Origin of the sequence: Thalassolituus maritimus (genome assembly GCF_900156675.1) — a bacterium.
Taxonomy (GTDB): domain Bacteria; phylum Pseudomonadota; class Gammaproteobacteria; order Pseudomonadales; family Oceanobacteraceae; genus Thalassolituus; species Thalassolituus maritimus.
On sequence record NZ_FTOH01000009.1, the window covers coordinates 56,065 to 113,735 of the forward strand.

General features: G+C 50.0%; 42 protein-coding genes (2 of these 42 only partly in view). 30 read left to right on the top strand and 12 right to left on the bottom strand.

What is annotated here, in order from left to right; genetic code table 11:
• From fnr to ccoN, 10 genes are all read right to left on the bottom strand, one after another.
• A protein-coding gene (gene fnr, locus BW941_RS13955; RefSeq protein WP_068437023.1) for a fumarate/nitrate reduction transcriptional regulator Fnr crosses the window boundary here: on the bottom strand, positions 1–461 show its 5' portion. 304 nt of this gene lie to the left of the window's left edge; only the first 461 of its 765 coding nucleotides appear in the window; the start codon lies at positions 459–461; the stop codon falls past the left edge of the window.
• A 28-nt stretch (positions 462–489) separates the two neighbouring features.
• Positions 490–1,167, bottom strand: a complete 678-nt coding sequence (locus tag BW941_RS13960) for a sulfite exporter TauE/SafE family protein (protein WP_076517078.1) — start codon at positions 1,165–1,167, stop codon at positions 490–492.
• Positions 1,160–1,393, bottom strand: coding sequence for a cbb3-type cytochrome oxidase assembly protein CcoS (gene ccoS, locus BW941_RS13965; RefSeq protein ID WP_076517080.1), 234 nt, complete (start codon positions 1,391–1,393; stop codon positions 1,160–1,162). The genes BW941_RS13960 and ccoS overlap by 8 nt, the downstream gene beginning before the upstream one ends.
• A 2-nt stretch (positions 1,394–1,395) precedes the next feature.
• Positions 1,396–3,837 (bottom strand): heavy metal translocating P-type ATPase, encoded by a 2,442-nt coding sequence (locus BW941_RS13970; RefSeq protein WP_076517082.1) that lies wholly within the window; start codon positions 3,835–3,837, stop codon positions 1,396–1,398.
• Complete coding sequence (locus BW941_RS13975; RefSeq protein ID WP_076517085.1) at positions 3,834–4,328, bottom strand: FixH family protein; 495 nt, start codon at positions 4,326–4,328, stop codon at positions 3,834–3,836. The genes BW941_RS13970 and BW941_RS13975 overlap by 4 nt, the downstream gene beginning before the upstream one ends.
• 94 nt (positions 4,329–4,422) lie before the next feature.
• Positions 4,423–5,862 carry a cytochrome c oxidase accessory protein CcoG gene (gene ccoG, locus BW941_RS13980; protein ID WP_076517088.1) on the bottom strand — a complete coding sequence of 480 codons (1,440 nt, stop codon included), beginning with the start codon at positions 5,860–5,862 and terminating at the stop codon, positions 4,423–4,425.
• A 189-nt stretch (positions 5,863–6,051) separates the two neighbouring features.
• Positions 6,052–6,966, bottom strand: coding sequence for a cytochrome-c oxidase, cbb3-type subunit III (ccoP, locus tag BW941_RS13985; RefSeq protein WP_217693607.1), 915 nt, complete (start codon positions 6,964–6,966; stop codon positions 6,052–6,054).
• 2 nt (positions 6,967–6,968) lie between these two features.
• Positions 6,969–7,145, bottom strand: a complete 177-nt coding sequence (locus BW941_RS13990) for a CcoQ/FixQ family Cbb3-type cytochrome c oxidase assembly chaperone (RefSeq protein ID WP_068435313.1) — start codon at positions 7,143–7,145, stop codon at positions 6,969–6,971.
• Between the two features lie 4 nt (positions 7,146–7,149).
• Positions 7,150–7,755, bottom strand: a complete 606-nt coding sequence (ccoO, locus tag BW941_RS13995) for a cytochrome-c oxidase, cbb3-type subunit II (protein WP_076517091.1) — start codon at positions 7,753–7,755, stop codon at positions 7,150–7,152.
• A gap of 12 nt (positions 7,756–7,767) precedes the next feature.
• Positions 7,768–9,195 (bottom strand): cytochrome-c oxidase, cbb3-type subunit I, encoded by a 1,428-nt coding sequence (gene ccoN, locus BW941_RS14000; RefSeq protein WP_076517093.1) that lies wholly within the window; start codon positions 9,193–9,195, stop codon positions 7,768–7,770.
• A gap of 422 nt (positions 9,196–9,617) precedes the next feature.
• Between ccoN and BW941_RS14005 the strand changes: the two genes are divergently transcribed.
• Complete coding sequence (locus tag BW941_RS14005; RefSeq protein ID WP_076517095.1) at positions 9,618–10,271, top strand: alpha/beta fold hydrolase; 654 nt, start codon at positions 9,618–9,620, stop codon at positions 10,269–10,271.
• A gap of 271 nt (positions 10,272–10,542) precedes the next feature.
• Here BW941_RS14005 and BW941_RS14010 read toward each other — a convergent pair whose 3' ends face one another.
• Entirely contained in the window at positions 10,543–10,824 is a 282-nt protein-coding gene (locus BW941_RS14010) for an antibiotic biosynthesis monooxygenase family protein (RefSeq protein ID WP_068435830.1), read from the bottom strand.
• A gap of 101 nt (positions 10,825–10,925) precedes the next feature.
• Between BW941_RS14010 and BW941_RS14015 the strand changes: the two genes are divergently transcribed.
• From BW941_RS14015 to BW941_RS14155, 29 genes are all read left to right on the top strand, one after another.
• Positions 10,926–11,888 carry a helix-turn-helix transcriptional regulator gene (locus BW941_RS14015; protein WP_175607915.1) on the top strand — a complete coding sequence of 321 codons (963 nt, stop codon included), beginning with the start codon at positions 10,926–10,928 and terminating at the stop codon, positions 11,886–11,888.
• A gap of 477 nt (positions 11,889–12,365) precedes the next feature.
• The gene (locus BW941_RS14020) at positions 12,366–13,226 is read left to right on the top strand and encodes a helix-turn-helix transcriptional regulator (protein ID WP_084188994.1); all 861 of its coding nucleotides are present in this window, start codon (positions 12,366–12,368) and stop codon (positions 13,224–13,226) included.
• A 251-nt stretch (positions 13,227–13,477) separates the two neighbouring features.
• The gene (locus tag BW941_RS14025) at positions 13,478–14,617 is read left to right on the top strand and encodes a DUF4268 domain-containing protein (protein ID WP_076517100.1); all 1,140 of its coding nucleotides are present in this window, start codon (positions 13,478–13,480) and stop codon (positions 14,615–14,617) included.
• Between the two features lie 18 nt (positions 14,618–14,635).
• Positions 14,636–15,226 carry a hypothetical protein gene (locus BW941_RS14030; RefSeq protein ID WP_076517103.1) on the top strand — a complete coding sequence of 197 codons (591 nt, stop codon included), beginning with the start codon at positions 14,636–14,638 and terminating at the stop codon, positions 15,224–15,226.
• A gap of 172 nt (positions 15,227–15,398) precedes the next feature.
• Positions 15,399–16,910 (top strand): sigma-54 interaction domain-containing protein, encoded by a 1,512-nt coding sequence (locus BW941_RS14035; protein WP_076517105.1) that lies wholly within the window; start codon positions 15,399–15,401, stop codon positions 16,908–16,910.
• 54 nt (positions 16,911–16,964) lie between these two features.
• Complete coding sequence (locus BW941_RS14040) at positions 16,965–20,360, top strand: type I restriction endonuclease subunit R (RefSeq protein WP_076517108.1); 3,396 nt, start codon at positions 16,965–16,967, stop codon at positions 20,358–20,360.
• Positions 20,361–20,375: 15 nt separating this feature from the next.
• Positions 20,376–21,989, top strand: a complete 1,614-nt coding sequence (locus BW941_RS14045) for a type I restriction-modification system subunit M (protein ID WP_076517109.1) — start codon at positions 20,376–20,378, stop codon at positions 21,987–21,989.
• Positions 21,986–23,149 (top strand): restriction endonuclease subunit S, encoded by a 1,164-nt coding sequence (locus tag BW941_RS14050; RefSeq protein WP_217693608.1) that lies wholly within the window; start codon positions 21,986–21,988, stop codon positions 23,147–23,149. Before BW941_RS14045 ends, BW941_RS14050 begins: the two co-directional genes overlap by 4 nt.
• 43 nt (positions 23,150–23,192) lie before the next feature.
• Positions 23,193–24,071 carry a hypothetical protein gene (locus BW941_RS14055; RefSeq protein WP_076517112.1) on the top strand — a complete coding sequence of 293 codons (879 nt, stop codon included), beginning with the start codon at positions 23,193–23,195 and terminating at the stop codon, positions 24,069–24,071.
• A 140-nt stretch (positions 24,072–24,211) separates the two neighbouring features.
• Entirely contained in the window at positions 24,212–24,514 is a 303-nt protein-coding gene (locus BW941_RS14060) for a hypothetical protein (RefSeq protein WP_139325858.1), read from the top strand.
• A 60-nt stretch (positions 24,515–24,574) separates the two neighbouring features.
• Positions 24,575–30,418, top strand: a complete 5,844-nt coding sequence (proA, locus tag BW941_RS14065) for an anti-phage protein ProA (RefSeq protein ID WP_076517117.1) — start codon at positions 24,575–24,577, stop codon at positions 30,416–30,418.
• 259 nt (positions 30,419–30,677) lie between these two features.
• Positions 30,678–32,384 (top strand): UvrD-helicase domain-containing protein, encoded by a 1,707-nt coding sequence (locus BW941_RS14070; RefSeq protein WP_076517119.1) that lies wholly within the window; start codon positions 30,678–30,680, stop codon positions 32,382–32,384.
• Between the two features lie 841 nt (positions 32,385–33,225).
• Positions 33,226–34,326, top strand: a complete 1,101-nt coding sequence (locus BW941_RS14075; protein WP_076517121.1) for a ComEC/Rec2 family competence protein — start codon at positions 33,226–33,228, stop codon at positions 34,324–34,326.
• A 3-nt stretch (positions 34,327–34,329) separates the two neighbouring features.
• Positions 34,330–34,968, top strand: a complete 639-nt coding sequence (locus BW941_RS14080; protein WP_076517123.1) for a hypothetical protein — start codon at positions 34,330–34,332, stop codon at positions 34,966–34,968.
• Between the two features lie 387 nt (positions 34,969–35,355).
• Positions 35,356–36,033, top strand: a complete 678-nt coding sequence (locus BW941_RS14085) for a vWA domain-containing protein (RefSeq protein ID WP_076517125.1) — start codon at positions 35,356–35,358, stop codon at positions 36,031–36,033.
• A gap of 5 nt (positions 36,034–36,038) precedes the next feature.
• Complete coding sequence (locus BW941_RS14090) at positions 36,039–36,725, top strand: PP2C family serine/threonine-protein phosphatase (RefSeq protein WP_175607916.1); 687 nt, start codon at positions 36,039–36,041, stop codon at positions 36,723–36,725.
• A gap of 76 nt (positions 36,726–36,801) precedes the next feature.
• Positions 36,802–38,256 carry a protein kinase domain-containing protein gene (locus BW941_RS14095; protein WP_076517129.1) on the top strand — a complete coding sequence of 485 codons (1,455 nt, stop codon included), beginning with the start codon at positions 36,802–36,804 and terminating at the stop codon, positions 38,254–38,256.
• Positions 38,257–38,265: 9 nt separating this feature from the next.
• Positions 38,266–41,568 carry a DEAD/DEAH box helicase gene (locus BW941_RS14100; protein WP_076517131.1) on the top strand — a complete coding sequence of 1,101 codons (3,303 nt, stop codon included), beginning with the start codon at positions 38,266–38,268 and terminating at the stop codon, positions 41,566–41,568.
• Positions 41,552–43,063, top strand: a complete 1,512-nt coding sequence (locus tag BW941_RS14105) for a hypothetical protein (protein ID WP_076517133.1) — start codon at positions 41,552–41,554, stop codon at positions 43,061–43,063. The genes BW941_RS14100 and BW941_RS14105 overlap by 17 nt, the downstream gene beginning before the upstream one ends.
• Positions 43,056–45,383: an AAA family ATPase gene (locus BW941_RS14110; RefSeq protein WP_076517135.1), complete on the top strand. Its 2,328-nt coding sequence runs from the start codon at positions 43,056–43,058 to the stop codon at positions 45,381–45,383. Before BW941_RS14105 ends, BW941_RS14110 begins: the two co-directional genes overlap by 8 nt.
• The gene (locus BW941_RS14115; RefSeq protein WP_076517137.1) at positions 45,383–47,227 is read left to right on the top strand and encodes a hypothetical protein; all 1,845 of its coding nucleotides are present in this window, start codon (positions 45,383–45,385) and stop codon (positions 47,225–47,227) included. The genes BW941_RS14110 and BW941_RS14115 overlap by 1 nt, the downstream gene beginning before the upstream one ends.
• A 252-nt stretch (positions 47,228–47,479) precedes the next feature.
• A complete protein-coding gene (locus BW941_RS14120) occupies positions 47,480–49,231 on the top strand; it encodes a dynamin family protein (RefSeq protein WP_217693609.1) in 1,752 nt (583 codons plus the stop codon).
• Positions 49,221–51,440: a dynamin family protein gene (locus BW941_RS14125; RefSeq protein WP_076517140.1), complete on the top strand. Its 2,220-nt coding sequence runs from the start codon at positions 49,221–49,223 to the stop codon at positions 51,438–51,440. The genes BW941_RS14120 and BW941_RS14125 overlap by 11 nt, the downstream gene beginning before the upstream one ends.
• Entirely contained in the window at positions 51,437–53,227 is a 1,791-nt protein-coding gene (locus tag BW941_RS14130) for a dynamin family protein (RefSeq protein ID WP_084189000.1), read from the top strand. The genes BW941_RS14125 and BW941_RS14130 overlap by 4 nt, the downstream gene beginning before the upstream one ends.
• Positions 53,228–53,358: 131 nt before the next feature.
• Positions 53,359–53,907 carry an outer membrane beta-barrel protein gene (locus tag BW941_RS14135; RefSeq protein ID WP_076517142.1) on the top strand — a complete coding sequence of 183 codons (549 nt, stop codon included), beginning with the start codon at positions 53,359–53,361 and terminating at the stop codon, positions 53,905–53,907.
• Positions 53,908–53,946: 39 nt separating this feature from the next.
• Positions 53,947–54,324, top strand: a complete 378-nt coding sequence (locus BW941_RS14140) for a DUF3127 domain-containing protein (protein ID WP_076517144.1) — start codon at positions 53,947–53,949, stop codon at positions 54,322–54,324.
• Between the two features lie 260 nt (positions 54,325–54,584).
• A complete protein-coding gene (locus BW941_RS14145; RefSeq protein ID WP_076517146.1) occupies positions 54,585–55,280 on the top strand; it encodes an SDR family NAD(P)-dependent oxidoreductase in 696 nt (231 codons plus the stop codon).
• A gap of 26 nt (positions 55,281–55,306) precedes the next feature.
• Positions 55,307–56,089 carry a hypothetical protein gene (locus BW941_RS14150; RefSeq protein ID WP_139325860.1) on the top strand — a complete coding sequence of 261 codons (783 nt, stop codon included), beginning with the start codon at positions 55,307–55,309 and terminating at the stop codon, positions 56,087–56,089.
• Complete coding sequence (locus tag BW941_RS14155; RefSeq protein ID WP_076517150.1) at positions 56,086–57,207, top strand: hypothetical protein; 1,122 nt, start codon at positions 56,086–56,088, stop codon at positions 57,205–57,207. Before BW941_RS14150 ends, BW941_RS14155 begins: the two co-directional genes overlap by 4 nt.
• 31 nt (positions 57,208–57,238) lie before the next feature.
• Here BW941_RS14155 and BW941_RS14160 read toward each other — a convergent pair whose 3' ends face one another.
• Positions 57,239–57,671 carry the final stretch of a beta-ketoacyl synthase gene (locus BW941_RS14160; protein WP_175607917.1) on the bottom strand. The gene runs 1,364 nt beyond the window's last position, so the window shows 433 of its 1,797 coding nt (coding positions 1,365–1,797); the start codon falls outside the window, past its right edge; its stop codon occupies positions 57,239–57,241.

Sequence of the window (57,671 nt, forward strand, 5' to 3'; positions counted from 1 at the left end):
ATCATGTTCTGGTCGTGACGGATTTCAGTGCCCATGGTGGTCATCAGCTGACGACGCAAATCAGGTAGCTCATCCGCCAGTTGTTCAAGCTGCTGCAACGGAATTTCACATACTGTTGTGGTTTCGAGGGCTTTTGCTGTCAGCGGGTAGGTCCCGGCGTTGTAGCCAGATAGACCAATTAACTCGCTGGCGAGGTGGAAACCTGTGATCTGTTCTTCGCCGTTACTTGCCAGGGTGTATGTTTTCAGTGCGCCGGTACGAACCGCAAATACAGACTGAAATTCCGTGCCTTGCTGAAACAGCAGTTGGCCTTTCTGGATCGGGCGGCCGCGGCGAATGATGTCGTCGAGGCGCTCCATATCACTTTCGGTCAGAGAGAGTGGCAGACACAGAGCATTCAGTGAGCAGGTCTGACAATGAGGCTGTGCTCCACGCAGAGGAGCATTAACTGACGTTTTCATAGGCAAGAACGATCTCTAAAACTTTAGATCAAGCGGCTGCGAACATGGCTGGATGCCACACGGAGGCCAAAGTCCAGCAACCATAACCGATCAATAATAGGCCCGCAATATTTCGCGCCCACTGGTGACGAATAATGTTCATCACGGATGCAGACGCCAGCCCAGCAGACAAAATAGCGGGAAAGGTCCCCAGACCAAAAACAAACATAGTCAGAGCCCCCATGGCGGGCTGCCCATTGGCTGCTACCCAGCTCAGAGTGCTGTATATGAGCCCACACGGCAACCACCCCCATAACATACCGAGAAGCCACTGGCTGGCGGGGTCTGAACGGCCCAGGCGTTTCTGGGCGTGGGGTTGAATTCTGCGCCAGAACAGTTGGCCAATTTGCTCAATGCGGGTGAGCCACAGTGCCCAGCGCGCGACGTATAGCCCCATCAATATCAGCATGACGCCTGCAATTGAACGTAGTGTGATCATCAGAGCTTCGTGCAGACTGGACAGCCACAGCCCGAGACTACCGACGATCAGGCCTGCGAGGGTATAACTGGTGATGCGGCCCAAATTGAACAGTAACGAAGCCCGGACTCTGTGCTGGGTGTCGAGTTGCCCAGCTGCCGCGGCAACTCCGCCACACATGACCAGGCAATGGCTGGCGCCAAATAAGCCTAGAAGGAGCGCGGTAAGAAGGGATAAGGGTTCAGTCATTCTTGGATTTTTCGGGCTCGCCGTCTGACTCTGAATCCGCGTCTGAATCGGTCTCAACGCTATCTTCGCGGCGCTCGTTCAGGTACTCATCGTCGTCGAAGAGTATTTTATGCGCGGGCGAATCGAGGTCATCAAACTGGCCGCCTTTCACAGCCCAGAAGAAGATGGCAACTGCAATGGCGAGCAGAGCAATCGACAGGGGAACCAGTACGTAAATAATATCCATGATCAGCTCTCAGCAGTAAGTGCAGGTGGGCGACGGGTCAGTCGCAGAGCATTCAGAACGACAAGTAGGGAGCTGAATGACATGCCAATGGCCGCGGCCCAGGGCGGAACCAGACCGGCCGCCGCAAGTGGTAACGCTATCAGGTTGTATAGTAACGCCCAACCGATGTTCTGACGAATGACATTGCGGGTTTTGTGGGAGACTGATAACGCATCAGCAATGACTTCAAGGCGACCATTCGTCAGCAGGGTATCTGCATTGGTTTTCGCCAGATCTGTGGCTTCATTCACAGCAAGAGAAACATCTGCGCCCGCAAGCACTGGAACGTCATTTATACCATCTCCTACCATAAGAACGGTATCGCCCTGTTTTTGCCACTCGCGCACAATCGCCAGCTTATCCTCAGGGCTGAGGCCATTGCGCACGTCTGGAATACTGAGTTCGTCAGCGACGAGTGTCGCAGACCTTGAAGGATCGCCGGTCAGCAGTGCGACTTCAATACCACGGGTTTTCAATGTTTCAATTAATGGGCCTGCGCTGCGGCGCACGGTATCGTTCAGAAGAAACCAGGCCAGGGGCTGCTTATCATCGGCAAGCAGTAACCACTGCCCCGATGCGCTATCTGGCGGCAGAATTCCCTCCGGCCAGACGAAATCCGGGCGACCAAAACGGAATCTGTAGCCATCAACCTGACCACTGACGCCCTGACTCGGGTGGTGCTGAATATCTTCGGTAGGTAGGACCGGGTAGTGACGGAAGGCTTTCGCAATCGGGTGGCTGGCATGTTGTTCAAGAGATGCGACTACCGAGGCCAGAGTATCCTGATCCAGCTCGAGGTTATCTTCTGTACCGCCCGCAACAGGGCGGACTTCCGTCAGTGTCAGGTGCCCCAGAGTCAGGGTGCCTGTTTTATCGAACACTACGCGGTTCACTGACTGCAGGGTTTCCAGAACATGGCCTTTACTGATTAATAGTCCGCGCTCGCGCAGCGCCGTTGTTGCCGCTGTCAGGGTGGTTGGCGTAGCAAGTGACAGGGCACATGGGCAGGTAACGACGAGAACAGAGAGTGCGATAAAGAAGGCATGGGCGTTGCCCTGAAACATCCAGTAGCTGAACACCGACGCAGAGATAATCAGAACCGCGGCAACGAAACGGCTGGCGATGCTATCGGCTATAAGAGCAACTTTTGGCTTCTCCTGCTGCGCACGATCCATCAGTCGAACGATGGTTGATAGCTGCGCATCGGCGCCGGTGGCCGTGACTTCCATGACGAGTGGGCTTTCGACGTTAATAGTACCGCCGATCAGTGTGTCACCGGCTTGCTTGTTCAGTGGCATATACTCGCCCGTCAGTGCTGATTCGTCGACGGTGCTTTGTCCTTCAATCACCACGCCATCCGCGGGGACTGGATACCCTGGCTTCAGGAGCAGGCGGTCGCCGGTTGAAATGTCGCCAGCGGCAATGATTTCTTCACCATCCTGCGTTTGTTTCATCGCCACATTCGGCAGAAGTGTCATCAGGTTGTTGCCTGCTTTACCCATTCGATGACGGGCGCGCATCTCCAGAAAACGTCCGAGCAGCAGCAGGAATGTGAACATACAGACAGAGTCGAAATAAACTTCAATGCCCTGGTTGAACGTGCTCCAGATACTGGCGCAGAAAGCGAGAATAATCGCCAGCGACACAGGCACATCCATGGTCAGGTGGCGTGTCTTTAAATCGCGTATCGCCGCATCAAAGAACGGTCGGGCGCTGTATAGCACGACCGGCAAGGTCAGAATCATTGACGCGAAGCGCATAAATACTTCGTACTGCTCTGCCATGCCTGCATACAGGGGCACCGCAAGCATCATCACCTGCATCATGCCTATACCGGCGACGGCGAGCCGCCGGATCGCTTTCTTGCCCTCACGCTCGCGCTGCGCGTCGTCTTCCGTTGATGAAAACGGTGCGGCTTTGTAGCCGAGGCGATAGATGGCTTCGAATATCTGGGAGAGCGCGATGTCGGTGCTATTCCAGGCAACGACAAGACGATGGTTCGAGAGGTTCAGTGTCGCCCGTTCGACACCTTTGAGTTGATTAATTCTGTGCTCAATCAACCAGGCACAGGCGGCACAACTGATTCCGTCGATAATCAGTGTCGCTTCTTTCTGCTCTCCCTGCGTTGCAACAAACTGCTTCTGCAAGGCTTCGCTGTCATACAGGCTGAGAGACTCGCGAGCGGTCAGGACTTCATCGTCTTCGTTCGCAGGCGATATCTGTGGGAGTTCTGTGCGGTGGCGATAGTAATCTTTAAGACCAGAAGCAACGATGGTTTCGGCCACGGCTTTACAGCCTGGGCAGCACATGGGTTCTTCTTTACCATCGATGATGGCTGTCCACTGCTGACCTGCTTTCAGCGGTTCACCGCAGTGAAAGCAGGGCGTGCGAAGGCTTTGCGTCATTGAGTGACTGTCTGAATCTTCTTACCGTTTTCGATGACTGTACGCGCAGTAACGCGCCATTCCTGATCCGGGCTGGTCAGCCAGATAACCCGCTTCTGTGGCAGCTCCAACTCATTGGCGGCAACGTACTGACCACCCGGAGTGCGCTGCAGAAACAGAGTAAGGTCACGATCTTCTAGTGTCGGGTGAATCAACTGAAGCTGCAGAGAGCCAGGATCTTCATCGGCAATGGATGTCGCGTTTACGATAATTTCGTCTTCGGTGAAGGTCAGGTCTGCCTGAACATTGAGGCGGCGGGCGCCCTCATGAAATCGCAGATCCTGCGTATAGCTCATGCCGTCCTTGTAGTAACTATTACTCACGAGCGAGTCTTTGGTGTCGAGTGCGAGTGACAACATGATGAAGCCCCATACTACAGCGGCGAGCGGTACGCCGATGACAAGCAGCATCATGGGTTCTTTGTACCAAGGGGTCGTCTTTTCGCTAGTCATGCAAGGTATCCAGGGGAAAAATGAAAAATCGCCCAAGTGTAACTACTTGGGCGATGGGGCTCCAGTGCTTCTGTGTCAGGAAGTTATATGACGTTCAGATCGCTCTTGGTGCGATAAAACGGCTTTCTTCCCGGGTCACTTCCTCACCGGTCTCTTTGTTGACGATGACGAATTCAATGTCCGTTTTACTGGCCGAGGTTTTCACTTCGTCCGGGTCGATCTCAAGGTTGATGGTGGTCTCTTTCAGTTCGTTAACGCTGAGTTCGTACTCAGTGTCGCCAAGCAGTTTAATTCCATCAAGACCGTCGACGCTCAGGACATAAGTGTGTGACTCCTGAGACATATTCATCATCTTCAGTGTGTAGGCATTCTGAATCGTATCGTTCACCGTGACCTGATAGAGGCGACCTCGGTCGCGCTCGATATCCAGCTCAAACGGTGTGCGGTCGAGGATTGCGTACCCCAGACCACCCATCATCAGAACCATGGCACCGGCATAGCCAAACAGGCGAGGGCGCAGAATGTGGGTCTTCTTACCTTCAAGCTCGTTCTCTGTGGTGTAGCGGATCAGACCTTTTGGCTTATCGAGTCTTTCCATGATGTCGTCGCAGGCGTCAATACAAAGCGCACAGCCAATGCACTGGTACTGCAGCCCATCGCGGATATCAATGCCGGTCGGACACACCTGAACACACATAGAACAGTCGACACAGTCACCAAGTTGCTGAGTATCGCCTTCCGCCTTTGCTTTTTTACTGCGCTTGCCGCGTGGTTCGCCGCGATTAAAGTCGTATGAAACCGCAAGCGTGTCGTTGTCATACATCACTGACTGGAATCGTGCGTATGGGCACATGTAGATGCAGACCTGCTCACGCATCCAGCCCGCGTTCAGGTAGGTAGCAACGGTAAAGAAACCGATCCAGAAGATGGCCCAGGCACCGACGTCTCCGAAGGTGAAAATATCGACAACCAGCTCGCGAATCGGAGTGAAGTAACCAACGAAGGTGACACCTGTCCAGAAGGCAACAATGAGCCAAGCGATGTGCTTAATACTCTTCTTACGCAGTTTCTCTGCCGACATCGGCGCTTTATCCAGCTTCATCCGCTGGTTGCGGGTACCTTCAGCGCGTTCTTCGATCCACATGAAAATAAACGACCACGCCGACTGCGGGCAGGTGTAGCCGCACCAGATCCGCCCCGCAAAATTGGTAATCGTAAACAGACCGAAAGCACAGATGATCAGCGCCCAGGACAGCAGCATGAAATCCTGAGGCCAGAAAGTGACGTTGAATATGTGGAATTGACGCGCCGGAAGATCGAACAGTACTGCCTGACGGTCACCGATATTGATCCAGGCTGTGCCAAAGTACCCGAGCATCAGTGCCCAGAGAGACCAGGTGCGTAGCTTCTGAAAGAAGCCTTCAACTTCGCGGACGTAGATTTTCTCGCGCTTCTGATACATGTTGACGGTGTCTGAGGCTTTGTCAGATTTCTTACTGGGCGGGGTGACGTCTTTGACCGGGATTTTACTCATAACTACTGATCACCTTGTTGCTGGGGTGAGTTCGGAATCAGTGACGCTGATTCTCGTTTTAGACAACTCTTATATAACGAGTTGATTATATAGTTTTTGGTCGTAGGTCGGGATAAAAAAAGCGGCCCGTAGGCCGCTTTTTCTTGTTTTCTTGCTCTAGCTCAAGAGGGGAGCGGAGCCCCCGCTTGATTACTTGTCTTGCGAAAGAGAGTAGACGTACGCAGACAGAACGTGAACTTTCTCTTCGCCGAGGGTCTCAGCCTGGGCAGGCATTCTGCCGGCACGACCGTAGCGGAGAGTGGTTTCGATCTGCTTGGTAGAACCACCATAGAGCCAGATTTCGTCAGTCAGGTTAGGTGCACCAACGAGGTGGCTACCTTTACCGTCTGCACCGTGACAAGCAACACATAGCATGTCGTACTGTGGCTTGGCTTTAGCCGCTGCCTCTGCATCGTGCTCAAGGCCTGACAGGCTACGAACGTATTGAGCCATGTCTTTGGTGCCTTGTTCACCCAGAGCGGCTTCCCACGCAGGCATTGCTGCCTGACGACCATACATAATGGTCTGCTTGATCTGTGCAGGCTCGCCACCGTACAGCCAATCGTGGTCTGTCAGGTTCGGGAAGCCTTGTGCACCCATAGCGTTAGAGCCGTGGCATACCGCGCAGTAACTCTTGAACAGTCGACCGCCGGTCTGCATCGCTTCTTCGTTCTGAGCAAGCTCAGTGATTGGCGTAGCAAGGTAGCCTGCGTACAGAGGAGCGATCTTCTCATCGAAGGCCTGAACTTCGGCTTTCCACTGGTTAGTCTGTGTCCAGGTAACGTCTTCGCCGTCAACTTTAACGGTACCGAAACCGTCGAAGTTTGCCAGGCCGTAGATACCGATGTAACCGAAACCGAATACGATGGTTGCCCAGAACATACCTACCCACCAACGTGGCAGTGGGTTGTCCAGTTCTTCGATACCGTCGTAAGAGTGGCCGGTAGTTTCGTCTGTTTCTTCTTTCTTCTGACCTTTACTGGTGTAAAGGATCAGGATACCGCAGGCAATCATGGACCCGATGACAATCGCCTGGACCCAGAAACTCCAAAATGAGCTCAACATAATTATTTACTCCGATCTTTATCGTCGTCCGCGGGCATTTCTGTGTTATCCCGGAAAGGGATATCGCCATCATCCTTGAAGCGCTGCTTACGGCTGGAACCGTAAGCCCACCAGATGATGCCCATGAAAGCGATCAGAGCGAATACTGATCCAAGGCCGCGAACGTCGTTAATATCCATAGGGTTACCGTTTAGTGACGACTGTGCCCAGCTGCTGCAGGTAAGCAACCAGAGCTTCGATTTCGGTGACACCGTCAACCGCGTCTTTTGCACCTTCAATGTCTTCGTCTGTGTACGGTACGCCGACCATACGCAGAGCTTTCAACTTGTTAGGTGTATCACGACCGTCAACCTTGTCTTCAAACAACCATGGGTAAGATGGCATTACAGACTCAGGTACAACGTCACGCGGGTTGTACAGGTGCGCACGGTGCCACTCATCCGAGTAACGACCACCCACACGGGCCAGATCAGGACCAGTACGCTTAGAACCCCACAGGAATGGGTGTTCGTAAACGTGTTCACCTGAAGTAGACGGAGGACCATAACGCTCAGTTTCTGCGCGGAACGGACGAACCATCTGGGTGTGACATACCGCGCAACCTTCACGCATGTAGATGTCACGACCTTCAACCTGAAGTGCAGTCAGCGGCTTCAGGCCTTCAGCAGGTTGTTGAGTGTTCTTATCAAAGAAGAGTGGAACAATCTCAGCGAGCCCCGCCCAGCTCAGAGCGATAACAATCATTACCACCATGAGTGGTAAGTTCTTTTCAATAGTTTCGTGCTTCATTTACCAAACTCCTTAAGCGTGTGCCGCAACCGCAGCTTCTTTCTTAGCTTCGCGGGTGGTCATGAACACGTTGAACAGCATGATCAGCATACCGGTCAGGAAGAAAGCACCGCCCAGTACACGAACCACGTAACCGCCATGAGAAGCTTCAACAGATTCAACGAAGCTGTAGGTCAGAGAACCGTCTTCGTTCACTGCACGCCACATCAGACCCTGCATGATGCCGTTCACCCACATTGCTGCGATGTACAGAACAGTACCGATGGTCGCCAGCCAGAAGTGAACATTGATCAGGCCGATAGAGTACATCTGGCCCGCTTTACGACCGAACATAATAGGAATCAGGTGGTACAGAGCACCGATAGATACCATCGCAACCCAACCCAGAGCGCCTGAGTGTACGTGACCGATAGTCCAGTCAGTGTTGTGAGACAGCGCGTTAACAGTCTTGATAGACATCATCGGGCCTTCGAAGGTAGACATACCGTAGAAAGACAGAGAGACAACCAGGAAGCGCAGGATAGGGTCAGTACGCAGTTTGTGCCATGCGCCTGACAGCGTCATCATACCGTTGATCATACCACCCCACGAAGGAGCCAGCAGGATCAGAGACATAACCATACCTGAAGTCTGAGCCCAGTCTGGCAGAGCAGAGTAGTGCAGGTGGTGAGCACCAGCCCAAACGTAGATAGAAATCAGTGCCCAGAAGTGAACGATCGATAGACGGTAAGAGTAAACCGGACGACCCGCCTGCTTAGGCACGAAATAGTACATGATACCCAGGAAGCCTGCAGTCAGGAAGAAACCTACCGCGTTGTGGCCCCACCACCATTGAATCATGGCGTCTACGGTACCCGCCCATACAGAGTAAGACTTGGTCAGTGACACAGGCACTGCCAGGTTGTTACCCACGTACAGGATCGCAATCATGATCATGAATGCAGCGAAGAACCAGTTAGCAACGTAGATGTGGCTTTCTTTACGGATAGCCAGCGTGCCAAGGAAGTTAATCACATAAGAAACCCAGACCAGAGTTACCAGGATGTCGATTGGCCATTCCAGTTCTGCGTACTCTTTAGTAGAGGTCAGACCCATAGGCAGAGTGATGGCTGCTGCAACGATCACTGCCTGCCAGCCCCAGAAGGTGAAGCTTGCCAGAGTGTCTGAGAACAGACGGGTACGACATGTGCGCTGAACAATGTAATAGGAGGTTGCGAACAGAGCGCAGCCGCCGAAGGCGAAAATCACCGCATTGGTGTGAAGAGGACGCAGACGTCCGAAAGAGAACCAAGGGGTATCGAAGTTCAGTTGAGGCCATGCCAGCTGAGCAGCGATGAGTACACCGACTGCCATGCCAACAACACCCCAGACAACAGTCATGATGGCAAACTGTCTTACCACCTTGTAGTTGTATTCTGGATGGTCAAATGCTGTGCTCATGATCAGATTCCATTAAACAGCGAGGGTTAGAGGGTTAAAAAATCGGCGCAATTATCGTCGCTGGCATCCCCATTTGCAAATAATCCATGTAAAAAAAGTGCCATAAATACAGCGGCTTAGGGCAGTTTTTACACGAATGATAATCAAATGAGAATCAATCGTATTGACGTTCGGTTGGAAATCTGACAGTTTTACGTGCCTCGCCAGGACATAAAATTCAGCCCCAACCTGCGCATACTCCAATTTTACCGCACTTCGGCAGCCCAATTGCAGCCCCTGCATGGTATTACTGTCGTAAACAGGAGTATTGACCCAGCTCAAGCCTTGACGCAGAACGCCTGAAAGCCAGAATACGCGCCGTCAGAACCACGAATTAACAAGCTTCAGAAGTGTCAGTCAGAAGAATAGAAGAGGAGCACCATATGGCCAGTGAACAGACTCAGGAAATACTCGACTCCATCACCGTTGATGGAAAAGAGGGCCTGCCGACGCTGATATTGGCGCACGGTGCAGGTGCAGACTCATCAAGCGAATTCATGACTGACATGGCCGGTAAGATCGCGGCGCACGGTATTCGCGTGATGCGTTTTAACTTCCCGTACATGATTAAGCGCATACAAGACGGCAAGAAACGACCACCAGACCGCGCACCAAAACTCATTGATGCCTACGCAGAACTTATTGAAGAGCTGGATATTCCATGCGTAATTGGCGGTAAAAGCATGGGCGGGCGTATCGCTAGCATGCTTGCTAACGGAAGTGATGTGCCTACACGGGTGCAAGGTTGCGTCGCATTGGGTTACCCATTCCACCCGCCGGGGAAACCGGACAACCTGAGAACAGAGCACTTGCTAGCACTTAAAACGCCGGCGTTAATTGCGCAGGGCACACGCGATGCGATGGGAACAAAAGAAGAGGTATCGGGTTACGGGTTAGATAAAACACTCGAACTGGTCTGGCTCGAAGACGGAAACCACGACCTGAAACCAAGAAAGGCATCGGGTTTTACCCATGATGCCCATCTTCAAGCAACCGCAAAACACGTCGCCGACTTCGTAAAACGCCTTATACCGTAGGAGTGCTTCAGCCAGCTTGCCTAGCTATGCGCGAAATATGCGCGAGCCGGTCGGTGTTTGCTGTGGGAGCGAATCAGCCGAAGGCTATTCGCGAAACCCATACGTGTAGAAGAGGGTCATACCCGCAGACCAGTGCCTAGAGGTACAGCCTCTTTGCAGGAGTGCTTCAGCCAGCTTGCCTGGCTATGCGCGAAATATGCGTGAGCCGGTCGGTGTTTGCTGTGGGAGCGAATCAGCCGAAGGCTATTCGCGAAACCCATACCTCTGCGCATCACGCCGTCAGAATCGTGATCTTCTCCTGCGTCTCCAGAATCGGCTGAATCGACGCAATCACATTGGCACGCTCTGGCGACTTAGCCCAGGTCTGCCAGGCTTCAACGCTCGTCCAGTTAGTGATAATCATCCGACGGTTCTCTTTCTTCACATCTTTATAGCTGGCACCTGACACATAGCCCGGCGCCTCGAGAATCGCACGCAAGGTGTTCTTAACCGCAGCTTCATAAGTTGTTTCCATATCTGCGGCAATCTCACGCTCGATAATCACTTTAATCATTACAGGGGCTTCCTTCTGATGTTTCTTAATATCAAGTAAGGTATGGGCCGATGGTGTGTATTGCAACCACGAAAACCCAAAAAGCGGAACAAAGAACAAATATGGCCAGCAGCGACCTGATTCAGCGACTCCACCGCCTGTTCTCTGAACAGACAACGGGCCTCAATACCATGATGCTCGCCGCAGAAACCGGCGTTGGCCCGGCTGAGCTACAAAGTGCGTTGCAACAACTCAAAAGCGACTACAACGCACCTCTGGAATACGACAACGACAGCCGCACTTACCGCTACCGTAAAACCCAGGAGCAAAGCTTCGAACTCCCGGGCCTGCAACTTACCGCGACCGAACTGCGTGGCTTAGCCATCGTTCTTAACATACTTAATGACCTGAACCCCGGGCAGGGCAGCAGCGAACTGAATCGCATTCATGAACAAGTATCGCGCCTGACAGAAGAGCGCGGTGTTGACCTTAGCGAACTGACACAACGCATTCGCATCCTCAGTGCCACGCGCCGTCCGGTAAACCAGAACATCTACCAACAAGTCAGTGACGCACTGTTCGCGCGAAAACAACTGCACATCCATTACGTTGCGAGTGACCAGAGCCTGAGTGAGCGCAATGTCAGCCCACAAACGCTGGTTTATTACCGAGACCACTGGTACCTCGACGCCTGGTGCCACAAGCGCCAGCAGCTACGCACTTTTATGCTCAGCCGCATTAACAGTGCGTATCAAACCAATGAGGGTGCCAAAGAGTTTGAGCAGAGCGAACTCAACGACCACTTCCATAACAGCTATGGCATCTTCTCTGGCGGCGAACAACACACTGCTGAACTCATCTTTATGCCCGGAGCCGCCCACCTCGTTGCGCAACAGCAATGGCACCCCGATGCCAAAGGCCAGTGGAAAGGCGGCGAATACCACCTCAGCCTGCCGTACAATGACCAGCGTGAATTACTCAGAGACATGCTCTCTTATGCACCCAACGTCATCATCACAGCCCCCGAAGACCTCAAAGCCGCGTACCGAAAACGCCTGCAGGAAGCCCTGAACCGTAACCTGTAATTCGTATCTCATTGTTGGCACTGCATTCTTATTTTGATTGTAGGAGGGGATCATATCCCCGACCTGTGCCTCGAGGTTAGTCTTCCTTGTAGGAGCGCTTCAGCCAGCTTGTCTTGCTATGCGCGAAATCCGCGTGAAACTGCTCTGTGTTGATTGTGGGAGTGAATCAGCCGAAGGTTAATCACAAGACCCATATTTGTAGGAGGGGATCATATCCCCGACCTGTGCCTCAAGGTTGGGCTTCGCTGTAGGAGCGCTTTACCCAGCTTCTGGGGCTATGCACGAAGGTCACTGTGCCGATTGTGGGAGTGAATCAGCCGAAGGCTATTCGCGATAGTCTCCATCATACCGCTTGATATACATCGCCCCCTGATTGCGTTGCACAGGTAAAACACGCCAATTCAATAACATTGTCAATTGCCCCTTAACCTGTCCTGTCAGTCTGATACCATGCCCGAACAATAAAGAGGACATGGAATGCCCGAACTCAAAAAAGGAAATACTCCCAACACGCCCCCTTCATATCGAGACAGACAGGCCTTTCGCCTGATAGAGCTCGTTGCACTCTGGAAAGGTCGGGTAACTTCGAAGACGATCGAAGATGCCTTTTCTTGCTCCCGAAGCACCGCCACAAGAATCCGCAATGACTATCTGGCTGCCTGCCCGAGTAACTTATCCTACTGTGATAGCAATAAAGGGTATTTACCTTCGGATGACTTTCAGTCTTCGTTCTGCAGTGGCTCGCTCGAAGAATATGCACAGCTTCGCTCACTAGAAGGGGCTAAATTTCCCGCACAACTGAGTCATCAGTTGCAGCGTAGGCCAGATCCAGCCATCGTGCGACCGATTCTAAATGCAATTGATAAGCGGGAGAGGCTTGATATCAGCTATGCCTCATTTACATACCCAAAAGATGGCGATCGTATTATCAGCCCACATTCACTTGTGAATGATGGAGCTCGCTGGCATGTACGTGCATGGTGCGAAAAAAATCAGGATTTCCGGGATTTCGTACTTTCCCGTATCCAGGAAATTCACGGAACTGAAGGCCCGGCAGAGAAAACTGAACCTGATGATCTCGCTTGGAATAAAACTCTGACAGTTTCTATAGAACCGGATATGCGTCTATCCGATGCGCAGCGGGAGCTTGTCGCTCTGGACTACGACATGAAAGAGGTGGGGGCTGGAAAATATCAGCGTGACTACGAGATTCGACAGGCACTACTGATTTATACACTTCAGAATTTACGCCTCGACCGCACCAGAGAGCGTGGCGAAGCGCAACAAATAATGCTCACATCAGAATGCCAGCGCGCGTTGGCATCATATCTCCCCTGATAGATTGATTGCGGACATGTATGAAAATAAAACATGTTTTTCTGTACAGTCATTGAGTGTGAATCATTAAATCGATGTAATGATCCGGCATTGGATGCAGGCAGGATGCCACCGCAGTTTAAAGGGCTTTTATAGGGGAAGTACCTTTAACATAACGCGGGCCTTAAACCGTAAGGACGCGAAGGCACGAAAGGAAGCAGGCCAGGGAAGGCCAATAAAAAATAGAAAACATACGGAAAAAGAGACTCATCATGGCTATATACACTATTGATAGCAGTAATCAGAACACTCCACTTGAGTTGCTGGAGCCGGCGACATTTGCAGCACTTGATTATAAAGAGCGAAACGACATCCAGGAATGGATCGACAAGACTCCCGGCTGTCTCGGTGAGCCACTTCTGATGCTCGGAAAAGAATTCGATGGCTTTGATAAATCCCGTGACCGCTTGGATCTGCTTGCAATGGACGCCAGTGGCAACCTTGTCGTTATTGAAAACAAACGGGACGACAGTGGTAAAGATGTTGTCGGTCAGGCCATTAAATATGCCGCATTCTGCTCGACACTGTCAGAGCAGGACATTATAAAGATTCACAGTAAAAAGTTCTCCAATAGCGACGACAGCCTTCAGTCTGCACGAGACGATATTGAAAGCTTTCTCGCTGAAGAGCAGGAATACGATAGTGAACTGGGATACAACCACGACCAGCGCATTATCATAGTGTCTGGCGGATATAAACCAGAAGCCATCAGCGCAGCGGTGTGGGTGCTTGAGAAAAATATCGACATTACCCTCATCAAACTCGACATCTACGAGATAGGTGAAGATGCCAATAAGACTCAGTTGATCAACATCGACAGAATCTTGCCAAGCGCCGACCTGTCCAACGAGCTGGTACGCCTGAAAACCGAACAGCAGCGAACCCGCTCCGCATCGCAGCGGGCAGCGCTTCATATGCAACTCTGGTCAGAAATTCAGCAGCGCTTGAATGATAGTGGCATCAATCTGTTCTCTGTAGAAACCATCAGTGATCGCCCGTATTTCAACGGCAAGAATATTCGCGGCGGCTTGTCTATCAATATGGGTCTGAACGATAAGGATGCCCGAGTGGAAGTACGTATCCGGATGAACAAGGCAGGCGCGACAGCGAAAATATTCGATTGGTTACAGGGCCACAAAAACGACATCGAAAAAGCGCTTTCCGGCTACAGGGTTTCCTGGGAGCCAGAGGCAGAACGAAAGGCCTGTCGTGTTGCTATTCGTTGGGAGATCGATCTGAAAGACGAATCAACGCACGAAAAGCTCATTGAACAAATGGTGGAGCGTACGCAGAAGTTTCATCGAGTGTTGCGCCCGATTCTGGAAGAGGGGCTTAACACATTAGGGCTGTAAAGTAGTCAGAATCTGTCAATGAAAGGTGAATTAACGATGAACGGCTCTGCAAAAAACTGTTTGTTAATACTATTGACGATATGTTCTGTGGCTATCGCATCTTCTTCTATACTCGCATTCTTTGTTGTTCCTCATGGTTGGATCAAAGCGTTAGTAATAGTGACGGTAGTTTTTTTGCTGGTTTCTGTCGTTACACCTTTGACGGTTTTAATGGATAACCCCTCTGGCCCGACTGCAGATTTTTTCGAAATCAACAAGCCGCTGCCGCTGACGTTTGAAGTAATTACAGATCATATAAGTCGCGTGGCGCTATGGGCTGTCCTGCTGGTTGCAAGCGGCGGAATCCTTAAACAAGCGTTTCTGGCAGGGATTCTCAACGCTGGTTGGTTTGGTCTGGGAGCCACTGCACTTGTTGTTCTTTACATCTCCATTCTTGTTCTGAACGGCATCGTTTTCCTTAGGCGGACTGTCACATTGAAAGAAGGCGTAACTACTAAGCAGAGAGCCTTGTTCAGTTTCGGGTACGGCGTTGTCTTTCTCGGTATCTGTTCGCTATCAACACACTTCGCACTCGCGAGTCTAGAAGGTTACGTAGATTATCTTGGCTAAATGAAACCTAACGGCCTTAGCTAAACAGTTGAGCCAACAGCGCCAATTACCACTTACCCTGTGAGAACAGTCTGGTACGATGCGGTATGCCAAAGCAGTAAGGACACGGAATGCCAACCCCAAACATGCAAGAGAAAGCCTGTCAGCAACAGAGCCAACGCAGGCTGATACAATGAATAAGCACATACTCATCAGTTGGATAGGCGCCAACGACCTGAAAGCCGTTGAAAATGTGCAGAGTGAGGTTTCTAGCGAATCTCTAGGCCCTCTGGCATCCACTCTGTCCGAACGCGTCTTCGACTCGGTCGAACTCATCTATAACTACCCGAAGAAGCGCGTCGCACCCTACATCAAATGGCTGAAAGCCCGCTGCAAGGCCCCGATTACAGCCACGCATGTGACCCTGACCTCACCGACCAACTTCGGCGAAATCTACGAGCAGGTCAATTCGCGCCTGGACGAACTGACTGCACACAAAACCGAGCTTTCGGTCCTGCTCAGCCCGGGCACCCCAGCCATGCAGGCGGTGTGGATTCTGCTGGGTAAAACCCGCTATCCGTGTGCGTTTATTCAATCGTCAAAAGAGCAGGGCGTTCAGGATGTCGATATCCCATTTCAGCTGGCGGCTGAATATATCCCGGCTGCGAAGCAACTCAATGCAAAACGCATTAACAAGCTGGCTGATACCAGTGCTCCGCTCAATGCTGCATTCGATAACATCGTTACCAAAAACCCGAAAATGCTGAAGCTCAAGCAGCAGGCCCAGATCCTTGCAGAGCGCGAAGTGCCAGTGCTGATCTATGGCGAATCCGGTACCGGCAAAGAGCTGTTCTCCCGTGCGATTCACAATGCAAGTAAGCGCGCGAAGAAGCCTTTCATCCCGATCAACTGCGGGGCGATTCCGGCAGATCTCGTTGATTCGGTTCTGTTTGGCCATAAAAAGGGCGCGTTTACCGGCGCTACAGCAGATAAACCGGGCGTATTTGAACAAGCCAATGGAGGCACACTGTTTCTCGATGAGTTCGGCGAGCTCGAACCACAAGTTCAGGTGCGCTTGCTGCGCGTGTTACAAGACGGCACATTCACACCGATAGGTGGCACCAATGAACAGAAGGTCAACGTCCGCCTGGTTACAGCAACACACCGAAACCTGATGGAAAAAGTTGCCGAAGGCAGCTTCCGCGAGGACCTCTTCTATCGTATTGCTGTAGGTGTATTGCATCTGCCCCCAATTCGCGAGCGGGAAGGTGACCTCACACTGCTGGCAAAGCAGCTACTGGCTAATTTGGCAGAAGAAGATGAAAGCCTGAAGGATAAGAAAATTTCTCCTGATGCATTAAATATTATCCTTGCACATGCTTGGCGGGGGAACGTCCGAGAGCTTCAATCGACGCTGTTGCGTGCGGCGCTGTGGTGTCAGGGTGATGAGATAACCGCCGCAGACTTGCGCCAGGCGCTGTTTCAGATGCCGGAAAACGGTTCGGGTCGTGAAGGGGTATTGAGTCACGATGTGTCTCAAGGCATTGATTTAGATGAATTAATTGGTGATCTTACGCGTCATTATGTGCCTATGGCATTCGACGCGGCGAAAGGTGTGAAGAAGGAAGCGGCGAGGCTTCTGGGCTTGGAAAATCATCAGACTCTGGATAACCGGATGACAAAGTACGGCATTACCAAACCGTAAACACAGAATTGGCACGGGCTTCGCTATAAGCCATACATGGATAGAATTACTTACATGAAATCAGTGAACTTCGAATTTCTGCGCCCCGGCAACGACGTCCTTGCGAATCTGGCGGGCCTGGCTGAAGCCGTACTCCATATCGACGCAGGAAGCTGCCTTACGCGTCTGCGTAGCTTTGCAGAAGAGCTGACCAAAGCCATTTACAAAGAAGAGCTGTTGCCACGTATGCCGCAATCCAGCTTCTTTGATCTGGTCAAAAATCCCGTGTTCGAAGACTGCGTCAGCCGGTCGCTGATACATCAGATCAACTTTCTGCGCATACAGGGCAACGAAACTGCCCATGGTGGCGAAGGCGATCTACGCAACGCCGAAATGGCCCTGCAAACAGCGCATCAGCTCGCGACCTACATGGCAGTTAAATACTACGGCCTGAAGAAAGACGACATCCCGCCTTTGGCCGACGTACAAGACCCGACCATCGAGCTGGCTCGGTTGCAGAAATCCGTCTCAAGCTACGAAAAAGAACTACAGAAGCAACAGTCCGAGCTCGAAAGCGTCATGGAGCAGCTCGAACGCGAGCGTGCCCGCAAGCTCGAAAATCTCGATCCTCCCGCAAAACCAGACCAGCAAAAGCGCCAGCAGCAGAGCCAGCAGGTTGCCGACAGCCTGTCATGGAACGAAGCAAAAACACGCAAGCAACTGATCGACGCCATGCTCACCCAGGCAGGTTGGGACGTCACAGATACTGACAAGGTCAGCGAAGAACTCGAAGTCAGCTTTCCCAACAACCCGAGCGGCAAAGGCTACGTCGATTACGTGCTGTGGGGCGATAACGGTCACCCGCTGGCCGTTGTCGAAGCCAAAAAATCAGGCAATACCAACCTTCAGGCAGGGCGTGAACAGGCTCGCCTTTACGCCGACGCAATGGAAGGCATGGGCTTTCAGCGCCCGGTAATTTTCTACACCAACGGCTACGAAACCTTTATCTGGGACGATCATCAATACAACACTTACCGTCCGGTGTATGGCTTCTACAGCAAAGACAGCCTCGAGTATCTGATTTATCAGCGTCACTACCGCGCAGCCGAACTCGAAAAATTCAATCCAGATTTGAACATCGCCGACCGCCCATACCAGATTGAAGCGATCAAAACCGTCGCCGCGCACTTTCAGACACAGCGTCGCAAAGCCCTGATCATTCAGGCCACAGGCACCGGCAAAACCCGCGTTGCCATCGCCCTGGCAGAACTGCTGCTGCGCACCGGCTGGGCAAAGCGGGCGCTGTTTCTATGCGATCGCAAAGAACTGCGGGTACAGGCCGACGACGCCTTTAAACAGAACCTGCCGTCAGAACCACGCTGCGTGATTGGCGAAACCAACGCAATTGACCAGAGCGCACGTATCTACATCGCCACCTATCCGGGCATGATGAACCGCTTCGCTCAGCTTGATGTCGGCTTCTTCGACCTTATCATTGCCGACGAATCACACCGCAGTATCTACAACAAATACCGCGACCTGTTTGACTACTTCGATGCCTTGCAAGTGGGCCTGACCGCAACGCCAGTAAAATTCATCAGCCGCAACACCTTCGACATGTTTGGCTGCGACACCACCGACCCGACCTTCGAATTCGGCCTGGATGCCGCCATCAACAACGAACCGCCATACCTGGTGCCTTACGTCGTAAAAGACCTGACCACCGACTTCCTGCGTAACGGCATGCACTACAGCGACATGACCGACGAACAGAAGCGCCAGCTCGAACAGGATCTCGGCGAAGAAGAAGCCCAGAAAACCACCATCGCGGGTAAAGACATCGGTCGTAAAATCTTCAGTGAAGACACCGACCGCATCATTCTCGAAAACCTCATTAACAAGGGTATCAAAGACGAAACCGGCTCACTCGTGGGCAAAACAATCGTCTTCGCCCAGCGCCAGGACCACGCAGAACACCTCGAAAAACTCTTCTGCAAGCTGTACCCGCAATACGGCACTAAGGTGTGCAAAGTTATTCACAACGCGATACCGCACGTCGACAGTCTGATTAAAGAATTCAAAAAGCCCGACAACGACTTCCGCATCGCCATCTCAGTCGACATGCTCGACACCGGTATCGACGTGCCCGAAGTGGTCAACCTCGTGTTCGCTAAACCCGTGCGTAGCTGGGTGAAGTTCTGGCAGATGATCGGGCGGGGCACGCGTCTGCGCCCGAATCTGTTTGGCCCAGGAAAAGACAAAACCGAATTCCAGATATTCGACCACTACGGCAACTTCGACTTCTTCGAACAGGAATACAAAGAGCCCGAAGACACCGGCAGCAAATCTCTGCTGCAAACCACCTTCGAAGCTCGTATTGAACTCGCGCAGGCCGCACTCAAACAAAACCACGCAGCGGCGTTTGATACGGCCATCGAATTACTCCGCGCCGACATCAACGACCTGCCGGATACCAGCATCGCGGTTAAGCGCGAACTGCGCATCGTGCATCAGCTACAGCAGACTGAACTGCTGAAAGCCTTCGATGCGAAAACACAACATGCGCTGACCAACACAATCGCGCCATTGATGTCAGCCCGTGTACTGCGCGATAAGCACGCCACCCAGCTCGACAAACTCATGGCAACGATAGAGCGCTGCATGGTTGAAAAAGCCAGCTGCTTCGAAGATGGCCGCGATCAGCTACTCCAAGAAATTGACCGCCTGGCCGTCAATATTCAGGCTGTAAGACAGAAAGACGCCATCATCGCTGACGTCCGCAGCGCCGACTTCTGGCAAAAACCTGCAATAGAACGGCTTGAAAAAGCCCGCACCGAACTGCGCGGTATCATGAAATACCGCCACACCGATGGAGGCGGGCTGTTTGCCATGCCCACCACAGGCACAAGTGACAGTAACGTTAAAGAAAATGATCGAGAAGTTAAAATCGCCGGTGCCAACGAAGCCATGCTCTATCGCCGCCGGCTTAAAGACATCCTCGACCACATGATCGACGCCAATCCGACTTTGCAGAAAATACGCAAAGGCGAGCCGATTGCAGAGCCAGAACTGAAAACCCTGACATCAACCATACTCACCAGCCATCCGGGTGTGAGCCTTGATACGCTCAATCAGTTCTACGGGCGCACGGCCGATCAGCTGCATATCACCGTGCGCGAAATCATCGGCCTTGACCCCAAAGCCATCGAAGAACACTTCAAAGGCTTCTTGCATGCGCACCCAACACTCACCGCTCAGCAAGTGCGGTTTATGAACCTGCTGAAAAACTACATCGCCCAGAATGGTACGATTCTGGTCGAAAAACTCTACGATGCGCCATTTACCACCGTATCGCACCGGGGCATCGACGGAGTCTTTACCCAGGACGACGTAGGTGAGTTAATCGCGGTGTTGAAACCCTATATCAAGCAAGAGCCGGCCAACGCAGGCTCAGATACAACCGAATATTAATAAGCGAGCCATTGAATGCTGACTGGCAAAATCCGAAGCGACATCGACCGACTCTGGGAAAAATTCTGGACCGGTGGTATCACCAACCCGTTAACCGTGATCGAACAGATCAGCTACCTCATGTTCGCGCGTATGCTCGACATGCAGGAAGACACCGCAGAACGGATCGCCAAGCGCTCAGGCAAAGACTTCGCCCGCCTGTTTCCTGCCACACCCGAAGGGCAACTGCTGCGCTGGAAAAACTTCAAAAACCTCAGCGGCAAAGAACTGCACGCGCATCTGAAACAAAACGTCTTCCCGTATTTTGCAACGCTCGGTAAAGCCTCCGACGAACAGGACGGCCTTGGCAGTGACGGCAGCGCCATCGAAGCCCTGGGACATATCGGCGAATACATGCAGGATGCCGATCTCGAAATCAAAAACGAATCCGTACTCGTCAGCGCCATCGAAATGGTCGACGAACTGCCCCTGAGCCAAAGCGACGTCAAAGGCGATATCTACGAATACCTGCTCAGCAAACTGACCACCGCAGGCATCAACGGCCAGTTCCGTACCCCTCGTCACATCATCGACGCCATGATCGAACTGATTGCCCCACAGCCAACCGACCGCATCTGCGACCCGGCGTGTGGCACCGCAGGCTTTCTGGCCCGCGTGATGGAATACCTCAATCGCGTACACTCAAGCTCAGAAGCCGACGGCGGCCAGTGGCAGGACGAAGACGGCAACACCCACTACAGCGGGGACCTGCTCGAACCCTACCGCGAACACATCAACAAAGAGATGTTCTGGGGCTTCGACTTTGACACCACCATGCTGCGCGTCAGCAGCATGAACATGGCACTGCACGGCGTAAACGGCGCGAACATTCTCTACCAGGACAGCCTCAGCAAATCTATCAAAGAGAACTTCCCTCAGCAGGAAGAAGACTTCTTCGACGTTATTCTGGCCAACCCGCCTTTTAAAGGTAGTCTCGACGAAACCAACACCAACCCCGACGTACTCGGGATGGTGAAAACCAAAAAAACCGAACTCTTATTTGTTGCCCACATACTGCGTGCACTTAAACTCGGTGGTCGTGCGGCCGTCGTCGTACCCGACGGCGTACTGTTTGGCTCCAGTAAGGCACACAAGCAACTGCGCGCCGAACTGCTCGACAACAACCAGCTCGAAGGCATCATCAGCCTGCCATCCGGAGTGTTTAAACCCTACGCTGGCGTCAGTACCGCCATCATCATCTTTACCAAAGGCGGCAAAACCGACAACGTCTGGTTCTATGATCTTCAGGCCGATGGCTACTCACTCGACGACAAACGCACGCCGTTAAAAGGCGAGGGCAGCAACGACCTGCCGGACGCCATTGCTCAGTGGAAGAAATATATGGCTGGGCGTTTGGCGTCAGATGCCGGACGTCCGACGTCTGACGACTTCAGCGACAAAACCCAAAAAGCCTTCCTCGTCAGCGCCGACGACATCCGTGCCAACAAATATGACCTCAGTATTAATCGCTATAAAGAAGTCGTATACGAAGAAGAAGAATACGAAGACCCGAAAGTGATTCTTCAGAAACTGAAAACGCTGGAGAACGACATTCTGAACGATCTGACTGAGCTGGAGAACATGCTGTGACGTGGCCTATGGTTGCAATAAAAGACGTTGCCAATGTTGTAACCGGAAAAACTCCTTCAAAGTCGGAAGATGACAATTTTGGTGGAGAAATACCTTTTGTTACGCCTGCTGAGCTTAATGGTATCGCTTACGTCTCATCTAGCCCTCAAACAATCACGGAAAAGGGAGCATCAAAACTAAAATTGGTTCCCAGAAATTCAGTAATGGTTTGTTGTATTGGGTCACTAGGCAAGCTTGCAATAGCAGGTCGAGAAGTTGCAACGAATCAGCAGATTAATTCAGTGATCTTTGATGAAAAAAGAGTAGATCCAAAATACGGATACTATGCGCTGTCGACGTTAAAGCCGGTGATGGAAAAGCTTGCCCCATCAACGACGGTTGCCATTATTAATAAAAGTAACTTTGAAGCCTTGGAAATCCCCCTCCCACCACTGGCCGAACAACAACGCATCGCCGCCATCCTCGACAAAGCCGACGCCATCCGCCGCAAACGCCAGCAAGCTATCCAGCTCGCCGACGACTTCCTGCGCGCTGTGTTCCTGGATATGTTTGGGGATCCGGTGAGCAATCCGAAGGGGTGGGAGGTTAGGCCGCTGGGGCAAATTTCAACTTTTGAAAATGGTGATCGATCGTCTGCTTATCCAAGCGGTGACGATCTTGTGTCTGAAGGGGTGTTATTCCTAAGCACGAAGAACATAGTCTCAGACACATTAAGCCTCGAATCCTGTCAGTACATCACTGAAGACAAATACATGGCTTTGTCTCGGGGTAAGGCCAAAAGGGGCGATCTGATTATCACGCTACGAGGAACGCTAGGGTCTTGTTGTGTTTTTGACTGTTGGCATGAAAAAGCCTTTATTAATGCTCAGATGATGATAATTAGACCTGACTTAGGTGTAGGCAATATATTCCTGCATGATTTACTTGTATCGAAGGCCATAAAGAATCGTCTGCAAAGTATTGGGCAAGGCGCAGCAGTACCTCAACTCACTGCAAAGCAATTGAAGGAGCTTCTGCTTCCAATTCCTTCGATTCAGGAACAGAAGAGGTACGAAAAGATTAGAGATTCCGTTTTAACAAGCATAAAAAAAATGCAGTCAGAATCTGGTGTTGGCTTATTTGAAGCAATCTCTCAAAAAGCCTTCCGAGGCGAGCTCTGACCGCCAATCGCTACTCGCCCAACTCACGTAAAAGGAATCACGTATGACAATCAAGCGCGCCGGAGACATGCATCAGTTTACGATCACGGATCATTATCAACTGATGCACTACCTCGAAACAGAAGGCAGGGAGGGCACCGAGCTGCTGCCCCTGCTGAAAAGCAAACTGGGCAGCGCGCTGCGTAGCGAAGTGCAGTCGGTGCGCTACCGCGCCCCGCATCTGGTGGCTATGGTTGCCGAAACCATAGAACCGATAGAGCTGGCTCAGGGTGGGCCGGATGCAGTGCACCCGGTAAGTATTCGCAGCATAACGCTGGATGATTCAGGCCTGAAAGTACACGGCCACTTTGGTTTTACCGAAGCCCTGATCAACACCTGCACTGAGGTGGATATCGCCCTGGATTTAGGCTTGATGTGGCTTGCCGATACAGACGCGATCAACCTGCGTAAAGAGCTCGAATCCCTCAAAGCAGAACTCGACAGTGCACGCGAAATCAACACACTCCTGATCGACCTCGCAAAAACATTAGCCGAAGAAAAAGGCGAACAGCTACAGGAACAGATCATCGACAAAGCCACCGCCACAATGCTGAGTGAATCGGCCGCCTCACAACTCGTCGCCGATACAGACGATGAAGTGGCGGATCTGTTCGGTTCGTCATTAGGCGGCATGCTGCAAGACGATATTCATTGCACGGTTTGGGAGCAGGTTAAACAGCTCCATGTCGTTGACCGTTTAGCACTCTGCCTCTGCGAGCCCGATGAAGAACTCGAAACCTGGGTCGCCAATCAATACGGTGAATTCCCAACGCCAACCTCATGCACCGACATCAAACTCAGCTGCGATACACTCATCGATCAGATGGCTCGTGCGGTTGAGGGGCGGATTTATGAAGCGGCAGGAGTCGAAACCGAAGAATAAGTATGACTAGAGGGAATTCTCAGTCTGAGTAGCTGGATATTTTTGTAACGCTATATAGGCCTTAACAGCTAAATTACCATTTGATAGACCTGTATATCTGAAAAGGAGCTTACCAAATGACGCTATCGTTGGAAAAAATCATGTCTGAATCTGAAATGGCCACTTTAGGTGTATCAGATATGACTGATGAACAGAAACAGGTATTGTCTAACTGGGCAATGGAAATATATCACATGGGCAGACATGTAGTTTCTGATATCGACACTGTGAAATATGACGGTCGCTTGATTATTCTGGATGACGGGAGTCGTTGGGAGGTAGAAGAGTTCGATACAGGGACCTCTGATATGTGGGATTTTATGGATAAGGTTGTCGTCATTGATAATGAAATGTACAAGCTTGACGACTCAGAAAAAGTAGAGGTCACTCAGGATTTCGACTAATTCTGTTTGACCGGTATTTAACGATTTATTGGGTTATCGACTTCATTAGAGGGACTACACATGAGCCAAACCAACCCGCCTGGCGTTTCGATTAACGTTACCTTGCTGGAAAAAATCAACTTTGCGTGTCATCAAAGTGCTTTTCCGGTATTGCGTGAGTTAGTGGTGTGCAACGCTGAGGAAGAGCGCGCGCTGGAGGGGCTGGAACTGCGTATGGAGTCGTCCCCTGGATTCGTCGCTGAGAAGAGTTGGAAGATTGACCGGCTTATCGGCGGCGGGGAGCTCATGATAAAGGATCGTGATATACAGCTGGATGGTGGGTTCTTGTTGGGGCTGACGGAGTCGATGAAGGGCTCTGTTCGCTTTACGTTGCTACAGAACGACGAGGTTCTCTGTGATCACGTGCAGCCTGTGGAGTTATTGGCCTATAACGAGTGGGGCGGCAATCATTATATGCCTGAGTTGCTGGCGGCTTTTTGTACTCCGAATGATCCGGCTGTTGATCGCGTTTTGGGCAAAGCCAGCCAGGTGTTGCGGAAGGCTGGTAAAGCTGACTCTATTGACGGTTATCGCGGCGGCAGCCGGCAACGGGTATGGGAACTAGCGTCGGCTATTTATTCGGCCATAGTTAATCAGAAAATTGGCTACGCTCTGCCTCCTTCCAGTTTCGAGCGTAACGGCCAGAAAATTCGCTCACCTGGTGCCATAGATGACAGTAAGGTCTCTACCTGTCTGGATACTACACTGCTATTTGCTGCGGCGTTTGAGCAGGCAGCGTTGAACCCGATTGTCGTGCTAACTGAAGGCCATGCGTTGGTGGGGCTTTGGCTGGAGCCTGAGGATTTCAGCAGTGTGATGATCACCGATGCCGAGTTGCTCAGGCAACGGTTGGCTTTGAAAGAATTGATTCTGATTGAGACAACGTTGGCCACACAGCATCCATCAGTGCCATTTTCGCAGGCAGTGCAGGTCGGCTGTAAAGCGGTAGCGCTCGATAAAGATAGCGACTTTGTCGCAGCGATAGACATCCGCAGAGCCCGTGACCACCGTATTAATCCATTAGCACTGGTTGTACAGCGTCATAATGATGTCAGCGGTGAGTTAGAAGAATCCGTCGAATCGGCATTTGAAGAAGCGCCTCTGCTGCCGTCGTTTACTGTACCTGTCAGTGAGGATGAAACACCTCTCAATGCGACAGGCCGCATGGAACGCTGGCAAAGCAAGCTGCTCGACTTATCTGCACGTAATCCCTTACTGAATTTTCGACCAGGTAAGAGCAGCTTGTCATTTGTACACGCGAATCCGGCCGAACTCGAAGATATGCTCGCGGCCGGTGCCCGTATCACAGTCTCACCATTTCCAAAGCTGAATGGTGCCGATCAGGATGAAGAAATCTACAGTCAGCGTAGCGGTGAAGAACTGAAAGAAGGTTACGCGCGCGAAGCATTGCAGAAAAAGCAGCTACTGGTTGATAGAAGCCAGGAAGAGCTCGATAAATCGACAGTTGAAATCTATCGTAAGGCTCAGACTTCATTGAAGGAAGGTGGGTCAAACACTCTTTTCCTGGCGATTGGCTTTCTGCTATGGAAGCAGAATGAAAAGGATTCGAAGCGCTATCGTGCGCCTCTCATTCTGTTGCCGGTGACACTTGAGCGTAAATCGGTTCGCAGTGGTATTAAAATCGTGGCTAGTGACGATGAACCAAGATTCAATACAACGCTGCTGGAATTATTGAAGAAGGACTTTGGTATTGAGTTGCGTGGCTTGCACGGGGCGTTACCCGAAGATGCCAGCGGCGTTGATGTTGAGGGGATATGGCATCAGGTTCGGCTGGCAATCAAGGATTTGCCTGGCTTTGAGGTCATTGAAGAGGTGGTGCTAGGGCATTTTTCATTTGCCAAATATTTAATGTGGAAGGATCTGGTAGATCGTGAAGATGCCCTGCGGGAAAGCCCGGTTGTTCGACATTTACTTGATAGCCCCAGAGAGCCATACGAAAGTGATATCCGCTTTGTCGATGCCGATCATATTGATCGTGATTATGCACCGTCGGATCTGCTTACACCGCTGCCTGCCGATTCTTCGCAGATGGCGGCGGTGGCAACCGCGGATCGTGGCAAGGATTTCGTCATTATCGGACCGCCAGGCACAGGTAAAAGTCAGACTATCAGTAACCTGATTGCCCATATGTTGGGTAAAGGTAAAAAGGTGTTGTTTGTTTCAGAAAAAACAGCGGCACTGGAGGTGGTGCACCGGCGACTTAAAGATATTGGGCTGGGTAATTTCTGCCTTGAGTTACATTCTAATAAAGCCCGTAAGGCTGATGTACTTGATCAATTGCGTTCATCCTGGACTTTGGCGGGCAGGTCGTCGGCGGAGGAATGGCAAGCTGAGGCTGTTCGTATTAAGTCGCTGCGTGATCGATTAAATACGCTGGTAAACAGTTTGCATCAGCGTTATTCCAATGGGTTGACTCCGCATTACGCAATGGGCGTAAGCATTCGTGATAACGATCTGGCTGCGAAAGCCGAGTTTAGTTGGAACTCTGCCAATGTGCATACACAAGATGATTTGAACAGGTTGCGGGAGGTGGCCGAGATTCTGCAGGTTCAGGCATTAGCGATAGGTGATGTCAGCCAGAATGAACTTGCGTCTATTGATCACTCCGATTGGACGCCGCAGTGGCAAGAGAAACTGGTTGCGCAGGTACAACAATTGGATCGCGCAGCTATTGCTTTGAATAAACGTCTGTCGGAGCTGCTCTCAGCACTAGGCATTGATGTTCAGATACACGAAGTTGAACGCTTGCAGGCGTTACGGGAGCTGGGTCAGGTATTGCTGGACTCTCATCGTCAGTCATCGTCGTTTGCTTTGGAGCCGGATGGTGTAGACAGACTAGAGGCGATGGAGTCGGTTATCGGCTTACTTAAGGACTATGTGAAGGCACAGTCGAATTTGAGTTGTCAGTATGCTTTGCGAGCCTGGCAAAATCTTGATCTGGTTCAGTTCGAGCAGCGTTGGCAGCAGGCTACTACGAGTTGGTGGCCCAAAAGTTGGTTCGCTAAGCGTTCGTTAATCAAAGAGGCCAAGCAAGCCGGAGCACAGGGTGAGCCCGATCTGAGCGCGGATATCACGCTGTTGAAGGAGATGAAGTCATCTGCTGAGAAAATTGATCAGCTGGAGAATTTGCTTGCTGGTCTGAAAGGGTGGCAATCGTACGAGACTGATCCTGAAGAGTTAAATCAGTTGCAGTTATTGGGTGCTCGGGCACGTATTGCTGTAGGTAAACTGGCTGATAATGCCGATACGCTGATGGCTTTCAGAAGCCGGATCAGAACCTTGCTCTATGACGGTAATGATCTATTGGCTGCCGATGCGCCCGTTGGGCGAAGTATTCTCGCGTTCTTGGAAGAATTGGCACTATTCGATGATCTGCTGACTCAGATAAGGAAGCTTGCAGGGGAGTCTGTATGGTCAACGCTGGAGTACTCTGACACTGTTTTACCTGCTGTTTCTGAATGGTGCCAGCGTATCAGTAGTAATCAGCAGTCGTTGCGTGACTGGTGTGCCTGGGTTCGTCGGCGTAATGAAGCCATTGACCTACAGCTCGGTTCGTTGGTATCTGGAATTGAGCAGGGCGTGATTGCAGCGGAGGATATTCGCGACACCTTTGAGGCGGCGTACTGCCAATGGTGGTCGAAAGCCGTGATAGGCGAAAATACCTTACTGAGCTCGTTTTCGTCTGCAGAGCACGAAGCGGCCATTCAGTCTTTCCGTGAGCTGGATACTCGCTTTAGTCAATTAACCGCTGAGTATATTGCCGCTAAGCTGTCTGGTCAGATGCCTGATCAGGATGATGTTAAGAAAAGCTCTTCCTGGGGAGTTCTGCGCCACGAGTTACAGAAGAAAACCAGACACAAACCTGTACGGGAAATGTTAGAACAGATACCTGATGTGGTAACAACTCTGGCACCTTGTCTGATGATGTCGCCACTGTCGATAGCTCAGTTTCTGTCAGCCGATCAATCACTATTTGATGTGGTGATTTTTGATGAAGCATCGCAAATAACCGTTTGGGATGCTGTAGGCGCACTGGCGAGAGGTAAGCAGGTTATTGTTGCTGGTGACCCGAAGCAAATGCCACCGACGAATTTTTTCGCACGCGCTGATAACGATCCAGATGGCGACTTGGATGTCGAAGGTGATCTGGAAAGTATTCTTGATGAACTGATCGGAGCCAGCATTCCGTCCCGCGTGCTTAATCTGCATTATCGTTCGCGCCGCGAAAGTCTGATTGCCTTTTCCAACAGCCGCTACTACGACAATTCTTTGATTACATTCCCTGCGCCTGTTCATCCAGACAAAGGCGTTCGCCTGGTAAAACCAGAGGGTTTTTATGCGCGTGGTAAAGCCCGTCATAATCAAGGTGAGGCAAAAGCGATTGTTGAGGAGATTCTTAGCCGTGTGACGTCATCGGATGAAAACGTCCGTAACCAGTCGATTGGTGTTGTTACTTTTAATACTGAGCAACAAAGCCTGATAGAAGACTTACTGGATAAGGCACGTTCCGCAGATCCGTCGATTGAATGGGCATTTTCGGATGAGCACTCGCTGGAGCCGGTTTTCGTGAAAAACCTCGAGTCGGTTCAAGGTGATGAGCGTGATGTTATCCTTTTCAGTATTACGTATGGCCCTGACGAAGCTGGCCATGTGACGATGAACTTTGGTCCGCTTAACAGAACCGGTGGTGAGCGCCGATTGAACGTAGCTATGACGCGTGCTCGTTCTGAGATGGTTGTGTTCTCAACCTTGTCGGCTGATCAGATTGATCTTGGCCGTACCAAAGCAACGGCGGTGGCTGATCTGAAGCATTTCCTGGAATATACAGAGCGTGGCGCTTCTGCGCTTGGCGCGGCTGTACATGGTTCTCTGGGAGACTTTGAATCACCGTTTGAAGTTGCGGTTGCCAGAGGCTTACAGCAAAAAGGCTGGACAGTACACCCACAGGTGGGGGTGTCTGCTTATAGGATCGATCTTGGTGTAGTGCATCCGGATATTCCCGGCATTTACTTGTCTGGGGTTGAGTGTGATGGTGCGATGTATCACAGTTCAGCCTATGCCAGAGAGCGTGACAAGATTCGTCAGCAAGTTCTGGAAGGGCTGGGTTGGCATATGGTGCGAGTCTGGTCGACTAACTGGTGGGTAAATCAGAAATACGAAATCGACTTGTTACATACCAAGCTTACCGAGCGACTGGCTGAAGATCGGCAACGTCGTCAGGCGCTCGAGGCTTCCGGCCAGCCGCTTACTACAGATAAAAAAGTGTCCGACGACGATGCCGACGGTACTGAAGAGGACAAGCTACCGGCAAAGTTAGCGGGTTTGGTTGCTGATTCCGAGTCCGATATGATTGAAGATTATAAGATATCGGATTTGTCCATCTTTAACCTCAATACGATTCAGTTTTATGACGATGCATACAGCACATCCTTGGCTGAAATGATCAGGACGGTTGTCAACTCCGAAGGACCGGTTCATGAATTATTGCTGTTGCAGCGTATCGCGAGAGCCCATTCTTTCAAACGCGCTGGAACAAAAATGCTTGATCGCGTAAATGATCTTGCTTCGGCACATTGTGGATGCAGTGAAGAGAGTACTGGTAGATTCTGGTGGCCGGAAGGAGTAGGTGAAACGGATAAGGAGCGCTATGCGCGAGTGAATAATCGCTCGGAAGAGACCGCCAAACCTGATTGGATTTGTGATACAGAGCTGAAAAATATTATCAAGTGCAGAGGATTGGATAATGACCCAGCTGGATTGTGTCGAGTATTGGGAATTCAGCGATTAACAGCCAATGTCAAGGAGCGTCTCGAGAGACTACTGCAAGAAGAGGATATTTCGTAGGTATGTCTTTTCCAGTCGAGAAAGAACTCGTTATTCCGTCGCATCCAGTGCCTTGTTCGACTTGTCAGAATCTGACCAAGTGTTTTAAACGGAAACATACTTCAACGGTATTGAACGTAGATGTAATGTTTTGATTTTCAGAATGATGGATTCTGTTCAAAGGAGATGGATTGGTGAATACCGCCTTCGATCTACCTCTGTAATGATTAATGACTCTGATCCGCAGGTTAGTAATAAGCTAAATTTTTAGGTAATAGAAATGGACACCTTAGTCTTACAGAAGCATTTACTCAAACTGATCGAATTACACGCACCGATTAAAGCCCGCAATCTGGCTAAAATTCTTTCCGATGAGTTCGGTAAGCATGTTGATCGTAGTGCAGTGAATTCAGCACTGTATTCGCTTAAAGCAGAGCGTAAGGTTGAGGTCAATTCAAGCTATGAGTGGAGTCTTGATGGTAAAACGGCGGCCCCGAAAAGCGCCTCAACCCGTAAGCCTCCTGAGCCGGAAGAAGAGGTAACACCTGTTTCCCCGGAGATTACGTTTACCCCAGAACAGCAGGCGGTCATTGACCTTGATCCTGCGGATCATCTGTTGATTCGCGGCCAGGCTGGTAGTGGCAAAACAACCGTCCTGGCAGCTCGTGCTGGTCGTATTTTGTCGGCGATGAACAAAGGCTCGCTGCTTTTTCTGACCTATAACTCGGCATTATCGGCCTATGTGAAGAAGGCTTTCGCTAAGTCGGGTATGAAGAACACTATTGATGTTCAGACTTTTCATGAATGGGCGCGGGGTTGCGCGAAATCACTGGGGTTTGAATTCAGTGGCTGGGTTGATGGTAAGGCGAGAAGTGAGCAGCTTCGTGAACTGATTGAAACAGCCCGGGCAGAAGTCGGTGACCACCGGTTATATCAGCTTAAAGAACATCCTGAATTGTTGGCCTGGTGGGGCGACGAGATCGCGTGGCTGTTTGGTCAGTACATGATCCGGCTGGACGATTATCTTGCTGTCGAGCGGACAGGCCGGGGTACTTCTGTGCGGGTATCGCAGGAGGACCGGCGTTTTATCTGGTGTGCTTTCGAGCTGTATGAAGAGTGGCTGGAAGAGACAAAGCAGGAAGATTACGACAACCCAGCGGGGCTGGTACTTCGAGCGTTACGCGAAGGTGGAAAAATCCTGCCGGATAAGCTGCGTTACGATCATGTGATGATTGATGAAGTACAGGATTTCGATAAAAGCTGGCTACTGGCCGCAGTAAAAATTCCTCGTGTCTCATTGAGTATGGCGGGTGATCTCGCTCAGAAAATTTACAAACGGAGTTTCAGTTGGTCGTCTGTGGGGATTCAGGTTCAGGGTGGCCGGTCGCGTCGTTTATCGGCGAGTCACCGTACGACCAAACAGATTATGGATGTGGCCGCACACCTGTTGATAGATAACGAAGTGACAAGTAACAGTGATTACACTGCCCCTGAGCGACCGATGAAAAGCGGCGATAAGGTTAAAATGATTATCGGCGCTAACCCGAAGGATGCGTACGATAAGGGTTATGACTGGATTGCTAAGCAGTTCAAGCGCCTGAGAAGCACAACCGTTGCGGTGGTTTTGCCTTTTTCCCGGCAGATGTACCCGGCTAAAATGGCGCTCGAGAAACGTGGCCTGAAGGTCCAGAGTGCAAAAGGTGCAGGTCTGGGCGGTTTTGATGGTGGTGTTGTCGTCACGACATTTCATCAGCTGAAAGGTCTCGAGTTTGACCACGTCGTCATTATGGGCCTGCATGACGCTCAATACCCGGCCCGCCTTCTGGAACGGTTGCCTGAAGAAGATCACACTGAAGAAATCAGCCTGATGAAGCGCGTTTTGTATGTTGCGATGACTCGGGCAAAGGTAAGTGTGACGCTTATCGGTTCGAAACCCTTCTGTCGCCTTTATGATGACGTGCCTGTGAGCATGTTTGAAGAAGTTTAGTTTTTCAGCATTATACGGAACACAGAACTTTACTAAAGAGTTTAGCTTATCAACTTTGAGTGAACAGATAGTATTCATTGAAATTTATGTTTTTATTGTTGTCCATTCGATAGTTTCATGAGATCGCAGATCTCTCGACGCTGGATAGCGGGAAAGTATCTCCGAGATGCTCAGTCGATTGCACGGCAGTTGCGATGAAGCCTTTATTCAGAGTTAGTAAAAAGGTTCTACTGGTTGGTAACTTTTTTAATCTGACTTCTAACGCAGTGCTTACCTGTTGATTCGCGCTGCAGTTCAGGCAGGTTGTACCCAGCTAACCATCGCGACTACCTGTGACTGCGCATCATCCGACAGAGTCTGGGCTAATGAATATCAGAATCTGGTTCCAGACGATTTTCAGTGTAAGTGGCTTAAGGTGCCTGACAGGTTTTCCATGATCGGTATCTGATCACCGATACGGGAGCAATCACAGCGGAGAATGGTTTCTCTGTAGCACCTCAGCAGGGTACGGCTGCCGATAAAGTGAATTTATCTTATTGCTCGTTCGATGAGGCTAATACGGTGAAGCAGCAGATAAAGGAATTAGAAGTTGATGGTCGAGCCTGCCTGATTTGGAGTAACTCAACTGGTCGTGGGCATGTTTCGTTAAGTATTGCGAACTTAGGTGAGCGTTATTGGGTGCTGATTCACTATAATAAATATTATTATTTCATAATTTTTATTATGAATTAAGGGTGCGTACTTTAACGCTGACTCTGCTAAGTTGTTGAATGTTAAGTAAAAACAATCTTGGCATGCCGTTTGATATACCTCTGTTGAATTAATGATACGAGGTAAGCAAATGGGATACGAAATCGATTTTCTGGGTGTAGGTGAAGAGTCTAAGAGTGGCGATGCGATAGCGATTCGCTTCGGTAATTTGCACGGAAGCAGAGAGGAGCAAACGGTCGTCATTATTGATGGCGGCTTCAGTGATACTGGCTCAGCTCTGGTTGAGCATGTCAAAACACACTTTGGCACCGAGCAGGTAGATCTGGTTATTAATACGCATCCGGATCAGGATCATCTCAATGGTCTTGAAACGGTGTTGAACGAACTGGATGTGCAAGAATTCTGGATTCATCAGCCGTGGAATCACAATGAAGGGCTGGCGGCCAAATTTAAGGACGGCCGTATCACTGATAGCAGTATCGGTGAGCGCCTAGCAAAAACTCTTGAGCGTGCATGTTCGCTGGTTGCGTTGGCTGAAGCGAAGGATGTGCTTGTCCGTGAGCCTTTCGCTGGGCTGACTGATTCATCGGGTGTTGTTGAAGTTCTTGGCCCGACTGTCGATTACTACGAATCATTGATTCCTGATTTTGACGGCCTGCCTGAAAAGGCCGCGCTATCTACTGCGATGGAAAGTCTCTCTACGGTTTTTGATGCGGTTAAATCCAAACTCCGGAAAGTCTTTGCTACGTGGGGCGAGGATAAGATTTATGACGACGGTGTAACGTCTGCGAAAAACAATTCCAGCGTAATCACTCAGCTTACATTGGATGGGCGTCGCTTTTTGTTTACAGGGGACTCAGGTATCGAAGCGCTTGAGCAGGCCGCAGACGTTATCGATGCTTATCACGCTCACAATGAGTTGCGGTTGATTCAGATTCCGCATCACGGCAGTCGTCGCAATATAGGCCCTACGCTACTTGATCGTTTGCTTGGTACTCATGTATCAACGGGGGAGACGATTGATGTTGTGGCCATTGTGTCTACGGCTAAGAACGGCGAACCAAAACACCCACGAAAGGCAGTTTTGAATGCATTCACTCATCGTGGTGCCAAGGTGCTTGTTACAAAAGGTAATGGCATTCGTCACGTGAAGGATGCTCCCGGGCGTATAGGGTGGAGCCCGCTTACACCTGAGCCTTATCATTATGAGTATGAAGAGGAGGAGGCTTAAACTATGCCGATATCTCTTAAAGCTCAGAATGTTGTGCCCCTTACCGTGTTAGTTCTATTGCAGGTTTACTTAGTTCTTTGCCTTGCACAGGGGGCGCTGGATCTCGGTGGGATCATATCGAGTATGGAGTCTGCCAGTCTCATGCTTCTTCTTAACGTGGTGATCGTATGGTTGTCCTATTTGGTTCCGGCGGATATCAAGAATGGGATGGTGTTTTTCCGGGTGAGAAATGCCTTACCGGGACACCGGTTCCTTTCGTTGATGAAGTCTGACCCTCGAATTGATGTCGCCCGTATACACGCGATCCATGACCTGAGTAGTTTGGTAAGTGACGAGAGTGCTCAGAACAGCTTCTGGTACCAGGTGTTCTACAAGCCGAATACCGCCAGAATGGAGATCAAATCCGCACACAAGTCTTATCTGCTGTATCGCGATGCCTGCGCGGTATCGCTGATACTCTGCGGCGTATATTGTTTGGTTTCGTGGCTATCGCCCGCGTATCTGGGGGGCTCGGATTCTTTGTACGGTCTTGTGTTTATTGTGTTCGCTCTGGGCTTCGCTCTTTCTGCGAATAATACGGGAAAGCGGATGGTTACTACAGCGATTGCTTTGTCTACGGCTAAGGCCGGTACGGATGAGTGATTTTTGGCTGGGCTTGTTCCATCCTGTGGAACTCTCTTTTCTAAGCTGTGGCGACTAATGGGTGTCGATTTAGCGTAAGATTTTACGTCTCTCTCTGAGAAGTCTCTGTGTTTAGTTCATTCGGAAATGAATGGCCGCTTGACTCAGAAGTGAAGTGTTTTGTCGCCCCCGCTACTGTTTGTGGGAAATTACGCAGAGGGTGGTTCAAACACTCCAGTATTGAATCTGGCGAGGCTGCAAGAAAAGTTAACAAGAATAAGAAAAATTACATCAAAGGCCGGTCTGCTAAAGATGTGGCCATCGTAACAATCTGTTTTTAATGAGTTTGTTGATTTGGCACGGCCTGTGCTGAATCACTTGGAGTATCTTTTTTAAGGAATATTTTATATGACTATTGGTGATTTTGTTGCAAAGGCTGCGAAACCTCTCCCGGTAATTGTGCTTGCGGATGTCAGTGGCAGTATGGCCCAGGACGGTAAGATCGAAGCGTTGAACGATGCCTTAAAAAGCATGGTATCGAGCTTCGCCGAAGAAGGGCGTCTGAACGCTGAAATTCAACTGGGTTTGATAACGTTTGGTATGACGGTTCGTGACCATCTGCCTTTGACGCCTGCTCATAAAATTGACGGTATTCAGCGTCTTGACGCTAATGGCCCCACGCCAATGGGAGCCGCTTTTGATCGCGTAACTCAGTTACTTGAAGATAAAGAAATCATCCCATCCCGTGCGTACCGACCGGTAGTAATTCTTCTGTCAGATGGTCACCCAACAGACGACATGCGCGGCCCGTTTGAACGACTGGCGTCGAGCGAACGTGCAAGCAAAGCTACTCGTTTATCGCTTTCCATTGGCTCTGATGCGAATGAAGCTGTTCTGCGCGATTTTTCGAATGACCCCGAAGCTCCTTTGTTCTTCGCCCATGATGCGAAGGATATTCGTAATTTCTTCCGTGCAGTGACTATGAGTGTGTGCGCGCGTTCGCGCAGTGCGAAACCCAACAGTCCAGTCAAAATTGAATATCGCCCGGGCGATGATGACGACGATCTGCTAGAACTGGATCTCTGATTCTGGTGCGCCGTTTTTTCAGTGCATCGGTCATTGGCCCCGGTCATGTCAGTGATGGGCTACCGAATCAGGATTATCAGCTGCATCGCCAAGCTCAACATTGCTGGTGCGCTGTCGTGTGTGATGGGATGGGCTCCCGACCTGATTCTGGTATTGGTTCCCGCGAGGCAGCGAAAGCAGTGTGGGCGTCGGTGAAGTCTTTGCCCTTTGACGTGCCGGACAAAGTTCTCGTGCAGACTTTTTATCAAGGCTGGCTGCAGCAGTTAAAACTATTAAATATTGGAGCAGCCGACGCGGTAACGACCTGCCTTCTGGTTTGGGGTCTGCCCGACGGGCGTTTTCGTTATGCGCATCTTGGCGATGGCTTGTTGGCATCGCCCCGTGGTGTGATTTCTGAATGTGAAGACGAACGTTTCAGTAATGAAACCACAGGGTTGGGGATTTCCCGGCAGTTATCCGACTGGCGCTTTGGTGTGGGTAGCTTGAAAGACTATGGGGGCTGCCTGGTATTGATGACTGATGGTATCAGCGAAGATCTGACTGATGTAAGCGCGTTTACTGCGTGCCTGGCAGGCACCCTGAAAACTAAAAGTTACCGCGTCGGCAAACGGTGGTTAAACAGGTTGTGCAATGACTGGCCGACACCTGGCCATAGTGATGATAAAACAATAGTGGTTGTCCATTGCTTATAGCCCACTACGCATAAAAAAGTGCCTATAAGAGCAGTTCCCATAAAAAGTGATGAGCAATTTCAGCAGGAAGCAAGTAATGACTGAGCAAACAGACACAGAGCAAAACGTGAACGCGGCCTCGAAAAAAGAGCGCCTGGTTCTGGATGAGTATGGTGCTGAATACACCCTTATTAAAAAACTAAACTCTGGCGGGCAAGGCGTTGTCTGGACGACGAATCATCACAACACGTTGGTAAAAACGTCAAATCAGAAGGATCAGCAAAAACGAAAGCGCTGGAGTGATCATATCCGCTGGATATTGCGGCAGGATCTTGAAGGGTTTTCGATCGCTTCACCAAAAGCTTTGATTACTAAGCCAGTGCCGGGTTATGTGATGGAGCTGATGGATGGTCTTCATGCGCTGGAAAAGGATATGCAACGCAACCTTGATGCTTTGAGTAATGGCGAGGGACTTCAGGGGTTTTTAAATACCGGTGGGCTTCGCCGCCGCTTGCTGTTGTTATCTGAGTTGGCAGGTACCCTGGCCCGCTTGCATGGTAAGGGTCTGGCGTATGGCGATTTATCTCCAAGTAATGTCTACGTATCTGAAAGTATCGGAGACTCCCGCCTTTGGTTGATCGACTGTGACAACATCTGCACAAACGAGCGAGCTGGCTGGGAACATTTGTATACACCTGGGTACGGTGCGCCTGAGGTTGTGCGTGGTGAGTCGGGTGTTAATAGTCTGACGGACGCGTGGTCGTTTGCTGTGATTGCTTATCAGCTTCTGACAAGTAATCACCCATTAATCGGAGAGCTGGTCGACGAGGGTGGTGATTTTGATGGCATCGAAGACTTTGATGATCTGAGCCCCGAAGAATTACAGGACAAAGCATTCAGTGGTGAAATTCCCTGGATCTGTGACCCGGAAGATGACCGTAATGCTGCTGAAGGCGGTATTCCTATGCGAATGGTGGCTTCTCCTCAGATGCAGACACTTTTTCATCGTACCTTCGAGCAAGGTCGGAATAGCGCCTGGGATCGCCCAACGATGGCTGAATGGCGGAGTGCTATTGACGAGGCCGACGCTTTGACGATGGACTGCCATAACAGTGAGTGCCGGAGTACATTTATTCGCAGCAAAAACTGCCCATTCTGTGATTCAGAAACGTCAATCGATAACCACCTGTTGATGACTGCGTTGGTGTATGCCGATGATCCAGAGCTTGATCGTAGTTTGTTGAAAATGGGTTATGGTCGTGTGGTTAATATGGATGAAACCATCACGTTTAAGCGCATACCTGCAGGTACTCCTGTGCATCACGATTCCGAAGATGTTTTCCAGGTTCGCCTGACCCACGAAGGTATGGCTTTGAAGGTTGTTCCGGGGCAACAAATTACCATTAAGGCTAACGATAATGCTCGCGAGATTACTCAGGGATTCACGCTCCCGCAGCATAAAAAGCAGCGCCGAAAGTATTTTATCCACCTGACGACAGATACCAGCCCGGATGACGTGGTTACGCATCCGGTATGGGCGTTTATCTGGTAAGGAGCGGCTATGAACTTAAAAGACTTTCGATTCTTCGATAAGAGACTTCATTGTGTTCGGTTTATTGATAGCGACGCAGGGAAGCAATCATGGCATAGCGGTGAGGAAGTTCGCCTCGTAAATGAGGGGGGCACATTGGTAGTGGCGCAAGGCGACGTCGCTGCGTTGGTGGAGGCTCCTGATAAAACTACATCGCATCTGGCATCTGCTGGTACTGACATCTGGCGTGTAGCACATAAAGCGAACGACCATCTTCAGCTTGAGGTACTGTCGGTACAAAGGCGTATTCATACAAAGCTCAGTATAGCTGTCGATAGTTACCTTATTGCTCAGCTATCCGATGATGATTTGATTGATGCGAAGTCGATAGATCAGGCGAGTGAATGGTTAAGCGATGAGTTTGTTGTCAACGGTGCTCAAACTTATGTACTTAGCCAATCTTTCAGTAACGACAATGAGCACGTCTTGAATCTGGCCGGGCGGCGCTATGCGTTGACGCTGAGGAAAGAGAACAATATCTGGGTTGCAAAGCGCCTTACCAGGTTACGCCATGACGCGGCTTCTTTTTCTGCTGTTGTGGGTGATGTGGCGTTTATCGATGGCTCTGTTGCTGCACAGGTAAGTACGTGGGAAATCGATCCCCTTGATAATGGTACAGGCAGTTATCTGAGTCTGTGGGAGCAATACAGTGATGTGCAGTGGCAGCAGGCTACACGCGCAGCAAAAAAAATCGGTTACTTTCCTTACATCCGACAGGAGCATACAGGTAGTGAAAAATCACGATTTCGCTTCGATATAGGGAAAGATCTCGCGGAAGAACTTCAGAAGCGGTTGGGCGAAGTTCGTGAAAGTGGCGAGCTTGATACTTCTGACCTCACCTTTGAAATCGCAGAGGAGCCACCTGAGTGGTTGGTGGAAGGCAGTGTTATAGCTGATAATAGCCGTGCCGGGAAACCCCCTTTATTTGGACGTAATGTTCGGATAATCCCTCCATATATTGAGGTCGAGGTAACTCAGCGTAGACCCCAGAGGAAAGGTGTTCTCTTTCTATCTATTCAGGGGGATAAAACGGCGCATGAGCGTCGACGTGGCGCTTACACGTCGATTCGTGCCCGCAGTAACCCAATGCCGCAGCTCAGTATGCTACTTGAGGGAATCGATTCACCGGTTGAGCGTCGGAGAACTTTGAGAGCTCTGACTGCGACGGCCCGTAAACGATTCAAAGGTGAGCCAACGCCTCGGCAGAAGGAGGCCGTCGATGTTGGGCTTAATACCCCGGACGTTGCTTTGGTCGTGGGCCCCCCTGGTACAGGGAAAACCCAGGTGATTACGGCACTGCAACAACGAATTGCAGAAGAATTCTCTCGTGATAGCGAGATTACTCATCAGGTATTGCTTACCAGCTTCCAGCACGATGCGGTTGATAACGTAGTAGAGCGCTCTGGTGTGTTTGGTTTGCCTGCTGTGAAGGTTGGTGGTCGTCGCTTTGGTGTCGATGGTTCAGTGAGCCCAGTGACTCATTGGCGTTTGAATAAGATCCGCACCCTCAAGCCTGAGTTGGAAAAGGAATTGAATGCAGAGCCGGTATTTGGTTTATACCAAGCGCTTAAGAATAGCTGCTTGAACTTAAGAATTTCACGCCAGTCATCACAACGAAATCAGCTCGTAAAAGATATTGATGGCGTGCTGGATAAATTATCTACAGAGCACGGCATATCCCTGTCGCAGAGCACAACAGACAACTGGTATGACATAAATCAGAGGTTGAGTATTAGTAGCTCGCTGAGCATTGCTGGTGAAGATCACAAGCATCTGCTCCGTCTGCTTCGGGGGTTACGAACGCTTGAGGTCTCCTTCAACGACGATGGTCTGTCACGCCTGAATGATTTGTGTGAGTTTATTAGTACCATACCTGAACTGGCGCAAGATGAAGCAGTGATGTCCTTGGTAGACTTGCGCGTTGCTGCAGAATCGAGCGCAGTTTCTATTGCTGAAGTTATTCTGAAGACTGCTGAGGCACGGGATACGTTACTAGATACCTTACGTCCTGATTATCGCCCTTATCTGTTGAGATCATATATCTCTGAGAGTGACTGCAAAGTACTCGATCAGATTGAAACGGAATTATATGCCTCGTTGGCGCAGTCTCGTACGCTAGGCCCTTTACTAGTTCGTTATGAATACCTGACGGCTCTTGAGGAGAGAAAAGACGATGTAGAGCGCAGTGTGGGTGATTATGCCGCAATTGTCGGTGCGACATGCCAGCAAGCCGCAGGTGAGCAGATGATTGGGGTTAAGGAGGTCTCAGATCGTCTGAATATCTCCTTTGATACTGTCATCGTTGACGAGGCCGCTCGTGCTGCGCCGCTGGATTTGTTGATTCCCATGTCGATGGCGAGTCGACGCATCGTGTTGGTGGGTGACCACCTCCAGCTTCCACACATGCTTGAACCTCGTGTCGAGACTGAGCTGCAGGAACGCCATGAACTGGACACGGTTAAGTCAGAGCTTCTGAAAATCAGTCTGTTTGAGCATCTTCATCGTACATTCAAAGAACTCCATAAAGCGGGAGGTCCGCAACGTGTTGTCATGCTTGATACGCAATTTCGTATGCATCCCGAGCTTGGTCGCTTTGTTAGTCGAGAGTTTTATGAGCGCCGTGGCTTTGATCCTATTTCCTCAGGCTTGCCAGAATCGGTTTTCCATCACGATATCGAGGCTTACGAAGGTTGCATTGCGACCTGGCTTGATATTCCAAAGCACGAGGGCGTTGAAAAAAGCAGCAACGGTAGCCGCAAGAGGCTGGCAGAGGCGAAGCGCTGCGCAAAAGAAGCTCATGAGGTTCTGACTAAGCGTCCTGATCTGAGTGTGGGTGTGATTACCTTTTACAGTGCACAGCGGGATGCTATTTACGAAGAGCTGGCGTCACTAGGCTGCGCAGAAAAGACCGAAGAAGGATGGCAGATCAGCTCAGGATATCGTACGACCAGTGAAGGTGAGGAGCGTTTGCGGGTTGGCTCTGTGGATGCTTTTCAGGGTAAAGAGTTTGACGTGGTGATTCTTTCTGTTGTGCGTACCTGGAATTCCAGAACCGAGCTTACTGCTGAGGGATTAAACCAAAAGCTAGGATTTCTTCGCATTCCTAACCGTATAAACGTTGCGATGAGTCGTCAGAAGAAATTACTAATCGTGGTTGGGGATGCAGAACTGAGTTCAGTACCAGCGACTGAAGCGGATGATGGGCAGCCGATGTTGCCCGGTTTTGCTGAGTTTTACGAATTGTGCAGAGGGAAGTATGGTCAGATTCGCTGAAGAATATATTTGTTATCGCAATGCTCCACCTGTAAGCGATAGAGAAGCAGCCCGGGCTATCTTATGGCCAGTATACGTATGGCAGGTATCTGGCCCGGATACGTCTAAGCGACGTCTCAATGTATTCGAAAAAGCTTTGTTGTCATTGTTGTCTCATGGGCGCGGATCGGATTCGACCCGTATTCAGGCGTTAGCGACTCAGCTCGACCTCGAACCTGATCTGGTAAGGTACATCATCGAGCAGCAGTTGATTCCACACAACCTTGTTGATGACCGCCGGTGGGAACTAACGAAGGATGGGATCAAGGCATTGAGTGAACAGGCCTCTGTATCTGATCAATTAAAAACAGGTTATGTATTCCAGGATGCTGCGGGAAGCTCTGCTTCTACTGCGTTCTTTCCCAGGTATTCCAGCACTTTGGAATTTGTTGAGCCTGTGGATACCAGGGGTGGGTTTCCTGAGTTTTCCTTTTCAAAGGCAAGCAATTATAAATGGCGCCCCTTGGTAATCCGTTCTGTCGTGGACAGTCGTGCGCCTGATGCAACGGATTTACGGACGATCATGGATGCAACATCACAGGCACAACGCAACGCACGCATGATGGGTGCAGATGACGACTATGATTCTTTTCATCAGTTGGATGCCTTGGCGTTGTCCGATAAAGAACCGTTTCCTGCGTACATCTGGGTATGGCTCTATGCCGATGGAACCACCGACTATCCGTGGGCGGTGGCAGACCCAGTTGGCTTGCACCATGACGTTGAGTTTATGCGAAACCGGTTAGACGAATGTTCGCGGAGCTTTCCTAAGCTATCGCGGGAAATCGGCAAGGTATTGGGACTAGACGATACCACTGACTTCGAAGCACTTGAAAAAGCCATTCAGTCCCGCGCTGAGCAGGCCCGACTAGAGGTGATTGCGGAATACCCGGATGCGAATGGAGTCAATGGATTGGCTGATCTTCTTCACGGTTGGATGACCCGTAAACAGGAGGTTGAGACCTCATCGGCGGATGATCGCATTCATGATTACAAAGATCTCGTCACGCAGAGTTCCGGGGTTCTTGAATTTTGCGCGAGTTACTGCTTGAAAAAGTATCCGTTGAAGAATCTGAGAATAATTCCTCGCAATTGTTCTAATCAGGATCTTCAGCAACTGCTATCAAGGACTACTGATCTAACGGCTTTGCAAATTGATGAGGTGATAAGCGTCAAGCCTACGTCTGTATACAGCACGGCGAGGAATCGTAAAGGCTCTTTCCGGTTGTGCTTTGCAGCCTGTTTCCTCGCAATGAAAGACTATCCACGTCACCCTCTGCGACTGTTTTCTCGAGACATGAACTGCTTTTTTTCCGCATATGAACTATCTCATCTTCGCGATAAATCGGCACATGCCGATAGTGCTTACAAAATTACAAAAGAAGATGCGATGAGTTCTGCTGCTGTTGTCGATTCATTTTTAAAATTATTCTTCGAAGGACTGAAACGTGGGTAAGAGATCAAAGAAGGCACCGATTCCGCAACGACCTATCCAGCAAAAAGCACCAAAGAACCTGATTACAGAGAAAATCAGTAGTTTAGTCGGTAACAAACCAGACGCTGAGTTGATGAATAATCTATCAGCTGATCAGTTAAACGATCTTAGTGAACTCACTGTTAAGGTAGAGTCTGTTCAAAGTGAATACGAAGCGAAAAAAGCAAGTGTAGAGCTGGAAGCTAAGGAGCTTGCGGCAGAGAAGGCCAGTATCGAGGCAAACCGCGAGCGATTAGAAAATGCCTTAAAGGAGGCAGAACAGGATGCTGAGACCGCAACTGAAAAGCTTGCCGATTTACTGAGAAAAGAGAAAGAACTGACCGATAAAAGTGAGCAGATCGCCCTGCGAGAAGCACAGGCTGACGCTGGCTTTGTGAATCAGCATTGCCAGGCCCTTGAGTTGCTGGCTGCGGACTTGACCTCATTGAAGAGCGAACAGAGTAAGTCGCTTAGTCAGAATCAGGAGCAGCTTCTTGAGTCACTTCGTGAGTTTGATCGGGACCATCAGACGCGCACTGCAGAATTAGCCGCTGAGTTGCAACGTCTAAGAGAGGCTCGCGGTTCTCTTGTCGAAGAGCAGATCGCTCTGGAACTTGGCAAAAGTGAGCTGGTTGAACGAGAGGCTAAGCGCGCTTCCTGGGAGCAGGCGCGTCAGGAACAGTTTGAGCAGGAGTACAGTAATCGGATTGCAGAATTAGAAAGCGATCTTTATAGGGTTAATGGCTACCGCAAGCGTGACGAGGCTTTGGTTAGCAGTCTTAGAGAGCGATTAGCAGATTTTTCTGAGCTTGAGCGGGTTTTGAAAAATCGGAAGCTGGATTCACCCGAACAGCTGCTGGAATTGATTGATACCTTAGAATCAGATATCAGAGACTACCGTCGTAAGCTGAATAGTCAACCAGTAGAGGATCTTGAGGAAAAGATCGACTACTTGAGCGATGAAAACCGGCGCCTTGAAGACCAGCTTCGTGATAGCGACCAGGAACTGCAGATAGTTAAACGCGAGCTACAGCAGAAGGCGCTAGGTGTTGTTGAGCGTGAAGGTTTACTCCATGAAAACCGGGTGCTGAAAGCTCGTAATGATGCTATCTCGGTCGCTACTGAGCAGCTTAAACGGGAAATAGACGATCTGACAGAGCGTCAGCAGGGGCAAGAGGTCTTTCCTGCGTTAAGTGAGATGGATATTAAACTTTCTGATTCTGTTGCTACGCAGCCAGTTGGAAACCTGGAAGAATTTGTTGATGATCTTCAGGTAAGAATCGCGCAGTCCGACCTGAACAACCCTCTATATTACAGTAAAGAGACGTTACGCCTGTTCCTGGCTGGCCTGGCCATGAGTCAGTTGCACATTTTCCAAGGCATTTCAGGTACAGGGAAAACCAGCCTTGCTAAAGCATTTGCAAAAGCTGTTGGGGGGCACTGTACGATCGTTCCTGTACAGGCTGGGTGGCGCGATCGTGATGATCTGGTAGGACACTACAATGCCTTTGAAAAGCGTTATTACGAAAAAGAATGTTTGCAGGCACTTTATCGTGCGCAGACCCCAGCTTTTGGTGACCGCTTTAATATCGTGTTGCTGGATGAGATGAATCTGTCCCGCCCTGAGCAATACTTCGCTGAGTTCCTCGCAGCTCTTGAGTTAAGTGGTGACGACCGTAATGTAGTGTTAATGGAAAGCGCACCTTCTAAGAGCCCGAAGCTTCTGCTTGAGGGGCGGAAGATGCCTGTTGCCGATAATCTCTGGTTTATTGGTACGGCAAACCATGATGAAACCACCTTCGAATTTGCTGATAAATCTCAGGATCGCAGTTTCGTGCTTGAGCTTGGTCGAAACGGTGTGATTGATGGCCTGACAGGTACTTTAAAGTCGCCTGTTGTATACAGTGCCAACTCCATTAATGATGCTTTTTGTTCAGCCGAGGGTGAATACGAGTCTGAAGTATCTCGGGTGATGAAGGGACTGTATGATCATGACCTTACTCGTATTCTGGAAAAGCGATTTGGCATAAGTTGGGGGAATCGCCTTGAACGGCAGGCGCGTAAGTTTGTTCCTGTGTATGTTGCAGCAGGTGGTCAAGCCCATGAGGCCTGGGATCACCTGTTGTCGGTGCGGATCTTCCGGGACGGTAAAGTCACAGGGCGTTTTGATACGAGGCCGGACGATCTGGCGGATTTACAGAGTGCTTTAGGTAATGCTTGGGAAACCCTGTTTAATGGCGAGATGGCAACGCGATGCGAAGAGCGTCTTGAAAAAGAACTAGAGCGCAAGGAAATGGCGTAATGCCTGTTTTACTTAGCGATATCCTTACAGGTGAACAGCGGGATTCAGTCACCATCAATAGTATTCCGTCTGGCCGGTTTTCACTGGTAAGTGAGGGGAATCTAGGTATCCATGGTAAATGGCCTTCGGGCACCATATTGTTTGATGATGGCCGTGGTTATTTGGATGTTGAAGGCCATCGTATTCAGCTGGTACCCGTGCAGCAAGATGGAAAGTCTGAGGGGAGGTTGGACGTCGCGCTGCAGGCACTTGAAAAAATCAGACTTTTAGCAGAGCTGGAATCGCCCGAGGATTTACCATCTCCCGTAATCCCACCGGAAATATCGCAAAGCTTTGAGCAAACGCAACTGCAGGCAGATCTGATTGATGTCTTACAGTTAGGTCACCTTCATCAGATTGCCAAATCGCCTCGTATATCAATGCGCTACGACGAAGAGTTGTTGCCTGTTTCTCGCGTGAAGCGCACAGCGAATAACTATCAGCGACATCTGGCAGCGCACTCAGAATGTTGGCAGCAGCGTACGTTTACCGGAATCATTCCTAATCGAATGCGCGCTAAGATTAGTGAGGATGAACTACATATATATGAAAATCGCGTTTACGCACGCCTTCTCGATCATCTGGAACGCTATGTGCGAATGACGCTGATCCGATTAAGGGAACTTCATGATGTGCTGAATGAAGGGGAGTCCCTGGACGCAACTGAACACATGCATCGCTGCTTACGTACTGCGTTATGTGCAATATGGGGCGAAGCTTTCACCGATGGTCAAGCTGAAGACCTGAGAATGCTGTCGGAGCAGCAGATTAACGAGTGGGAGCAGCGTTTACGAACGATACAACAGTTTATGCTTAGTCCGACGTATAAAGCCGTGCCCTCAGACGCTTCTGTTCCTCTTGCTCTTACTAATACCAATATTCTCATAAACGACCCTCATTACCGAAGAGTTCGTGGGTTGTGGGCGGCCTGGATAAAGGAAGTGGCAGTTGTTTCGAAAGATTACCGTGAGACTTTTCGGAAGAGCCAAGAGCATTACGGAAATTACCGGCACTATGTCGGCTTGCTGCTAATCCGTGCGCACCGCGCTCTGGGCTGGGCCGTCCTCTTTGAGGGTGCGGGGTCATGGAAACTTCAGCACCCGTCTGGAATAGAGGGTGTCTTAAGAACAACAACAACGGAATGGGTTCTGGAATGCCGAACAACAGGATTCGATAAGTGCATCAAGTTCATAACAGTCGTCGATGGTAGCGATACTGGGTCGACTAATAAGGCGAATCGAATTAGTCGAGTCATGTGTTCTTTGGCTGACGAGAGTTCGGATAATGGGAGCATCTGGTGTTCTCCGCTTAACTTCTACAGCGAAGAGTCTGTTATTCAGCTTATTCAGAAATGGTGGTTAAGCATGGTCGCTGGCTCGTATGGCGAGCAAATAACCAAGCTACCGAATGTGACACTGAATAACTGGCCAGCCGGGCATCCTAACGGGACATTCTTTAGGGGAAAGGCAGATGTTCAGTTTGATGCATGGCTTCAACAGCAAGCGTTATCACCTAGTTCCGAGCGAGAAATAATTAGGCGCTATCATGCTGCATCTTTTATGAACTACTGTCCATGCTGTGGTGAACGCGCTGTGCAAATACAGTCGCTTGACGGACGGGCGTTTACTGCAGAATGCAATAAGTGTTCAGCGGACTGGCGTGTTCGTAGTACGGGCGAGGACTGGGTGTTTGAAGTCGGTGCAAACGATAGCGGTGAAAATACACAGTCCAAGGAATCTGGGCGTTGGAGATCCGAGGTTCTATTATCGGAACCGCATCGGGAAGCACTTTCGGTGAGTATGTAAAATAACTTATGGATAGATAAAAAAATATATGCATTCGACCTGCTCAGATTTAAAGAAGCCCTTGGTAATGTGCTTTACCTGTTGGCATGGAAATTGTTCGAGTGATATGTAGGTGCCAATGCGAAGCCTGGTAAGACGGGCTTGTAGGCGCGGCATGAATGCAATAGCCACTCAAAGTAAACAGAATACTGTTAAGATATCAGGCTCAAACGCCTGGACATGAAGTCAATAAGAAAAGGATGTGTCATGGACATGACTCGTAAGCAAGAAATTCTCACCTACCTGAATGAACTCAGCCGCCAGTTTGATAGTGCGGTGAATACCGTTCCTGAAATTCTCAAATCGCATGCCGATGAATGGTTTGCAGGGCTTGATAAAACATCTGGTTTTGTTGATCACTGCTCATTGTATGTGCCTGTTGTTGGTGGGTTCAGCGCCGGGAAATCTGCCGCGCTCAATGCCCTTGTCGGGCGAGATATTCTGCCAGAGAAGGTAACCCCCGAAACAGCAATACCGGCAGAGTTACATTTCAGCGAAGATGAGCGGATCTCAGCTCAGGCTCAGAACGGAGACTGGAGTACACATGCGATTACGGCGCTGCCCGAGTTGTCAGAGAATGCCAAAGATTATCAGGTTGTCCGGATTTACCTGAACAGCCCCGTATTGAAGGACATTGAACCATTGGTTCTGGTAGATATGCCTGGATTCGATTCTGGTCTGGATCAGCACAATCAGGCAATTTTGCGTTATATCACGACGGGCGCGATGTATTTGTACCTCGTGGATTGCAAGGCCGGTACGGTCAGTCGACAGGACAGTCGCCGTATCGAGGAAATTCTGGATCTAGGGCGCCGAGTAGAGGTCTTGATGACTAAGACCGACTTGGCATCTGAAAGCGAGGTTAATGCGGCCAGGGAGCATGTAGCCGACCACTTAAGCATGATTATGGAGTCTGCCTCTGTTGGTTTGATCAATAAGAGCGATGTCAGCGCGATGTTATCGCGTCTCAAGGCAGCGAATGTATCGGCACTGTTTAACGCCATGACAATTCCAGGCGTGAAGGATTTGTTTTTTGATGCCGATGGTCTGGTGAATACGGCGATCAGTTCTCTTACGTCTGATGCAGCATCCCTTGAAAATAAAATTGAAGAAGCGGCATCGACATTACGCAAGGTCGAGGCTGAGAAGCAGCGTTTACTGGAAGATGCTAAAGGTAGTGGCGTGAGCGATAAGTGTGAGCTGGTTATTAGCCGCCTTGATCAGGCGCTGCGCAGTTCAACTGACGAACTGGTATCACAAGCAAAGGTGAGCGAGGCGGCATTAAGCCGAGGAGTTGCAGACCTCGTTCGCTCCACCCTAACGGTAGAAATTCAGACTGTTGTTCGCAAATCTACCTCCGACATTGCTTTTCAGTTCTCTGACGAGATTAATATTGGCAGCTTATCTCTGGGCGGTGAGGGCTGGTTGGAAAACATGGTCGGTGTGCTCGAATCAGAAGTAATGAATGCCTTAGCAGGTCTTCAGGATGCTACTACCGGCCAGAACGCTGGTGCCCATTACACCCATGATGCCGATAAGAACCCCCTTGGCAAAGCGATCAATGCCATCAGTGGTTTTGCCATTATGATCCCTAATCCTGTGTTGCGAGTTGTTTTTGCGATACTGCCGGGAATCATTGGTCAGCTGTTTGGTAGTTTCAAATCGAATGCTGAAAATGATCGTTACCGGGAGGCAATATCGTCTCAGGTCATTCCGACGGTTATTTCTCAGGTTCGTCCTCAGGTTATGGATTCTTTGCAGCGTTCTGAGTCTGAAATCATCCGGGTAGTGTCTGAGCAGATCAGTGAGAAAGTGAGTGCTCAGAAATCCTTGTATGATGAGGTTGCCAAGCGATCCGAGTCGGAAATCAGTGCGTTGCAATCGAAACAACAAGACCTTGAGAAGATTAAAAACGAGATGAAAACTAAGGCTATAGCAAAAGGAGTATTTGCTGATGTCAACTAATCCGAAAGATTACCTCACGTCGTTGAACGACTTTGAGAAGCTGATTGCCAAAAACGATGACATTCTTGACGCGTCGATCAGAAACCAAACACGAATTGAAGGGTTTTGCAGCGCTAAAGAGGCACACACGCACTTGTCTGCACTGCAGGAAGAAGGACGTACGTTAAAGATTGGTGTTATTGGACGAGTGAAGGCGGGGAAGTCTTCACTGATCAACGCATTGCTTTTTGATGGTAAAGAGGTGCTGCCTAAGGCCGCGACGCCAATGACAGCAGCACTGACGTCGATTGGATATTCGGAGAAGTTCTGTGCGGAGGTTCACTTCTTCAGCCAGGAAGACGTCGAGCTTCTTAAGCATAAAGCGCGTGAATTTGAACAGGAAGTGTCCCGCCTAGTTCAGAAGTATCGAGACGATCACAAGGCACGCGTTGAACAGTCGAAACGCCCAATCCCGCCCTTGGATGAAGCATTGCTCGAGAAGAAAGCGATTCGCGAAATTGGCGAAGATGGTGTTCTGGCATCTGCTGCTGATCTCATTAAGCGTATGCAGCGTTCTGGGGTGAATGTCGCTGATCTTGGGGTATCAAGAGTACTTGAGGCTGAATCGCATGAAGAGTTGATTCGCGAGCTGAATGAATATGTTGGCGCCTCAGGGCGGCTGATGCCATTCACTCGAGAGATGACGATTGGCATTAAAAATGATGCTTTGAAGGGAATCGAGGTTGTTGATACCCCTGGAGTGAACGACCCCGTTAAATCTCGTGAGCAGCGTACTTATGAGCGTCTGAAAGATTGTAATGCGGCCTTTATGGTGAGCCCGGCTGGCCAGTTTTTAAGTCAGCAGGATTTCGAGCTTGCAGATCGCCTGAGTAGCCGTGAAGGAACACAGGAAATCTATATTGTCGCGAGTCAGGCCGATACGCAGTTGCATGGCAGTATTCGTAAAGATGCCAAAGGCGACTTTCATCAAGCTTTGTCAAAACTGCATGATACTCTCGTTGGTCAGGCTTATAGCGCTTTAAGTGGCCTTGAAAATGAGGTGCTGACGCGAATCCGGAGTGAACTCTCTGAGCGCTTGATTGTTACTTCAGGCATTTGTGAAACCCTGCTGAACGATAGCGGTCAGTCAGAAGATATTACTGCGGCTCACACGTTGAAACTCCTTAAAAATAGTTACGGTGATTACTTTACCCACCATGATGATGTGATGACAAACCTCAGAGTCTTGTCTGCGCGTGAAAAGCTTCAGGCGGCAGTAGATAAGGTTAAGAGCAAGAAATCAGAGATTATCAATCAGCAAGCCCGTCATTTTATAGAAGCTCAGGTTTCTACTCTCAATAAGATTAAAGACCAAACGCTGACGGCTCTTGCGGCACGCCATAAAGAAGTCTCAAACGGCGACGTAGCAGAGCTTGAAAAAGATCTTGAGCGTTTAAAGTCGGCTTCTGCCAATGGCATTGTCGCGGCAAATAATGAGTTTATGGATCAGGCGGATGAGGTGAAATTAAAGCTTCCGGTTGAGCTTGAGCGGGTGATTCAGCGTGCGATTGATACGGTCGACGAGAAATCCGAGACTGCCAGTGGGCAGGAGAGTGAAACCTATCAAGCAGAAAAGAGTGGTTTTTGGGCAGGGTTGGGACGAGCAACTGGTTTAGGCGGCTATGAAGACCGAACCCGTACTTACGATACTCTGAGGCCACTGACTGTTCGGCGTGCTTTGGAGGGTTTTGCCCGTTTAATGCACGCCGGTATGAAAGATTGTGCCACGCAAAGCCTGCTGCGTTGGCGTTCTAGCCTGATCAGCGGTATTTCCCGCCAGTTGCGCGAGTCTATGGGAGACGATTGTGTCGATATTAATCGACTGCAAGCTGTGTGTCGGGCGGTAGTGACTAAACTCGTGGATTTGCCTTTGGTAGACGTTCCGGAATTACCAGCAGAGTTGGCTAAGACGAGGAAACTGACTGGCTCTGACGTAGATGACTACCTTGAAGCCGCTCAGGCTTATGCCTCTTCGCTCGAGAAGCGTGGTTTTGAGTTTATTTCTACAGTGAAGGAGACGGTGGACGCCATTACCAAACGTAATATCGGCGAAGAGTTACTGGCCGATCTCATCAAGGAAGCCGAGAGCTTGCAGCAGATGGTTGAGAACAAGACCCTGACGCTCGAGAAGATTTCACGCCTGGAAGCCGCAATAAGAAAATTGTTATGAATGCACCCGAAGTAACTAAGTTAAAGATATCAGGTGGAGAGAAAGTTTTCTCTCCACTCAGTCGCTCAATACGTCGCTTGCGTGAAGAATACGAACGCACCTATGAGTCTTGGCTTGAGACGGTCGATCAATTGGATTTGACGGTTTCTGAATTAAACGTAAATAAAGAAAAGCTGAGTTCTGAGATACGCAGTGGAGAGGTGGCTGCTAAGGAACTCAGTAGCCTCAAAGTCAAAAGCGCCAAGCTATTGGAAGAGTACAAAACGGCAGTGGCTGCGTTTAAAGCGAAGAAACAGGAAGTTGCCAACTTACAGGGTGCGCTGTCGGGGCTTCGCGATGCGAAGACAGATCTCGACAGCCGTTATGAGCTCGTTTGCTCGGCGATCTCACCCATAAAAATGCAGTCGGATCAGTACCTCAGGTTTAAAGAGATTCTCGACGGGCAGCTTTTACCTCTGATTAATCGGATAAATGTTGTCGCAAATGAGGCGCAGCAGGTAATCAAAATTCGGGCAATCGAAGATGAGTTGAGGTTGATTGACTCTCTGTCGGTATTCTCCAATCGCTCTGTGGTTGCCGTGGCAGGGGGGTTCAGTAGTGGTAAATCGTCGTTAATCACTAGCTTATTTGCGAATGAGGATGTCAGCCTGCCGATTGGTATTGAGCCTGTAACGGCTATTCCGACCTACGTATTTCACTCGGATGATGTCGCTATTAAAGGTTATCCAGACGGGGGGGGCATTTTCGATGTGTCTGCCGATATGTATGCTCGATTGTCACATAAGTTTGTAGAGGAGTTTGGCTTTAACTTGCGCGATCTTCTGCCCTTTATGTCGCTGGAAGTGCCTTTGCAGACGCTAAAGCATATCGCCTTTATCGATTTACCGGGTTACAACCCGGGAGACCGCGATGGTGCTACCGGTGGCGATTTGATGGCGTCGGATGAATTTGTCACACAGGGGGAGGCTTTGCTGTGGGTTATCGGTATGGATGCTAATGGAACCGTACCGCGTGATGATCTCGAACAACTGTGGTCACTGAGTGAGCTCGATATCCCGATTTACGTCGTACTGAATAAAGCGGATCTTCGCCCGTTAGCGACACTGGATGAAGTGCTGGATCAGGTGTGTGACGAACTCTCGATGAACGGTATTGCCTTCGAAGGAATATCAGCCTATAGCAGTGAATGTGGTGGTGAACTGGCTTTCCGTGAGAAGAGTTTGTTTGAGGTGCTCGAAAGTTGGGACAAGCCTCGAGACTCAGCGAAAGTAGCCGCAGGTAAGTTATTTAATGTCATCGATGAATATGAATCCGCGATCACCCACGACATTGAACGACGTAAGACAAAGGCATCTCTCGTAAAGGCGCTGGAGCTTAATCTGTTGGAAGTCGGTGCATTTGAAGTGGATGATGCCGAAGCTTTTGATACTGATAAGTATATGAAAGCTGCACCGAAGAAGAAAAAGGGCAAGAAAGCTAAGAAGGAAGATGCTGACCCGCTTGTCGGTGGTTCCTTGATGGCTTCTTCTATACGTAGGCACTTCTTAGGGATTGCTATTGGCTCGGACGATTCAGACGATGATGAGGTTGCCGGTGACAGCGAAGTGAACCAAGGGGGCTCTACCTCTAGCGATAGCAGCGGTGGAGTGTTAACTAATAAGGCAGACCTGATAGGCATTATCAGGGATCAGCTACAGGACTTACGTTTGGATTACAGCACGTCTGCAGCCGAGAAAGATCTTGCTGAACTTTCCCGTATCAGAGGAGAGTTGAGTTTGGTGTTCTGATTATTAGCTCTGTGTGGAGTGGCCGGGGAGGATTCGTAGCCGTCTTCATGGTTTCTTTTCCGGCCACTCTTCGCCATCTCCTAACACCCATTCTATTCTTTAATCATCCTTCAAAATAATTTTGGCTAAGTATGATTAATAAGAAACTAGTAGTAGCGGTTTGCTGGGTACTTTCATCCGTAGCGTACGCCGAGAGGCCTGTCGTTGAGCATGGTCTGATCGCGGGTGCATCTGTTCAGGTGGGTAGCTATGAGGAAGATGGTGCGGATAGCGTATCTCCTATCGGCGGGCTACTTTCTCTTGAGAAGCCTTTGACTGATAATTTCAGTTTGAGAGCGGATTACGCCTTTGGCCTGGAGGCTGATTCTACTGAGGTAGGTACAACCGAAGTCGATGTCTCTTTGGGTAATATGTTCTCGGGGTTTGCCAAGGTTCAGACCAGTGACATCGCTGGTTTCCGGCTTTATGGCTTGCTGGGTGTGAGTAAGGCGGAGTTCAGGGCCGAAGTTGTCGATACGGAAGACGAAGCCACGGATGGCGATACAGGCCTGTCGTATGGCTTGGGAGTGACGGCAGGCATTAAGCCGGGCCTTACTGTGAATGGCGAGTTCGTTTCTTATCTTTCTGAAGACGACTATTCCTATTCTGGTTTTAACTTCGGGCTTTCAAAGCTTTTCTGACCTCCTTACAATGACACCATCATTTACGAGGAGCACAGCATGGCCAAGGGTTTTGAAGTTACGGGAATCATCCACACCATCGGTGAGACGCAGTCGTTCGGTCATAACGGGTTCACTAAGCGTGAGTTTGTGGTCAAACTGACCGGTGAAGGCGAGAAGGAAGAGTACCCGAACTACGTGGCTCTTGAGTTGATCAAAGACAAGTGTGCTCTGATGGACAGCTACCAGCCAGGCGATGAGATTAAGGTTCAGTTCAATCTGAACGGTCGCCTCTGGAACGCACCGGGTAAGCCAGAGAAGTGTTTTACCAGTTTGCAGGCGTGGCGTGTTGAGCGCATGGATGATGTGCCGCAGTTTGCTCAGCAGCCAGCGCCATCGCAGGCGTATGATGATTTTGACGACGACGTGCCGTTTTAAGCGTTACATAATGCAACGGTGCAAGGAGGCCTGACCTCCTTGCAATGAAGAGGCGTCTATTGATGACGCCTTTTTTGTGCGCTGGATTCCCGCCTGCGCGGGAATGACAGGGCGGCAGCGAGAATGCACAGGGTGCAGCAGGAACGATAGGCCTGGAGTACAGGAATCACAATCCTGAACTTTTGATTCTGGCATAAGCATTAGCGGAACCGGACGTCATCTCCATTAAGGTGGAGATCCATTCAACGAGCGAGGTGACAATGAAAGTCTTAGTAGCTGGTTCATCTGGCGGCATTGGTGCAGCAATTGCCGATAAACTCCGCGCCGATGGCGATTATGTTCTGACGATCAGTCGTTTTGGCGAGCCGTCGTCTTCTCACTTGGTGTGTGACCTAACTAAGCCTGAATCGGTTGATCAGGTTTCAAAATTTCTTGCTGATCGTGGCCCAGTCGATGCGGTGTTTTGCTGTACAGGGATTCTTCACGGCGGTTGGAATATGCCTGAGAAATCACTGTTGCAGTTAACTTCAGAGTGGTTGCAGCAAAATATGCTGGTGAATGTGCAGTCGCATATTCATTTAGCGCAGGCGATTGCCCCCCAGGTAAAGCGTACCGCTCCGATTAAGTGGGTGTCGTTATCCGCGATGGTTGGCAGTATCGAAGATAACGCGCTTGGTGGCTGGTACAGTTACCGTATGAGCAAGGCGGCGTTGAATATGTTTATTCGCAATTTGTCGATTGAGTGGGGGCGTAAAGCACCGGGCAGTGTGGTTGTGGCGCAGCATCCGGGGACGACAGATACCGGCTTGTCAGAACCGTTTCAGTCTGGTGTTGCAAAGGGTAAACTGTATTCTCGGGAGCAGACGGCGAGTCGTTTGATTGTTGTGATGAAGAAACTCTCTGAAAAGGAACATGGGAAGTTACTATACTGGGATGGCAGTGTTATTGTTTTCTGATCAATTAGTATATGGAAGTTGGATCGTTGAAATCGTTAAAATACAAGGCACTGCTGACCATTGACCGGATAGGATTCACCTTGGCGGTCACGCTCATTTCGTTCTCTGCCGCATTTAGTCTGATGGATGCAGTTAAATTCTTTAAAGAAGTTCTGAACGATTTTGTTCCGTTTCTATTTCATATTGGGGTGGACTCAGGCGCTTTGTATGCGATTGGTTGTGCGTCACTGTCTATCTTTATTTGGTGGTTTTTATCCCGCCTGATCGTGGACAAAAAATTGAAGTCTATCAAGTGGAGTGAAATCTCAGAGGAAACCGATTTAAAGAATGTTTATGTATCTAAAGATTTCAATAGATATCTTATACTCGGTTTTTCAAAATGGTTGATCGCGGCCTTATCTGTGTTGGTCGTCGCTCCCTTGTACTCGCAGGTTTTGTATCCAACCCTATTTCTGGTTGTTGTTAGCTTGTCAGCTTTGGTTGCTGTCGGTGCTTCAATCTTTATCTATATGAACTACAGAGAGCCCAGGGTACATCGGGAATATTATCCTGATACGCACCATTTATATCCTATATGGTTATCATCTGAAGACGGGATCTGGGATGTTGCTTCTGATCAGGAAATGTCTCAGATACCGGTAGATTCAAACGATTATAAAATAGCTTTGTATCTGGCATCGAAAGTTAGTGATAGAAATGAGGACGCGAAGTGTGAAATAAATTTCGATGTTATTTCAAACATCACGATCGATGACTATCTATTACCTTACGAAATATCGTTCGGCTATTCGGAAGAGGAGCTGGGATGATGTCGGTTGTTGAACGATTGATTCGCCGTAAGATTCGTTGGGAAATATGGGGTACTAAGGTTGAGTTCCTCTCTCCAAGGCGGCCTTGTGTGTCAGAGATGGTAACTCCAACCAAGTTGGATGCCCCGGGACATGAATCCCTGAGATTCTACGAGAGCTATTATGATAAGGCGCTGAATGTTCGTCATGAACTTCATGAAATAATTAATGCCGCGTCTGAGTACCCTTCGTTCGACGATCTTCCTAACGCCTTTTTTAAACGCGAGCGTTTTTGGGGCGAGTGGAGCTATGGCCGCGAGGGAACTTACGAACATTACTCCCTTTCTGTTCAAGGTGTGGTTTACAGGGATAGCGATGGTGGTTCCTTCTTTGATCCGGTTAATCTGAAGAATGCACACCTTCGCCATTGTGAAACAGGATACAAGCACGATAAGAAGCGTTATGAAGACTCTAAGAATAGCGACTCCAGCATCTTAGCTTTCCCTCCGGGTTTTTCAGACCTACGGTGGCGGAAACGAGAGGTTTCTGGTCAATGCTGGCATGGTTATGACCATTACAACTATCGCCATAAGACCGGAGAGGTTTGGTTGCTCCCCCTTGGAAACGATCACTACATGGTTGTTCAGCTTGGTCTGCGTTGCGCTCACCAAGTATTTCAGGAATATATAGATCATTTTGATCGATTTGTTGATAGATTTTTCAATAGTTTGAATGTTACTTATTCACCAGAGCTGTTATCGCATCAGCAACGGATAGTATCGCCTGAAGCAATAGAGAATGCCGTAGATCCTGTCGTGTTGGGGTACACAGGTGACGACCTGATCCAGTGGCGCTTATTAAACACTGAAGAAGGCCAGCTGAATAAAAAGCTCGCTCTCTCTTCCCTGAAGAAAGAGAGGTTGGACACACTAAAATATAATCTTCTGCTTCCTGGTATTTTACTAGGTGGGATTGTTCTGGTCTTGGGCTTTATTGGTCTCAGTGATGCCATTGCATGGCTCAATGAGCGGGGCTTTTCTTCAGCATCTGCGTATTTTTCTGTCTGCTTCGGCTATTTAGCATTGAGAGGTAAGATTCTCAAAAAGTTATATGAACTAAAAGATGCATCGGATGCATAGTGTTATAGGAGCGCATGCTATGTGCGATGCATTAAAACGTAATCCGCTCAGCCCACCCCGGTAATTTCATTCCTTCCGCACTCAATTCAATATCATCCGGCTCCGGCTGGGCTTCTTTATCCCGGTAGGGCAGTGGTAAGTTCTCTTTCGCGACAGCGCTCAGGTACTGCTGCTGACTCTCCCGGATCTTCTCATTTCTTGCTATGTAGCTGTGCCATTCGGCTTCGGTGACGAGTGTTTTCAGGTGTTCACGGCTTGCTTGTCCGCTTAGCACCCAGGCGCTGGCGTTGTTGCCTCCAAAGCCTTTGCTGTTAATGAAGCAGACCGGGATATCTTCGGCTGAAACCTTGGTATGGTTCAGCGGAATTTTCAGATGCGACTGCTGCACGTCGGGCGCGATTTCGCTGGCTGTGGTGATGCCGGGCAGAATACCGTAGTTCCAGGAGCCCAGGGTCATTAACAGC

Coding starts and splice junctions, on each gene's coding strand:
- BW941_RS14115 (WP_076517137.1), top strand. CDS start 45,383: ATGCCTGTTTTACTTAGCGATATCCTTACAGGTGAACAGCGGGATTCA.
- ccoN (WP_076517093.1), bottom strand. CDS start 9,195: ATGAGCACAGCATTTGACCATCCAGAATACAACTACAAGGTGGTAAGA.
- BW941_RS14060 (WP_139325858.1), top strand. CDS start 24,212: ATGTCTGAATCTGAAATGGCCACTTTAGGTGTATCAGATATGACTGAT.
- BW941_RS14125 (WP_076517140.1), top strand. CDS start 49,221: ATGTCAACTAATCCGAAAGATTACCTCACGTCGTTGAACGACTTTGAG.
- BW941_RS14155 (WP_076517150.1), top strand. CDS start 56,086: ATGATGTCGGTTGTTGAACGATTGATTCGCCGTAAGATTCGTTGGGAA.
- BW941_RS14140 (WP_076517144.1), top strand. CDS start 53,947: ATGGCCAAGGGTTTTGAAGTTACGGGAATCATCCACACCATCGGTGAG.
- BW941_RS14005 (WP_076517095.1), top strand. CDS start 9,618: ATGGCCAGTGAACAGACTCAGGAAATACTCGACTCCATCACCGTTGAT.
- BW941_RS13970 (WP_076517082.1), bottom strand. CDS start 3,837: ATGACGCAAAGCCTTCGCACGCCCTGCTTTCACTGCGGTGAACCGCTG.
- BW941_RS14135 (WP_076517142.1), top strand. CDS start 53,359: ATGATTAATAAGAAACTAGTAGTAGCGGTTTGCTGGGTACTTTCATCC.
- BW941_RS14020 (WP_084188994.1), top strand. CDS start 12,366: ATGCCCGAACTCAAAAAAGGAAATACTCCCAACACGCCCCCTTCATAT.
- BW941_RS14105 (WP_076517133.1), top strand. CDS start 41,552: ATGGTCAGATTCGCTGAAGAATATATTTGTTATCGCAATGCTCCACCT.
- BW941_RS14095 (WP_076517129.1), top strand. CDS start 36,802: ATGACTGAGCAAACAGACACAGAGCAAAACGTGAACGCGGCCTCGAAA.
- BW941_RS13990 (WP_068435313.1), bottom strand. CDS start 7,145: ATGGATATTAACGACGTTCGCGGCCTTGGATCAGTATTCGCTCTGATC.
- proA (WP_076517117.1), top strand. CDS start 24,575: ATGAGCCAAACCAACCCGCCTGGCGTTTCGATTAACGTTACCTTGCTG.
- ccoO (WP_076517091.1), bottom strand. CDS start 7,755: ATGAAGCACGAAACTATTGAAAAGAACTTACCACTCATGGTGGTAATG.
- BW941_RS14030 (WP_076517103.1), top strand. CDS start 14,636: ATGAAAGGTGAATTAACGATGAACGGCTCTGCAAAAAACTGTTTGTTA.
- BW941_RS14010 (WP_068435830.1), bottom strand. CDS start 10,824: ATGATTAAAGTGATTATCGAGCGTGAGATTGCCGCAGATATGGAAACA.
- BW941_RS14130 (WP_084189000.1), top strand. CDS start 51,437: ATGAATGCACCCGAAGTAACTAAGTTAAAGATATCAGGTGGAGAGAAA.
- ccoG (WP_076517088.1), bottom strand. CDS start 5,862: ATGAGTAAAATCCCGGTCAAAGACGTCACCCCGCCCAGTAAGAAATCT.
- BW941_RS14015 (WP_175607915.1), top strand. CDS start 10,926: ATGGCCAGCAGCGACCTGATTCAGCGACTCCACCGCCTGTTCTCTGAA.
- BW941_RS13960 (WP_076517078.1), bottom strand. CDS start 1,167: ATGACTGAACCCTTATCCCTTCTTACCGCGCTCCTTCTAGGCTTATTT.
- BW941_RS14085 (WP_076517125.1), top strand. CDS start 35,356: ATGACTATTGGTGATTTTGTTGCAAAGGCTGCGAAACCTCTCCCGGTA.
- BW941_RS14070 (WP_076517119.1), top strand. CDS start 30,678: ATGGACACCTTAGTCTTACAGAAGCATTTACTCAAACTGATCGAATTA.
- BW941_RS14120 (WP_217693609.1), top strand. CDS start 47,480: ATGACTCGTAAGCAAGAAATTCTCACCTACCTGAATGAACTCAGCCGC.
- BW941_RS14100 (WP_076517131.1), top strand. CDS start 38,266: ATGAACTTAAAAGACTTTCGATTCTTCGATAAGAGACTTCATTGTGTT.
- BW941_RS14040 (WP_076517108.1), top strand. CDS start 16,965: ATGAAATCAGTGAACTTCGAATTTCTGCGCCCCGGCAACGACGTCCTT.
- BW941_RS14055 (WP_076517112.1), top strand. CDS start 23,193: ATGACAATCAAGCGCGCCGGAGACATGCATCAGTTTACGATCACGGAT.
- BW941_RS13975 (WP_076517085.1), bottom strand. CDS start 4,328: ATGACTAGCGAAAAGACGACCCCTTGGTACAAAGAACCCATGATGCTG.
- ccoP (WP_217693607.1), bottom strand. CDS start 6,966: ATGTTGAGCTCATTTTGGAGTTTCTGGGTCCAGGCGATTGTCATCGGG.
- BW941_RS14080 (WP_076517123.1), top strand. CDS start 34,330: ATGCCGATATCTCTTAAAGCTCAGAATGTTGTGCCCCTTACCGTGTTA.
- ccoS (WP_076517080.1), bottom strand. CDS start 1,393: ATGGATATTATTTACGTACTGGTTCCCCTGTCGATTGCTCTGCTCGCC.
- BW941_RS14045 (WP_076517109.1), top strand. CDS start 20,376: ATGCTGACTGGCAAAATCCGAAGCGACATCGACCGACTCTGGGAAAAA.
- BW941_RS14025 (WP_076517100.1), top strand. CDS start 13,478: ATGGCTATATACACTATTGATAGCAGTAATCAGAACACTCCACTTGAG.
- BW941_RS14075 (WP_076517121.1), top strand. CDS start 33,226: ATGGGATACGAAATCGATTTTCTGGGTGTAGGTGAAGAGTCTAAGAGT.
- BW941_RS14145 (WP_076517146.1), top strand. CDS start 54,585: ATGAAAGTCTTAGTAGCTGGTTCATCTGGCGGCATTGGTGCAGCAATT.
- BW941_RS14035 (WP_076517105.1), top strand. CDS start 15,399: ATGAATAAGCACATACTCATCAGTTGGATAGGCGCCAACGACCTGAAA.